The sequence below is a fragment of the Frankia sp. Hr75.2 genome (assembly GCF_949319125.1).
Lineage (GTDB): Bacteria > Actinomycetota > Actinomycetes > Frankiales > Frankiaceae > Parafrankia > Parafrankia soli.
The window spans coordinates 1-53,541 of the sequence record NZ_CASGGV010000298.1 but is presented as its reverse complement, the minus strand read 5'-3'; the positions used below and the strand labels follow the sequence as shown (position 1 = coordinate 53,541).

The window sequence follows — 53,541 nt, the reverse complement described above, 5'->3', positions numbered from 1 at the left end:
TGCCCACACCGAGGTAGCCGAGCCGCTCGCCGGCCCGGGCGCGCGCCCGGGCCGACGGTGTGCCGGCGAGCTGGGCGGGCAGCAGCACGTTGTCGAGGACCGTCAGGTCATCCAACAGGTTGAAAAACTGGAAGATCATTCCGATCCGCGCGCGACGGAACTTCGCCGCGGCGGTCTCGTTCAGCCGGTCGACCCGCACGCCGTCGACCGTGACACTGCCGGTACTCGGCCGGTCCAGCCCGGCCACCATGTTGAGCAGCGTCGACTTGCCACTGCCGGACGGCCCGACGATTGCCAGCGATTCGCCGGGTGCCACGGTGAGCGAGAGCCCGGCCAGCGCCGACGCGGCACCGTCGTATCTCTTGGTGATGTCGTGGATGGCGATGGCTGGGGGCGCGGGCATGGGTCCTCCACAGGTCTGAGTCGGTCGGCCACGACGCGGCCCGCGGCCGGTCACCCGTGCGGTGTTCACCGCCCGACGTCCCGACCGGCGGCGCCAGCCCCCGGGGTGGGCTGTGCCGGCGAGTGATCCGGGCCGCGTCGGTCGGGACGCTAGGGGCCGGCGCGGGGCGGGCGCGTCGGCCGTCGCGCCGATGTCCGCTCCTCCGCCCGGCGCACCGGGCGCGACGTCATCCCTGCGAGGTAGGCCGGCGATGTACGGCCACTGCGCACCTCAGCGGATGTGGACGGACGCCGCTCTTGCCAGACTGGGCCGGTGATCTGGGCGGCGATCCGGCGGCATCGGGAACGGGCCGGCCCGGCCAGCCTCACCGTCTGGGCGTGGGTGGCCGACGCGATCCTCGCCCTGGTGCTGGCCCTGGGCGTGGTGACCGCCATCAACGGTGACCGCCTCCTCGCGGTGCCCGCACCGGGGACCTCGCAGTCGGCACGCGTCGAACGGCAGAGTCGGCCGGTCCTCCCGCTCACACGGGTGACCCCCGTACCACCGGTGAAACCGGTACCACCAGTGGAACCGGTACCGCCGGCAGCACCGGTACCGCCGGTGGCCCCGGAACCGCGGGAGGTGCCGTCACGCGCGGGCCCGGCTCAGGTGTTCCCATCGCAGTTCGTCGCCGTCCAGACGCCGGTCGCCGACTGGCAGCTGGCGCTGGCCGTCCTCGCCGCGCTACCGCTGGCCGCGCGGCGGCGGTTCCCGCTGGCGACCTACGGGTGCGTCATCGCCGCCGCGTCGTTACTCCAGCTGGACGTGCACATCGATGACCTGACGACGTTCACCTTCACGGCCTGCCTGATAGCCGGGTACAGCGCGGCGATGTACAGCCCGCACCGGGCGTGGGCGGCGGCGGGCATCGCCGGTGGTGCCGTGCTGCTCACGCTCGGCCACCACACGACGATCCCCAGGATCAGCTCTGACTACTTTCCCTTCCTGGTCCTGATCCCGCTCGGCCTCGCGGCGAACGCCGCCCACACCCGCACTCAGCGCGCGCGGGTGCAGGAGGCGGAACGGGCCGCGGCGAGCCGGCAGGCCACCGATCAGGAGCGGGCCCGCATCGCACGCGAGCTGCACGACGTCGTCACCCACAATGTGAGCGTGATGGTGATCCAGGCCGGCGCCGCCCGCAAGGTGCTCGACGCCAACCCCGATCTGGCGCGCGAGGCCATCCGTGCGGTCGAGACCAGCGGCCGCAGCGCGATGACCGAGCTGCGTCACGTGATGGGCCTGCTGACGATGAGTGGCGGTGCCCCGGATGGGGGGGACGACGGCCCGGGCCCCAGCCCACAGCCGGGGCTCGGCCGGGTCGACGAGCTGGTGCGGCGCGTTCGCGACACCGGAGTGGACGTCGAGCTGAGTGCGACGGGAACGCCGGTGCCGTTGCCCGCCGGCGTCGACCTGGCCGCGTTCCGCGTGGTGCAGGAGGCCCTGACCAATGCCGTCAGGCACGCCGCCGGGGCGCGGGTCCGGGTCGCCGTGGTCTACGCACCGGGTCTGGTCCGGGTCGAGGTGACCGACAGCGGCGGCGTCCGGGCGGCGGCCGCCGGGGCGGGCAGCGGCGCCGGGCTGCTCGGCCTGCGGGAACGGCTCGCCGTCTACGGCGGCACGCTGGCGGCGGGCCCGCGCCCGACCGGCGGGTACCGGGTGCTGGCCGAGATCCCGCTGGACGGTCCGTGACCCCGCCACGGGTGGTCGTCGCCGACGACCAGGCGCTGGTCCGGGCCGGGTTCCGGATGATCCTCACCGCCGACGGGATCGAGGTGGCCGCCGACGCCGCCGACGGCGCCCAGGCCGTCGACGCTGTCCGGCGGACCCGCCCGGACGTCGTGCTCATGGACATCCGCATGCCGGTGATGGACGGGCTGGAGGCCACCCGCCGGATCCTGAGCGGCACGGCGGAGGCGCCCCGGGTGATCATCCTGACGACGTTCGACGTCGACCAGTACGTCTACGCGGCGCTGACCGCCGGGGCCAGCGGCTTCCTGCTCAAGGACGTCAGTCCCGAACAGCTGGTGGCCGCCGTCCGGCTGGTCCGCGCGGGGGACGCGCTGCTCGCGCCGACGATCACCCGCCGGTTGGTGGAACGGTTCGCCTCACCGGAGCGGGTGGCCGCCGCGACGCACCGCGACCTGGCGACGCTCACCCCGCGGGAGCTCGAGGTCCTCCGGTTCCTCGCGCGTGGTCTGAGCAACGCCGAGCTGGCCGCACGTTTCCAGCTCAGTGAGGCCACGGTGAAGACTCATGTGGCCCGGATCCTCGGCAAACTGCGGCTGCGGGACCGGGTGCAGGCGGTCGTCGTCGCCTACGAGACGGGACTGGTCACCCCGGGGGGCCGCCCCTGAGCGGTCCGGTCGCGCCCGGACCCGGCCCGGCCGGACCCGACGCTTCGGGCCCGGGACCGGCCGCGTCGGCCCCGGGCGAGTCCGCCCCGAGCACCTCGGCCCCAGCTACGTCGGCCCCAGCTACGTCGGCCCCGGCTACGTCGGCCCCGGCAGCACCGGTCCCGACCCGATCACGGCCCGACGCCTCGAGGAGGACGGGCTCCGCCGGCACCGACTCGAGGAGGCCCACCGCGAGCGGGACCGGCTCGAGCGGGTCCCGCTCGACATGGTGGGCACCGCGCAGCACCGACGCCGCCGCGGCGATGAGGCCGAGCAGGGCCGAGGCCACGAACACGACGACGAGGCCGTCGTGGAACGGCGTCGAGATGAGGTGGGGGAAGAACTCGCGGCCGGTGACGGTCGCCCGGTGGTCCGGCGTCAGGTCGTCCAGCGTGCCGGTCGAGCTCAGCAGGTGCTCGACCGGGTTCAGGCCGAGCACCGCGGCGAACAGCGACGCGACCGGGGGCAGGGAACCGACCTGCTGGGCGACGTCGGCGGACACGCCCTCCGCCCGCAGGCCGGCGGAGAAGGCTCCCGGCAGGCTGCCCGCCAGCCCGGCGACCATGAGTGAGAAGAAGAGCCCGATGGACAGCGCGCCGCCGGCGTTCTGGAAGGTCGAGCGCATCCCGGATCCGACCCCGCGCAGGTGCGCCGGGACGCTGCTCATGATCGAGGACGAGTTCGGCGCGGCGAACATCCCGGCGCCGATGCCGTTCACGGTGATCAGCAGGCCGAACGCCCAGTAGGAGAAGTTGACGGGCAGCAGCATGAGGCCGACGAAGCTGCCCGCGAACACCAGCATCCCGGTGGTGGCCAGGCCGCGGGCGCCGGAGCGGTCGGACAGGAACCCCGACAGCGGGCCCGCCACGAGGACACCGGCGGTCAGTGGCAACAGGTAGATTCCTGCCCAGAACGGGGTGTCGTCGAAGTCGTAGCCGTGCAGGGGCAGCCAGATCCCCTGCAGCCAGATGATCAGCATGAACTGCAGACCGCCGCGCGCGACCGACACCGCCAGGCCGGCCGCGTTCCCGGCGCTGAAGGCCCGGATTCGGAACAGCGAGAGCTCGAACATCGGCGACTCGAACCGCTTCTCGATCACGACGAAGGCTGCCAGCAGCGCCACTCCCCCGATGAGCAGCACCAGGACCTTGGGGCTGCTCCAGGCCATCGCGTGGTTCTTGTAGGGCTGCAGGCCCTCGGTGACGGCGATCAGCACCGCCCCCAGGCCCACCGAGAAGGTGATGTTGCCCCACCAGTCGAAGCGGCCCCGTTCCGGGCGGTCCCGGCGCTCGGGCTCGCGCAGCGTCCGGTAGGCCCAGATGGTGCCGAAGACACCGACGGGCACGTTCACCCAGAACACCGCCCGCCAGTCCAGGACGGCCAGCACCCCGCCGGCGACCAGGCCGATGAACTGCCCGGCGAGCGCGGCGACCTGGTTGATGCCGAGCGCCAGACCGCGCTGGTCGGGCGGGAACACGTCGGTGAGGATCGCGGCCGAGTTGGCGGCCAGCATGGAGCCGCCGACCGCCTGCAGCACGCGCCAGCCGATCAGCCACATCGCGGCGCTGCGCCCGTGGAAGGGATCGAAGGACAGCAGGATGGAGGCGACGGTGAAGACCACAAAGCCGGCGTTGTAGATCCGCACCCGGCCGAACATGTCGCCCAGCCGCCCCAGCGGCACGACGAGCACCGCCTGCACCAGGCGGTATCCCATGATCATCCAGAGCAGATAGCTCACGTTACCGGGCGCCAGCGGATCCAGGTCGATGCCGAGGAAGATCGGCGGCAGGGCGATCAGGACGATGGAGCCGTCGAGCGCCGACATGAAGACCGCGGCGGTCGTGTTCGCCAGGACGGCCCAGCGGCGATCGCCGTGCTTGGTGACGGCCGCCATCAGATGCGCTGCGCCAGGCGCTCGAGCAGCGGCGCGGCGGCCTTCAGGCAGGCCAGCTCGTCGTCGTCGAAGCCGCTGGACAGCGCCCGCGCGAGCTGCTCGCTGCGGGCGTTTCGCCTGTCCCGCAGCGCCTCGCGGCCGGCGTCGGCGAGCGAGAGGATCACCCGGCGGCCGTCGTCGGGATCGGGCCGGCGTTCGACGAGGCCACGCTCCTCCAGGCCGCCGAGGGTCGCCCCCATCGACTGCGGGCTGATCGTCTCCTGCTTCGCGAGGGCCGCGGCGGTGGTCGGGCCGCCGCGCTCAAGGCGCACCAGGGCCGCGATCTCCCCGACGGTCAGCTCACCGTCGGGCTGCACCAGACGCAGCCGCCGCCCCAGCAGGCTCATGCTCAGCCGCAGCCCGGCCGCGATCTCGAGGAGGTCGGCGAGTTCGACGGGCCCGGCGGCGTCCGCCTCGACGATCTCAGCGTCAGCGAACATTCCGTCAGCCTAGACTTACAAGTCCAGCCTGACCAGATGTGTCCGGGTCAGTGGGCCGACGTCCCGGAATCGGGAGCGCCGGCCGGTGATCTGGGCTTACTGTTCGGGCATGGCTGACATCGCGCCGGTGGTTCTCGTCCACGGCCTCGCGTCGTCGAGCGAACACGGCTGGCGTGCAACCGGCTGGATCGACCTGCTCCAGGAGACGGGCCGTGAGGTCGTCGCGGTCGACCTGCCCGGACACGGCCGCTCCCGCCGGGACACCGATCCGGCGGCCTACCCCGACGCCGCCGCCGAGATCGCCGAGGCGTTCGCCGGGCGCGGCGCCGTCGACGCCGTGGGCTTCTCCGCCGGCGCCCACCTGTTGCTCGAGTGCGCGGTGCGCGGGCTGGCGCCGTTCAACCGGCTCGCCCTGATGGGCGTCGGCCCACGGCTGCTGGAGCCCCGCCCGCAGCGGGGCCCGGTTCTCGGTGCCACACCGTCCGAGGACGACGGCACCGACATCCTGGCCCGCCTGATCCGCGGGCTCGCCCGGCGCGCCGGCAACGACATGGCGGCGGTGGACGCGTTCGCCCGCCGGCCGAGGCGGACGCTCACCACGGCCGAGCTGGCCACCGTCGGCTGCGAGGTCCTGATCGTCACCGGCGAGCGGGACGAGGGGGCGGGCTCACCCGAGGAGCTGGCCGCGCTGTTCCCCAAGGCCACCGGACGGACCATCGAGGGCGCGGACCACTATTCCGTGCAGGCCAACCCGCGGGCGATGAACGCCGTGCTGGACTTCCTCGGCGTCTGACCGCCCCGGCGGGCAGGCGCGCGGCCAGGCGCCGACGGGTCGGCGCCTGGCCGGCCCGCGGTCTCAGTCGACGTCGATGATCTGCCCGTTGCGGAACATGTCGACGAACAGCGCGTGGTCGTGGTGGACCTGGGCGCCGTAGTCGTGCGCGAACTCGACCAGGGACGCCGTGAACGCCTTCTCGTCCGCCGAGATCGCCTCGTGGATCGCGTCCTCGGTGGAGAAGCTGACCAGGTCGTGCTCGCTCTCGTCGTCGGCGACGGCGTGCATCCGCGCGGTCGACCGGCCGAGGTCGGCGACCAGGGCGAACATCTGCTCCCGCTCGTTCACCTCGGACCAGTCCAGATCCTGGGCGTACGGCGACACCTCGGCGACGAGCTGGCCGACGCCGTCGACCTCGGTGTGGCCGAGCCAGGTGTCGCTGTCGGCCTGCAGCGCCCGCTGCGAGACGGCCGTCCGATGGCCCTGGTGGTGGAAGTACTCCCGGATCCGTTCGTCGGAGACGAAGCGGCTGACCGCCGGGACCTGCCCCTGCTTCATGTACAGGACGACGTCGTTGTCGAGCGCCTCGGTCTGGCCCTCGACCAGCAGGTTGTAGGACGGCAGGCCGGCGCTGCCGATGCCCACCCCGCGCCGGGCGACGACGTCCTTGACGGTCAGCGACACCGGGCGGGTGCGCCGGCCCGGCGGCACCGTCGCCAGGTAGCGGTCGAACGCCTCGAGGACCTTCGCGCGGGTCTCCTCGTCAACCGCGGTGACGCCGTCGACCCGCGCGAAGCGCCGGTCGTAGTGCTCGACCACCGTGAGGTCGTCGAGCAGGCCGACCCGGGTGGAGCGCCGTGCCTGCTGCAGGAACGCGTGCACCACGCCCGAGGTGGACGTCCGGGTCAGCAGGTCCGCCGACGACCCGCCCTCGGCGAGGTCGCGGATCTTCTCCCGGTAGGCGTCCGCGCAGGCCTCGACGAGGCCCGTGATCACGGCGTCGCTGAGCGCCTTGGCGCGGCCCAGCAGCGCGAGGCTCGCCACCAGCCGGCGCAGGTCCCAGCGGAACGGCCCGACGTAGGCCTCGTCGAAGTCGTTGACGTTGAAGACCAGCACGCCGTTGCTGCTCATGTAGGTGCCGAAGTTCTCCGCGTGCAGGTCACCGTGGATCCACACCCGGCTCGTCCGCTCGTCGAGGAACGGGTCGTCGATGTCGTGGACGTCGGCGTAGAAAAGCGCGGCCGAACCCCGGTAGAACGCGAACGGCGAGGCCGCCATCTTCCGGAACTTGCGCCGGAACGCGCCCGGCTCGGCGGCCATCAGCTCGCCGAACGCCGCCGTGAAGACGTCCCCGATCACCTGGGCGCGCTCGGATTCGGGGGCGGACGTCGTCATGCGCTGCGCTCCTCCTCGCGCGACTACCACTGTGGTCCGCGCGTTATCCGTTCAGCATGCCAGCGCTTCCCGGCCGGGGGCCGGGCCGGGCCGGGGGCCGGTCATCTCAGCACGCGGGCGGGTTCGCGGGCGGGCCGTAGAACGCCGTCAGGCCCGCGACCGCGTCCGCCATCGCCGCCCGCAGCTCCGGGGGATCGAGCACCTCCAGCTCAGGGCCGAGGACGAGCAGGTCGCCTCGGGCGTGCCGGACCGACTCGATCGGGAGCTCGGCGCGCACCCAGCCGTCGGCGTCGGGGTCGCCCGCGGTCTGCTCGACGGCCCGCGCCACCGCCGGGGCGAGCCGGAAGGGAACCATCCGCCGGCCCTCCGGCGACAGGCGCACCGTGGCGGTCCCCCGGTAGACGCCGGCCTCGTACCTGGCGGTCCACTGCTCCCAGTAGGCCGCCAGGTCGAACCGCTCCGGCCGTTCGAACGTCTCCGGCATCGCCTCGAGACCGAGAATCCTCGCGACCCGGTACACCCGCACGGACGCCTCCGCCGTCTCCGCCGTCTCCGGTGTCTCCGGTGTCTCCGGTGTCTCCGCGGGTGGAGCGTCCGCGATGTCGGCCCGGCCGTCGCCGGGGCAGGCGGTGGCTACGACATACCAGGTGCCGCTCTTGAGGACCACGCCGAGCAGCTCCAGCTCGCGGACGACCCGGCGCGGTGCGCGCCAACGCAGGTAGGTGATCCGGATGCGCCGCCGCCCCCACACCGCACCGGCGACCTCGGCGAGCAGCGGCACCGGCTCGGCGGCGCGGAACCAGCCGGGCGCGTCGAGGTGGAACAGCTCCCGCACCCGAAGTGCCCGCTCACGGGCCTCGGCCGGGAGCGCGGCGAGCAACTTGAGCTCGGCGGCGGCGACGACCGCGCCGAAACCGAGCTCGGCGGCGGCGTCCGGGAGCCCGGCGAACAGCAGGGAGTCGGCCTCGTCCGAGGTCAGCCCGGTCAGCCGGGTGCGGTAGCCGGCGAGCAGCTCGTAACCGCCGGTGGCCCCACGCTCCGCCAGCACCGGGACGCCGGCCTCGGCGAGCGCGTCCAGGTCCCGGTAGACCGTGCGGACCGACACCTCCAGCTCGGCGGCCATCTCACGGGCCGTCAGCCGGCCGCGGGTCTGCAGCAGCAGGAGGACGGAGAGGAGCCGGCTGGCACGCACGACCGAATTCTCCCCCGTCTCCCTCTGTCATCTCCCGGCGATACCTGACAGGAGAAGTCAGTTATCGACGCCAGGATGGGTGTTGACAGCGCACCGACGCGTGGAACCAACGAGCGAAGGAGTTCGACCATGGCAACCACGGAGATCGCCCAGCCCAGCCAGGCCGCGCCCGTGACCTGGGCAGGGCTGATGCTCGACTGCCCGAACGCGAAGGATCTGGCGGCCTTCTACGGCGAGCTGACGGGCTGGGGCGTCGGCGGCGCGGACGAGGAGGGCGCCTGGGCGTTCCTGAGCCCGCCGGGCACCGAAATCATGATCGGCTTCCAGCGCGTCGAGAGCTACCAGCCGCCGAGCTGGCCCGACCAGTCCGCGCCCCAGCAGGTCCACCTCGACTTCCGCGTGGCGGATCTGGAGGCCTCGATCAGCCTCGCGGAGAAGCTTGGGGCGACGCAGGCCGAATTCCAGCCGGGGGGCGAGCGCTGGCGGGTGCTGCTCGACCCGGCCGGCCACCCGTTCTGCCTCTGCCCGCCGGCGCAGGAGGGCTGAGCGCGGCGTCCGCAGAGCGGCGGATCGCGTTCATGTCACCTGTTCTTCGCCCGATGGTCGCGCTGGGCAGCCACAATTGTACGGATGTGGTACTTCCCGGCGGATCCTGACCCTCGCCCGATCCGATGACACCGGCGGATGGCGACACGCCGGGCGGCCGCCACCGGCGGCCCCGGCAGCAGCCCCGTAACGGCCGCGTCCGGACGGCGTTGCCAGTGGTCGCCACGGCGGGGCTGCTGCTGCTCTGCTCCGGCGCGGCGGCCCGGCCGGAGTCGGAGCCGTTGCCATCCGATCAGGCCGGCCGGTGGAACCTGGCGGATTCCAAGCCGCCGGGCACGGCGCCGACCGACGTGGCGAGCCTCACCGAGATCCCCGCGGGCCTCGACCCACTCGGAGAGGACTCTGGTGCGGCCGGCGATGGCGGTACCGACGCGACGACCGCCCCGGGGGACGAGACCGGCGGGGACGGGAGCGCCGGCAGCGGGAGCGGGAGCGACGACGGCTCGGGGCCGGCGGGCACTGTCATCACGGGTGGGCGGGGCGTCCCCGACCGCGTCCTCGACGCCTACCGCCAGGCCGCCGGGCGCGTCGAACGGGAGCTGCCCGGCTGCCACCTCCCGTGGGAACTCCTCGCCGCCATCGGGAAGATCGAGTCCGGCCACGCGGCGGGCCGGCCGATGGCCGACGACGGCACGGTGACCCGGCCGATCCTCGGTCCCGTCCTCGACGGCCGGGATGGGCGTGCGCTGATCCGCGACTCGGACGACGGCGTGTTCGACGGCGACACCACGCTGGACCGCGCGGTCGGCCCGATGCAGTTCATCCCGACCACCTGGCGGACGTCGGGCCGGGACGGGTCGGGCGACGGCCGCCGCGATCCGCAGAACATCCACGACGCGACGCTCGCCGCGGGCGGCTACCTCTGCGCCCACGGGCGGGACGTGAGCCGGCCGGACCAGCTGCGCGCGGCGATCTTCTCCTACAACCCGTCGACGTCCTATGTGAACGCCGTGCTGACCTGGATGACCGCCTATCGGGAGAAGGGCGCGACCGCGCTGCCCGGCGAGCCGGCGCAGGCCGGTGACCCGGAGCCGGCTGTCCCGGAGCTGACCGCCCCGGAGCCGGCTGGCGGCCCCCTGGTTCCAGCCGGGCCCACGACGCCGGCTGAGCCCACCGCGCCAGCTGAGCCCACCGCGCCGGCCGAACCGGGCACGCCGGCCCCCAGTGAGCCCCCGGCCGGGCCGGGGCCGTCGCTGCCTGCCGGCGGGGACGGAGGGCCCCGCGTCGAGGTCGTCCCGGAGGAGCACCGGCCGGGTGACGGGGGCGGGGTCGGCGAGGAGCCGGTGTCCGCGGCGCTGCGCGACCTTGGTATCGCGGTCACCGATCTCGCCGTCACACCGGTCGAGCTCGACGGCACCGCCGCCGGCTTCGAGGCGCTGGACCTGACCTCGGCGCGCCGCCCGGCTCCGGCCGGACCACTGCGGGTGGTGGCCACCGCCGCGACGGAGGCCGGGCGCCCGATCGCGAGAAGCGAGATCACGATTCCCGCCGAGCCGGACCGGCCCGCGCAGGCAGCGCCCGGGGGCACGGGAGCGGCGTCCGGGGAGGAGAAGCCGACCCTGCTCGCGCGGCTCGCCGGCGGGGACCTCGCCGCGGCGGGCCTGCCCGCGGGAAGGTTCGTCCTCACCCTCGAGGCGCATGCCGAGTCCGGGCGCGTGTACACGGTGCGGCTGCTGGTCAGCCAGCTGAACGTGAAAGCCTTCGTCGCCCGCCCGGCGGCCACCGGCACTCCGCCCACCGGGCACGCGCCGTCCCCGAAGCCGCCGGCGTCCGCACCCGGGCCGTCTACCGGATCGCCCGCCGGCACACCGAGAACTCCCGTCCGGGCCGCCACTCCACCGGCCGCCTCGCCGCCAGCCACGTCGACACCGGCCACCTCAAAGCCGGCCATGTCTCCACCGGCCACCACGCAGCCGGCCACCACGCAGCCGGCCACCACGCAGCCGGCCACCACGCAGCCGGCCACCTCGGCGCCAGCCGCGGTGGGGTCCGGCCCCGCGACGCCCACGGCGACTCGGACGGGTGACCCGGCGTCCGCGGCGCCGTAGGGCGCGTGTGCGGCGCGGCGCCACCGGGATGAGCACCGTGGAATGAGCATCGCCGGGATGGCGGCCGCGGCGGGCCCGCTCGTCGAGGCGGCCGTGCGCGGGGCGTGGGCCGGGGACGTCCACGATGGTGGATGTCGGAACGTGGGTGTCGGAACGGGTCGGGAAAGCGGGTGTCGGTGAGGGCACGGACGAACGGGCGGGCGCCGGAGGTGCGGGCGGTGGGCGCCCGAGGTGCCGTGAACGAGGTGCTCGTCGTAGGCGACGGGGAGCCGGTGGTGCTGGTCGCGCACGCGTGGGGGGCGTCGGCGCGGGTCATGCTGCCGACGGTGGCCGGTGTCCCCGGGACGCTGGTCGCGGTGAACTTCCGCGGCTACGGGGACTCGTCGCCCCGGCCGAACGGCTGGACGTACGCCGACCTCGCCGAGGAGCTGGCCGGCGTCGCCCGCGCGGTGGGGGCCAGCGCGGCGGTCGGGCAGAGCATGGGCGCGGGCGCGCTGCTCGCCCTGGCCGACGGCGAGCCGGACCTGTTCACGGCGATGGCGCTGCTGCTGCCCCCGGCCGTCGACGAGCCGATCCCGGCCGAGATCCACGAGATGTTCCGGCGCGTCCACGTCGCCAGGCTGGCCGGTGACCCGGCGGAGCTGCGGGCCGAGATCGCGCGGTGCATGTCCCCGGAGCTTCGGGACGCCCGCGGCGGCGCCGTCTACCTGCGCGCGTACGCGCTCATGCTGATGGCCTGCTCGGCGCCCACCGAGCGGCCGGGGAACGCGCCCGTCCCGGACCGCGCCCGGCTGGCGCGGGTGCGCGCGCGGACGCTGGTCGTCGGCCAGGAGGGCGACCTCATCCACCGCACGGAGACGGCGCTGGCCCTCGCCGCGGCTCTTCCCGCCGCCCGGTCACATGTGTTCCCGGCGACAGCACCGATGTGGAGCGAACGGCTCGCGCTGCGCACGCTGCTGACCGACCACCTGGCCCCGGCTGACACCCCGGCGCTGGCGGGTCATCGGGCGGTGACCGACCCGCCGGGTACGGCCGATCCGCTGAGCTGACCGTTCACCCGGCCGGTCGAGCCCCGCCCCGCGGCGCGCGGACGGCACGGTATCGTCGATGCCGGTCGAGGGGCGCTGCAACGGACCGAGGTCCGCCACGCTCGATCGGAACCTCATCCGCAAGGGCGCCTCCCACAACCGGGAGGTGTGCGCGATGGCAGGATCCGGATCGCTCGACGAGGTGTCGGTCCCCGCCGGCACTGTCGGAGGCGAGCAAGCCGAGGCCGGCGCCGGCGCACGGCCCGAAGGCGGCGGTGCCGTCCGGCCGGCGGCCACCGGCAGCGAACAGGCACTGCGGGAGCTGCTGGAGCAGCGGGTCGTCGTCCTCGACGGGGCCTGGGGCACGATGCTGCAGAACGCCGGCCTCACCCCCGCCGACTACCGCACGGAGCGGTTCGCCGACCACCCGAAGGACGTCAGCGGCGATCCGGACCTGCTGAACCTGACCCGGCCGGATGTCATTCTCGACGTGCACCGGCAGTACCTGGCGGCCGGCGCGGACATCACGACCACGAACACGTTCACCGCGACGAGCATCGCCCAGGCCGACTACGGCCTGCAGTCGCTCGTGCGGGAGATGAACGTGCGGGGCGCGCAGCTGGCCCGCCAGGCCGCCGACGAGGCGGGCGGGCGGCGGTTCGTCGCCGGGTCGATCGGGCCGCTGAACGTCGCGCTCTCGCTGTCGCCGCGGGTCGAGGACCCGGCCTACCGGGCGGCAACCTTCGACGAGGTCCGGGACTCCTACGCCGAGCAGATCGAGGCTCTCGCCGAGGGCGGGGTCGACCTGCTCCTCATCGAGACGATCTTCGACACGCTCAACGCGAAGGCCGCGATCGCCGCCGCCCGCGAGGTCGCGCCCCAGCTGCCGCTGTGGATCTCGGTGACGATCGTCGACCTGAGCGGGCGGACGCTGTCGGGGCAGACCGTCGAGGCGTTCTGGAGCTCCATCGCGCACGCGAACCCGCTGGTCGTCGGGGTGAACTGCTCGCTGGGCGCCGACGAGATGCGCCCGCACGTCGCCGACCTCGCCCGCCTCGCGGGGACGTACACGGCCTGCCATCCCAACGCCGGCCTGCCGAACGCGTTCGGCGGCTACGACCAGTCCCCGGAGGAGGCCGGCCGGCTGATCGGCGAGTTCGCCGAGGCGGGCATGGTCAACATCGTCGGCGGCTGCTGCGGGACGACCCCGGCGCACATCGCGCGGATCGCCGCCGCGGTCGCCGGCGCGGCACCGCGCCCGGTTCCGGCGCTGCCGCCGCGCACCCGGTTCAGCGGGCTGGAGCCGTTCGAGATCGGCCCGGACACCGGGTTCGTCATGATCGGCGAGCGCACCAACGTCACCGGGTCGGCGCGGTTCCGCCGGCTGATCGAGGGCAACGACTTCCAGGGCGCCATCGACGTCGCCCTGGAGCAGGTGCGCGGCGGCGCGAACCTGCTCGACGTCAACATGGACGCCGACCTGCTCGACAGCGAGCGGGCGATGACGACCTTCCTGAACCTGCTGGCCACCGAGCCGGAGGCGGCCCGACTGCCCATCATGATCGACAGCTCGCGCTGGAGTGTGCTGGAGGCGGGGCTGCGCTGCGTGCAGGGCAAGGGCGTGGTCAACTCGATCAGCCTCAAGGAGGGTGAGGAGCCCTTCCTCGAGCAGGCCCGGCGCATCCGCGACTTCGGTGCCGGCGTCGTCGTGATGGCCTTCGACGAGCAGGGCCAGGCCGAGACCGCCGAGCGCAAGGTGGCCATCTGCGGCCGCGCCTACGACCTGCTCACCCAGCGGGTCGGGTTCCCGGCCGAGGACATCGTCTTCGACCCGAACGTGCTCGCCGTCGCCACCGGCATCGCCGAGCACAACGGCTACGCGAAGGCATTCCTCGACGCGCTGCCGCTGATCAAGCAGCGCTGTCCCGGGGTGCACATCAGCGGCGGCATCTCGAACCTGTCGTTCTCCTTCCGCGGCAACGACGTCGTCCGCGAGGCGATGCACTCGGCGTTCCTCTTCTACGCCGTGCAGGCCGGGCTCGACATGGGCATCGTGAACGCCGGCCAGCTCGCGGTCTACCAGGACATCCCCGCGGACCTGCTCGAGCTCGTCGAGGACGTGCTCTTCGACCGGCGCGACGACGCCACCGACCGGCTCGTCTCGTTCGCCGAGACGGTGACCGGCAGCGGCACGAAGCGCGTCGTGGACCTGTCCTGGCGCGAGGGGCCGGTGGAGCAGCGGCTCTCCCACGCGCTCGTGCACGGCATCGTCGACTTCATCGAGGCCGACACGGAGGAGGCCCGCGCCGGCGCGGCCCGCGCGCTCGACGTGATCGAGGGCCCGCTGATGGACGGCATGAAGATCGTCGGTGACCTGTTCGGCTCCGGGAAGATGTTCCTGCCGCAGGTCGTGAAGAGCGCCCGGGTGATGAAGCGCTCCGTCGCCTACCTGGAACCGTTCATGGAGGCCGAGAAGCAGCAGGCGCTGCTGGACGGCACCGCCAACACCGACCGCAGCGGTAACGGCAAGGTGGTGATGGCGACGGTCAAGGGCGACGTCCACGACATCGGCAAGAACATCGTCGGCGTGGTCCTGGGCTGCAACAACTACGAGGTGATCGACCTGGGGGTGATGGTCCCCGCGAAGGTCATCCTCGACACGGCGGTGGCCGAGAGCGCCGACGCGATCGGCCTGTCCGGCCTGATCACCCCGTCACTGGACGAAATGGTCTCGGTGGCCACCGAGATGCAGCGCCGCGGGCTGAAGCTGCCGCTGCTGATCGGCGGCGCGACCACCTCACGCCAGCACACCGCCGTGCGCATCGCCCCCGCCTACGACGCCACAACCGTCCACGTGCTGGACGCCTCCCGTGTCGTCGGCGTGGTCTCCGACCTGCTGGACAGCGACCGGGCCGCCGACCTCGCCGTGCGCAACCGGGAGGAGCAGCAGCACCTGCGTGAGCAGCACGAGAAGCGCCAGCAGCAGCCGCTGCTCACCCTCGCCCAGGCGCGGGCGAACCGCGAGCAGGTCTCCTTCGACGAGCTGCCCGTGCCGGCGTTCACCGGCGTCCGCGTCGTCACGCCGGAGCTCACCGCGCTGCGCGAGATGATCGACTGGCAGTTCTTCTTCCTCGCCTGGGAGCTGAAGGGCAAGTACCCGGCGATCCTCGACCAGCCGGTCGCCCGCGAGCTGTTCGACGAGGGCAACACGCTGCTCGACCAGATCATCGCGGACGGCTCCCTGCGGGCCGAGGGCGTCTACGGCTTCTGGCCGGCCAACTCGGACGGCGACGACATCCTGATCGATCTCGGTGGTGGCGCTGACGCTGGCCCCGGTGCCGACGCGGCGGGCCGGCTGCGGGTGCCGATGCTGCGCCAGCAGACCGCCAAGCCCGCGGGACGCCCGAACCGCAGCCTCGCCGACTACGTGGCCCCGGCCGGCGACCACCTCGGCGGGTTCGCGGTGGCCATCCACGGCGCTGACACACTCGCGGCCGCCTTCGAGGCCCGTCAGGACGACTACCGTTCGATCATGGTCAAGGCCCTCGCCGACCGGCTGGCCGAGGCGTTCGCCGAGTACGTCCACCTCGAGGCGCGCCGCGCCTGGTTCGAGCCGGGGTCCGAACCGGCGCTGGCGGACCTGCACGCCGAGCGGTTCCGCGGCATCCGCCCCGCCTTCGGCTACCCGGCGAGCCCCGACCACAGCGAGAAGCAGGCTCTGTTCGACCTGCTGGACGCCGGCCAGGTCGGCCTGGGCCTGACCGAGTCCTTCGCGATGACCCCGGCCGCCGCCGTCAGCGGGCTGATCTTCGCCAGCCCGTCGTCGCGGTACTTCACCGTCGGGCGCATCGGCCGCGACCAGGTCGAGGACTACGCCACGCGACGCGGCCTGACGGTCGGCGACGTCGAGCGCTGGCTGCGCCCGAACCTCGCCTACGACCCCGAGTAGGGATCTCGTCCCGCGCGGCCGGCCAGAACCCGGCCGCGCGGGGCGCACCCCGCCTTACCTCGTCCTGCCTTCCCTTGTTCCGCCTTCGACGGCGGGCCCGGCGATGCCTCGGTCAGGCATAGCCGAACAACGGAGGAAAGGCGAGGACCACGATCCAGGCCCAGACGGCGTACACCGGCAGGTAGGAGGTCTGCCAGCGTTCGAGCGCCGCGAATGGCGTGTGCCGGCGGACCAGCCTCAGCAGGAGCCACGCCGACCAGGCGAGGTTCGCCAGCAGGATGACGTTCTCCCCGAGTGCCGCGGCCTTGTTGGGCGTGGTGCCGTACTCGGTGATGCGCCCGGTGATTGCCAGTAGGACCAGCACGTCGATGGCCAGCGCGCTTACCACCAGGGCGAGCTGCATTTTGTCGAACAGGTCGGGCGGGGCCAGCGGATCGCGGGCTGACATCGAGTAGAGCAGCAGCCCCAGGACGACGACCAGCAGCAGGTCGAACAGGATCAGCGCGTCACGCTCGACGTCAATGCCGGTGCTGGTCCAGCAGACGGCGACGAGGAAGGCCAGCAGGACTACCGTGAACAGCGGTGTGAACAGCCTGGTGAGCACCGGGGCGATGTTCTCGACCACGCTCTGCTTCGCCTCGACGAGCCACCCGGCCACGATGACCCCGGCTGCCGCTCCACAGGGAAGGAGCCACTGCGAGATGAAGTCGTCCGAGACGATTCCGATGGCTTCGAAGGTGCCGGCCGTGAACACGGTGAGCACACCGCCGCCGAGGGCGATGAGGACGAAGTAGACGAACCATTCGCCGGTGAAGCGGATGAAGTCCATACGTCTACGGGACGAGCGCCAGTCGTCCGCGGCGTAGGCCAGGCCCACCACGAGCCACAGTGCGATCGGGAGGTGGATGCTGGTGAGGGCCAGTGACTGCGAGTTGTCGGCGACGGGATAGACGTTGGCCGCCACCGCGCCGAGCGCGAACAGCGCCCCCATGATCCCGATCAGCGGGCGTCGGGCCTGGCGGCGCCAGGCGAGGAAGCCGGCCAGCCAGGGCAGCACGAACAGGCCGAGGTTCGGCCCGTAGAACGAGGCCGAGCCGTCATCGGTCATCCGTATACCGAACAGCTCCGGCGCCTTGGCGGACGCCGCCGCACCCGCGGCACAGAGCACCATCACCCGCAGGTCCCGCCGCGACCGCGTGTCCGCGTCCGGGCCGCCGGTCAGGACCAGCTGCTTCCACAGCCGTTCCGAATGCTCCCGGGCGAACTCGCGGGACAGCTCGTCGAGGCTGCCCATCCGCTTGACCGCGACCAGGAACGCCTCGTCGGCGCTCAGGCCGGCCATGACGAGCTCGTCGACGGAACCGCGGAGATGGTCCTCGAGCTCGTCCGCGTCGGAGGACTGTAGCTCCCGGCGGCGCTGCGCGTAGTGCCGCCACTGCGCGAACTGCGCCTCCAGCGCCTGCGTCTCCACTGCCTCCTGGCCTTCCTGTGCTGTCATGCGTGGCCCTCCACTGGGATCACCGGCAGCGCGGCGCGGTCACCGAGGCCGGTCCAGATCTCCTTGAGCGCGTCGACGACGGTGTCCCACTGGCGGCGCTGCTCGGCCAGTTCAGCCAGGCCCCGGTCGGTGATGCGGTAGTACTTGCGCCGACGTTCGCCGGTGGCCGACCGCCAGCTGGACTCCACGTGCCCGAGGCGCTCGAGCCGGTGCAGCAACGGGTAGAGCAGGCCCTCGGTCCAGTCCAGCTCGCCACCGGACAGCTCGTTGATCCGCTTGAGGATCGCGTAGCCGTAGCTCTCCTCCTCCGCCAGGATGCCGAGCACGATCGGGGTCGCCGAGGCGGCCACCAGATCCTTGGCGACCTTCACGCTGCTTCCCCCCTCGGTAACCTAGAAGCTCGATGCATAGTACTGCCAGGTAATCATGGAGCACCACCGGGCCCGACGGCTGCGCTACGACCTGCGGTTCGAGATGGCCGGGGTCCTGGCGAGCTGGGCGGTCCCCGCGGCCCGACCCTCGACCCCGCCGTGCGCCGGATGGCCGTCCACGTCGAGGACCATCCGATCGAGTACCTCGACTTCGAGGTGTCATCCCGAAGGGGCGGTACGGCGGGGGGACGTGATCGTCTGGGATCTCGGCACCTGGGCGCCGCACGGCACCACCGACCCGGTCGCGGCGGTCGCCGCCGGCGAGCTGCATGCCGACGTCTTCGGGCACAAGCTGCGCGGCCGACTGGTGCTGGTCCGCGGCGACGGTGAGCAGTGGCTCCTGCTGCACACACGGGACGCCCACGCGGTGGCCGGCTGGGACCCGGAGGAGCATCCACGCCCGGCGCTCAGCGGCCGGACCAACGAGGAGGTCCGAGCCGATCCCGACCGGATGTGGCGCTCGGACCTGCCACCGGCGCTCGCGTCCGTGCCGGCTCGCGCGCCGTCACCCGGCGACACCGCGCGCGGCGCGATCGGGCCGCCCGGCACTCTCGAGGCGCTCGACGCGCCGGGCGCGGGCGGGGTGTGGGAGGTGTTGGCCAGCGGGTCCGGCTCACCAAACCTCGACAAGACACTGTTTCCGGGCCGGCCGGGCGAGCACGGCGAACCGGCGGTGACCAAGCGGGATCTGGCGCGCTACGCCGCGCTGGGAGAAACCGGATGCCATCCCCGGCCGGACCAGCACCCACCTGGTGGTCGACACCCCGGCCACGCTGGTGTGGGCGGCGAACTTCGGCGCCCTCGAATGGCACGCGTGGACGTCCACGGTCACCGAGCCGCGCCAGCCTTCCTACGCGCTCATCGACCTGGACCCAGGGACGGAGACAAGCTGGGCGGACGTCCTGGCGAGCACCTCGGGGTGCGGGCCAGTCCAAGGTCACCATCCGCTCGGTGCTGGCCCGGCTGGCAGACGCAGGGCCGACAGAGGCAGGGCTGACGGGGTCAGCTACTCACAATTTCGCTGATCTGCATGACGGGGGTGATCGTCGTGTAGTTCGACAGGTCGGCGCTGATGGCTGTGCTGTCGGCGCTCATCGCCGCCTGGAGCACCTCCGCCGACTCGAAGAGGAAGTGCGACGCCGCCACGTACGGCCCGCGGATGCCCTGGTCGACCTCGACCTCGGTGAGCCCCCACATCCGGCAGGCCATCGGGATGTGCTTGTTCACGTAGTAGTCGAGGTCGAACGTCGCACCCTCGGTCCTGGGGTAGAACACGCTGAGCCGGATCACGGCGTTGACCTCCTCGTTCACCGCGCCTGCCGGATGAGACGCGTTCATCCCAGCTTCTCCCAGAACACACCGCCCACGCACCCGTTGCCCGGAAACAGCGACGCTTACGTACTCGTCAGATGGCTGGGGTCGTCCAGGGCGGCGGTCGTGAGCCATCGGTCGCGGTAGGCGGACGGGCTCTCTCCCGTCCACGCCCGGAAGGCACGTGCGAGCGCGCTCGCGCTACCGAAGCCCACCTCGGTGGCGATCTCGCCGACCGAGGTCGTCGGCGTGCTCAGCAGTGCCATGGCCCGGATCAGCCGGACCTGCCGCAGGTACTCCCGCCACGACTGCCCGAGGACGGCCGCGAACCGCCGGCGCAGCACCCGCTCCGAGATGCCGACGGCCCGGCACACCCGGGCTGCTGTGGCATCGGCCAGGTGGTCCGTGGTGTAGGCCATCACGTCCCGGACGACGGGATCGTCCGCGGTGGGCAGCGACAGGGGTGCCTCGTGCGCGAGCTGGCCGCGGACCACCGCGGCCAGCGCCCTGAAGAAGGTGTCGGCCTCGGCGTCGTCCTCACCCCGGCCGATCGGCCATCGGGTCGCGTACCGCATCATCTCCCGCAGCACCGGCGGCACGGGAATGACGGCGGCCCGCGAATACGGGAAGTCGAAGACCGCGGGGTCGAAGAACACCGCGATCGTGGTCACGTTCCTGAGCAGGGGCGAGTGCTCCACCCCGGCCGGCACCCACGCGGCGTAGGACGGCGGCATCAGATAGTGGGTCGTCGGTGTGCGGATCTCCGCGAGACCGGAGACGGCGTACTCGACCTCGTGCAGGTCGTGCCGGTGCCAGTAGGAGATCAACTCGTCCGCCCGGTGCTCCACCGTGCCCGCGCCGACCGTCACGCACCGGCGCATGGGGAGAAATGGCACTGCCGTCACGCTGGAATCGTAGGCGACCAGCCGGTCCGGGCGGGGCCGCCGCGTACGCGTGAAGGCCGGTCCGAACTGGGCCGCCGCGGTACGTGGGAAGGCCGCTGCGGTCGCGCGCCGATGCCCGCGGCGTCCCTACAGTCAGGCCGGTCCGATGGCCACTGTTGCCGAGGAGGCGACGAAGAATGGACGAGCGGGACTTCGGTGCGGCCGCGCAGGCGCTCGCGAAACTGGACCACCTGGGTGTGCCCGAACTCGAGATCCTCTACAAGCTGGAAAGGACGTCGGGGCAGCTCTATTTCCATCTGGCGGACAACATCGGCAACGAGGAGGCCGCCGAGCTGCTTCGCCGCAACGGCCGCGAGGAACTGGGCCACGCCAACCGAATGGGACAGGCCATCGGCATCAAACTCGGACGCGCCTACGAGGCCTCGGCGGGCATGAAGGCGGGATATCCCGTCGCCGCGCCCACCGCCGTCGACGCGGCCCTGCTGAGCGCCATCGCGCGCGGCGAACGAGCCGGCGACGCCGACTACCAGCGGTGGGCGGCGTCCGAGGCGGACGAGAAGGTCGCCCGCCTGCTCCGGATCAGCGGCACCGAGGAGTCCGCGCACGCCGACCGGGTGGCCCGCGCGATCACTCTGCTGGATTCGGCCGGCTGACGGCCGACGATCCGCAGGTGTTTCAACCGCGGCCGACGGAGCGGGGGGCTGAGGCCGGGCCGGCCACCGGGCGGGGAATCACCGGCGCGTCCCGGCCGGTCCCCCCACCGCCGGCCCTGCCACGCTCACTCACCTTCTCCTCGTGGTATTCCTCCTCGACGTTCACCGTCCAGAGTCGTGCCCGGCGTCGTCGAGGATGTTCTCCACCGTGAGCATGGCGGTCAGCATCGAGTGATCGGCGTTGTTGTAGCGGTGCATGCCGTTCCGGCCGACCGGATGCACATTGGGAACATGTAGCGCCAGCCACTCCCGCATCACCTCCACGTTCCGCCGGTAGAACTGGTCGTAGGTCGGATACGCCTTGGGGACGCGGACGACGTAGCCCTTCTCGACCGCGCCGGGGCGGACCAGCCCGAGCGCCTCGAGCTCGGCGGTGCCCAGCGCGACCAGCTCGTCGTCCGGACGAACCCACATGTCGTCGCCCTCGAAGACGAAGAACTCGAGCCCGAGGCAGGTCCGGCCCTCCTTGACCAGGTACGGGGACCACGACCCGTAGTTCTGGATGCGCCCCACCCGCACCCCGGGGTCGTGGATGTAGATCCAGTTGTCCGGGAAGCTGAACTCCTCAGGCACGATGAGCGCGACGGTCAGGTAGTCGCGGTAGCGCAGATCGTTGGCCGCGTCGAGAACATGCGCGGGTGGCGGCGGATCCATGCTGGTGAGCAATGTCGACATCGGCATCGACGAGATGACGTGATCGGCCGGCACCCGCGAGCACTCACCGGACCGCGTCCGCACGGTGACCGCGACGGCCCGGCCGTCCTCATGGTGGATCCTGGTCGCGGACGTGTTCATCACGACCCGTCCACCGAGCTTCTCGACCTTGGCCGCGGCCGCCTCCCACATCATTCCCGGCCCGTACTTGGGGTAACGGAACTCCTCGATGAGGCTGGTTATCTTCTTCTGGTTGCGCTTCGGCAGCACCGCGTTCACGATGGCGGCGGGAAGCGACAGGCCTTTAACCCGCTGCGCCGCCCAGTCAGCCGGCATCTGGCTGACCGGTATTCCCCACACCTTCTCGGTGTAGGTCTTGAAGAAGGTCCGGTAGAGGCGCCATCCGAACCGCGCCACCAGCCATGCCTCGTAGTTCGTCGCCTGCCCCTTCGGCGGTCGGACGCGCGCCCACAGGTACGACGCGATGGCGAGCGACGCCTCGCCCAGGCCGAGGTTGCCGAGCGCGTTGAGCGCCTTCAGCGGGTAGTCATAGAGCTTTCCGTTGTAGTAGATCCTGCTCATCCGGGGGCGTAGCAGAAAATCCTCCTCAGGCAGGATCTCCCGCCAGAGTGCGTCCACCTGCGAGACCTTCGTGAAGAAGCGATGGCCTCCGATACCCGCCCCCGCCGGGCGTGGACGGCGAGCAGTTGGACACTGCGGTCCGCTCCTGCGTCGCACTGTTCGTGCGCGGCTACCGGCAGACGCCCCAGTGACCCACTTGGCGTGAAGCTCCCAGAACCAAACCCGTCAGTACAGTGAATGCTCGTCGGCCACCCGAGAGGGAGCGCCCGCCCGCCGCCGGGCCGGCCGCCCTCACCGCCGGGGGCCGGTCAGCTCCCCGGCGAAGAAGTCGAGGGTGGTGCGGGTCTTCGTCTGCTGCGGCCCGCTGAGATCGACACCGTGCCGGCGCAGGACGTCCGCCGTGCGCCCGGCGACACGCAGCGCCTCGGCGGGCCGGCAGCGGGTGGAAAGCTCGAGGATGCGCGAGCCGTCGGGATACGTCCACCGCTCCGCGAGCAGCGCGCGGTCGTGACCGGCAGGCAGGATCTTGACCCGGCGGGCGTCCACCGGGCCGAACACCGCGAGATCGTCGACGTTGAGCCGGGCCGGCAGGCGGGTGGCGAGCAGCCGCAGCTGCCGCGGGGTGAACAGCCGGTGCAGCGCCCGCCGCCGGGCCATCGCCCGGTCGACGTCGGCGGCGTCCAGCCGGGCCCGCAGCGCCCCGGAGCAGACGTACCGGCCGGGCATACCGTCGATCTCGACGATGAAGTTGCGGGAGCGGCGCAGCCGCGGCGGGACCTCGGCCGGGACGACGGGCCGCAGCTTCACCACCGCGTCGTCGGCGCGGCCGGCGATGCTGCGGACCCGGGCCACCACACCGTTGCGGTGCAGCGCGCGCTCGGGAGTGTCCAGGTAGAAGACCCGCAGCGCCCGGGCGCGGGTGAACTCGATGCCGAGCGCGGCGCAGGTCGCCTCGTGCGCGGCCACGGGCACGACCAGCTTCAGCTCGACCCGGTCGGCCTCGCCGGTCAGCGCCAGCAGGTCGTCGAGATCGGTGTCGGAAAGCTGCCAGAACCGCTGCGCGGCGTGCCGATGCCGGGCGGATCGGGCCCCGCCGGCCACACCCTCCTCGCCGACCCCAAAGCGGGTCCGGTCACGGGGACTGGAGTGAGCGCGGGACATCAACCGCCATGATAAGAGAAGGCGGCGTTCACTTGCCGGCCAAAAATCGTCTGCGTAACCGTCACCCCCCGTTCACGACACCGTGTCACGCCGCGGCGCCGCGGCCCGGGGACGGAACGCGGCCGACGCGCCGGACGGTCAGTGGCCGCCCGGCGCCGACCTGTGTGCTCAGTCGTCGACGAGCTTGATGGCCTGCTTGGGGCAGGCGGTGACGGCCGCGCGGACATCCTTGACGAGGTCCTCCTCGGGGTGCTCGTCCAGCACGTTCAGATAGTCGTTGTCGTCGAGCTCGAACACCGTGGGAGCGAGCCCCACGCACAGCGCGTTGCTCTCACAGAGCTTGAAGTCCACGACCACTCGCATGCTGACCTCCATCGGGCAGTTCGGACAGTGCGGACGTCCGTCGTCCCGCCGGCCTCGGCCTTGCCCGCGGGCCGACCGTCCGATGGACGTCAGAATTTCGCGCGGGGGTGCCGCGCGCGGAGGTCAGGCTACGACTTCTTCGCCCACGAGGGTCGTTCGGTGCATCAACCGGTGCGACGTCGCCGTGTACGGGATCGCCCGGTGCAGCATGCCGGTGTTGTCCCAGATCACGAGGTCGCCGGGGTGCCAGTGATGGCGCAGGACGAACCGCGGCTGGGTCGACCATTCGAGGAGCCGGTCGAGCAGGGCGCGGCTTTCGTCCGCCGGCCAGCCGACGACGTGGTCGGTCGTCGCGCCGACCAGCAGCGACCTGCGGCCGCTGCGGCGGGTCCAGACCAGCGGGTGCTCGCGGGCCGGCACCCGTGCCCACAGCGCGCGGGTCCGCTCCGACGCGTCGGGCTCGGCCAGCGACTGCGAGGCCGCGAAGCTGTGCACGACGCGCAGCTTCGCGAACTGCTCCTTCTCGGCGTCGGAGAGCGCCTCGTAGGCGGCGTAGGTGTTGGCGAACTCGGTGTCGCCGCCCTCGTCGGAGACCTGGCGGGCCGTCAGCAGCGTGGCCTTCTGCGGCAGCTCGTCGTTGGCCCCGTCGATGTGCCAGAAGAAGGTTCCCCGCCGGTAGGCGGCCAGGACACTCTCGGCCGGGTCCAGAGTGATCTTCGAGATCTCGGGGTGGGTGTCCGTGCCGCCCACGGGGGCGACGACCACCTGGCCGAGCAGGCGGCTGAAGGCGACCAGGTCGTCGTCGCCGACGTGGGTCTCGCGGTAGACGACGACGCCGTGGCGTTCCAGCAGGGCCTGGCAGTCGGCCGCGACCGCCGGGTCGGCGAGCTGATGGCCGGCGAGGCCGGCGATCTCGACGCCGACCTCCGGGCTGATCTCGGTGACGGTCACGGCCATGACTACTCCTGTCGGGTCTGGGTGTGCCACCACCCCGTGGGGACGGCGCCGTGCCGGGTCGCTCGTCCGGCGGTCAGGTCTGGGTGAGGTCGTCGTCGAGCTCGAGCTCGAACGAGCGCATCATCAGCGCCAGGGTCTCGTAGGCGCCGACCGTGAAGATGATGTCCAGCAGCTGCTGGGTGTCGTGCTTGGCCGCGAGGGTCTCCCAGCTGCCGGCGCCGATCGCGCCCTCGGTGAGGAGCTCGTCCACCGCGCGGATCAGCGCCGCCTCGACCGGGTCCCAGAAGGGCGCGTCCGGGCCCAGCGCGATGCGGGTGATCTCGTCGTCGGTCAGGCCGATGTCGTGGCCCATGACGACGTGCTGCGTCCACTCGTAGTAGCACTTGCGCAGTGCCGCCACCCGCAAAATGATGATCTCCCGCTGGCGCAGCGTCAGCGTCGTCGCACGCTGGATGTGGCCGTTGAACGTGAAGAAGGCGTGCGCCAGCGTGGGGTGGTGGGCGAGCGTCCCCAGCGTGTTCAGTGCCTTGGGCTTGCCCTCTGAGGGCATCGGAGGGTGCAGCGGCACGGGCGGCGTCAGGGCTGCCAGGGCCGGACGCATCTCCTTCGGCCATTCCCTGAGGGGAAGCGGGTCGATACGTGCCATATCAGAGGTTCCTCCGCCCTTGAACCGGTAAACACCCGGCAACCGATAGTGATACCGATCACACAGCAGGTCAATAGTACTGTGATAACCGGGGCGAGCCGTCCGAACCGAACGAATCCCAAAAAATGCCTATCACCTGACGTTGGTCCGGTCAAGACCCGCAGATCAATTCCGGCCGGCCGATCACCGCCTCCGACACCGCGTCACGGACGGTATTCGACCTCCCGGAATGCCGGCGCCGCCACGAGGCCATGAAAACCTTATATGACGCACCCGAGAACCACCTTACCGCTCACAACCCCCCTGGTGACGCCCCAGGACAGGACCCGACCTCCGACCTGGCCTGGTCTGGCCGCTGGTGGGCGTGAGCGCCGCCAGCCGTCGATTGCACTTTTAGTAATCATCCTCTCCTCAACAGAGAGGATGATTTTCGATCATCAGCGATAACCAACCCGGCCCGGATTAGTTTCTGAACACCCGATTTATCAAGACCCCGGCCCCAGGAGGCTCCCCGGCCGGGAGACAGTGCGGAGATACTCGGAGCAGGCGTCCGGCGGGCAGTCAGGTTCCCTTCACGAAGGGATAGATCCGGGTGAAGTCGGCACCGGGTGCCGCGGCCGCGAACCGCTCCCACACCGATGCCGTGACCGCCCCGATCCGCGAGTTCGGTGAGTTCTGTGAGTTCTGTGGGCTTCGCACGGCGCCGTCGCGCTCCTGGACGGCCGCCAGATAGAGCGCGACGTCCTTCGCCATCAACGAGTTGGTGAAACCAGCCGCGTAGCGTTCGGTGAGTACGTGGTTGGGGAACTTGTCGGCGGTCGCCGAACTCCGGCCGCTCGCGCCGTTCAGCACGTCGAGCATCGTGGCCATGTCGAGCCCGGCCGAGGTGCCGAAGGCGATCGCCTCGCTGGTCGCCGCCAGCGCCGTCGCGGAGAGGAAGTTGTTCGCCAGCTTCAGCGCCTGGGCCAGGCCCGGCTCGTCGCCCACTCTGGTCCGGCGGTCACTCAGGCCGGCCAGGACGGGCGTGACCGCCGCGCAGTCGGCGTCGGACCCGGCGAACATCACCGCGATCGTGCGCGCCCGGGCGCCCGCCACACCACCCGACACCGGCGCGTCGACGTAGCCGACACCGGCGCCGGCCAGCCGGCCGGCGATCCGGCGCGCGGCGGCCACCCCGACCGTCGAGGTGTCGACGACGTACGCCGCCCGCCGGCCGGCCAGCGCGACGATCTCACCGGCGACCTGCTCGGACACCGCCCCGTCGGGCAGGCTGAACACGACGGTGTCGGCCCGGCCGGCGACCTCGGCGACGTCGGCCGCGCCGACCGCTCCCACCGGGACCCGATCCGGGCCGGCCGCGTCGTGGGCGACGACGTCGAACCCGGCCGCGACCAGGTTCGCCGCCAGGGCGCCGCCCATGCTCCCCAGGCCCACGAATCCGACCGTCGCCCTCGTGCCCGCCATCATGCCCATCCTCGTCGCCGCGACCGCCTCGCCCGGGCGGCGGCGGCGGCCCGGTCGGGGCCGGGACCTTCCCCCGGCGCCGCCACGAACGGTAGCTTCGCAGAAAGTAGACTGATGCGTCTGCTTGATTCACCGGCGCGATCGAGCCATGGGCACAAACCCGGCGGGGGTGCTTTCCCGCGGCGTTCACCCTGAGTCCACCGCCCGGCAGCCGCAGGCTCCGAGAATTTCTCTCAGCCGCTCCTCCGACGGGTCGGCGGGAGGTTTTCTCGTGGACCACGCGGTTTACCACGTGCTCGAGCAGAGCCGGGAATACGAGGTTGATCTTGTCGTCACCGCCGGCCAGTGGCCGGACGGGCTGACCGGGTTCGCATTTGTCGTCGGGCCGGCCCAGCCGACGGTGCTGGACTTCGCGCCGAGCGGGCCGGGAATGCTGACCCGGGTCGATCTGGCGAAACGCATCTGGCGGACCCGCCGGGTGGTCACGCCGGACCTGGCGATGCTGGGCGGGCTGCGTGCCGCACTGGCTCCGGAGGAGCTCCAGCGGCTGCTGACCGGCGCCCGCCCGTCACTCAGCCACACCGCGCCGCACTTCTTCGGTGACCGGCTGCTGCTCACCGCCGACCGACAGCGGCCGGTGGAGCTCGACCCGGTCACGATGACCTACCGGACGTTCCTCGGCGCGGTACAGGAGTATCCCCAGGTCGGGGCGCATCCGCTGTTCCCCGGGGTGCAGACGACGTCCCACCCGGTGGTCGACCCCGACGAGGGCTGCCTGTGGTGGAGCAACATCCACCTGCGCCCGCGCGGCCGGTCGACCACCGACGCGGAGGGCCCACTGTCGGTGGTGCGCTGGGACGGCCACGGCGAGCTGGAGACCTGGGAGGTCCCCGGGGCGCGCATCACCCAGGGCACCCACGAGATCGCGGTGACCCGCGACTACGTCATCTTCACCGAGATCGGCTTCCAGCCGGAGCCCGGCAGTGTCGCCGGCCGCGGCCGCACCAAGCCGCACCTGCCGTTCACCGACATCTACCTGGTCGCCAAGCGGGCGCTGACCCGCGCCCGGGTCGGCTCCGCGGTGCCGGTGACGCACGCGCGGGTCCCGTACGAGTCGTTCCACGAGTTCGCCGACTACGGCCAGGACGGCGACGACGTCACGATGTACGTCGCGCACTCGAACGGCTGGGACATGAACTACGCCATCACCCGCTCGGACATCGTGTGGCGCACCGGGGACAGGCTGCGCAGCTGCCTGTCCGGGTTCATGCCGACGCCGGTCGACGCCGCACCGGTCGGGCGGCACGTCATCGACGGCCGTACCGGGCAGGTGCGGCAGAGCAGGTACTTCCTCGACCCGCAGCGGCACTGGGGAACCCTGCTCTACGCCCGCGACACCCGCCCGGCGGCGCTCGAGCGGGGCCGCCACCTGTGGCAGGCGTACTGGGGCGCCACGCCCGACACGATGGTCTCGGCGATCGTCGAGATGTACGCCGACCATCCGTTCCGGGTGGTCGACGTCGACGACCTGCCCACGACCGAGATCCCGTCGTCGCTGGTCTGCATCGACCTGGAGTCGATGACCGAGCAGTCGGCGTGGACGTTCCCGGCCGGGACGATCTGCGAGTCCCCGGTCTTCGTGCCGGACAAGGCCGGCGGCGACGGCTGGGTGGTGGTCTTCGTCAAGCATGCGGACCGCACCGAACTGCAGGTCTTCGACGCCCTGGCGCTGGATCTCGGCCCGTGCGCCGTGGCGACGGCGCCAGGCCTGCGAATGCCCGTGCTGTTCCACTCGGGCTACACGGAGACCATCCGCTCCCCCGGTACCGACTACCGGCGCTCGTTCGCCGCCGACCTCGGCACCGGATGGCGCGACCTCTCCCCGGCCGCGCGCGCCATCGTCACCGAGATCGTGGAGGCGTTCGGCTAGGACGCGCATCGCATCAGTCGTTGACTTTCACGGCGGCCAGCCTGTCGGGGTCGAGAATGAGGTCGATCTCGCTGATGCGGCCGTTGACGACGATGAATCCCACGACTGCGATCAGCCCGGCTCTGCCACGCGCGATCATGCCGGCGGCGCCGTTGACGAGGGCGGGTTCCCAGGGGCCGGCGAAGCGTGGGCCCTGGACGGCGGCGTGGCTGGCGACGTCGCGTGCTCCGGTGAGCAGCGGTGGGGCGAGCCAGGTGCGGGGCCCGGTGTCGACCCGGAGTCTGACGTCCGGGTCGAGGAGTTCGACGAGCGCGGCGAAATCACCGTTGCGAGCAGCGGCGAGGAAGGCTTCGGCCACGCGACGTTGGGTGGGGAGGTCGGGATCCGGCCGGGTGCCGCTGCCCTGGACGCGACGACGGGCGCGACTGGCCAGCTGCCGTGTCGCCGCCGGACTCTTCTCGAGGATGGGAGCGATGTCGTCGAACGGGACGCCGAACATGTCGTGCAGCACGAACGCGAGCCGTTCCGCCGGTCGAAGACTGTCCAGGACGACGAGGAGCGCCAGGCCGACCGAGTCGGCCAGCAGGACGCGTTGTTCGGGATCGGGGGTGTCTGCCTCGGTGATGACCGGGTCGGGCAGCCACGTGCCGGGCAGGTCCTCGCGCCGCGCCCGGCGGGCGCGCAGCATGTCGACGCAGACGCGCCCGACGACGGTGGTCAGCCACCCGGCCAGGTTGTCGATCGCCGTCTCGTCTGCTCGACTGAGCCGCAGCCAGGCTTCCTGCACTGCGTCGTCGGCGTCCGCGAAGGAGCCGAGCATGCGGTAGGCGACGGCGCGCAGCTGGCGACGTTGGCGTTCGAACTGTTCGGCGTACCAGGCGGCGCCGTTCGCGGGGGACGCGGGCTCGAAGGTCATGACAGGTGGTCGGCGGCGGGGTCAGTCACGGCCGAACGCCTCCCGCCGGATCACCTGTAGGAGTGTCGGGGCGTTCTCGCTGGTCGTGATCTCGACCGTCCGGCCGACGAACCGCTTCCCGGTGGCCTGCGTCAGCAGGCAGTGGGCCAGGTCGGCACGGCTGGTGAAGACTCCGTCCAGCGGGCCGTCGCTGACGGTGTAGCGCGAGACGTGGTCGGCATCGAACAGCCCCGAGGATCGGATGATCGTCCATTCCGCGTCACTCTCGCGGACGATCTGCTCCATGGCCCGCATGTCCGCGTACGTGGTCCTGCCGATCGTCCTGACGATCATCGGCTGCATGACCCGGTTGAGCAGGAACCCGCCCTCGCGGTGGGGGTGGGGTTCGACCGCCGTCGAGCTGACGACGGCCAGCCGTTTCACACCGTGCCGCGTCATCGCCTCGAGAATCTTCGCGGCGCCGCGGCTGTAGACGGTGATCGGGCCACGGGTGAACGGCACCCCCAGGCTGGACAGCACCGCGTCGGCGCCCTCGATCGCCGGCGCGAGGGCGGCCCCGTCGGACACATCGCCCCCGATGACGGTGAGCTGCTCACCGGCCAGCGGGAACTCCGCCGGGCAACGCGTCACCGCCGTCACGGCGTGGCCCGCGTCGAGTGCCTGTCGCACCACGAGGCGCCCCGTGGCCCCACTGGCTCCGAAGATCGTGATCTTCATACGCTTCCGTCCTTCGCCTGTGCTCGCGTCCGCGTGGCGGTGCGGTCTGGTTCCTGCGCGCTGCAGGCACCCTGCGGATACGTCGAATCCAGGCAGGTCGGATGTGACAGATTCGCGGTGGATCGGCACTCCACCGCGCTGAGCGTCCCCGCGGACGCCAGCGTCGCGGACCGGAACCCGCGCTACCCCGACCACCTGCAGCGGCGGCTGCTCGGCGCCGGCATCCCGGTCTCCGTCGTCAACGCCGGGATCAGCGGGAACATGCTCCTGACCAGCGGTGAGCCGTCGCGGGCGGGGCGCAGCGGGCTGCAGCGCTTCGACGATCACGCCCGCGTCCAATGCCGTCATCGACGGCACCGGCACCGCCCCCGACAGCGAGAACTACCGCCAGCGGATCAACTCCTGGATACGCGGCCAGCGCCTCGCCGACGGGTTCGTGGACTTCGACGCGGCGGTGCGCGACCCCGCCGACCCGTCCACGCTGCTGCCGGCGTAGCCGAACGAGAGCAGACGAGCGACAGCCGGACGAACGACAGCGACCGGGCGCGTGGGTACGCGCCCGGCCGCTGTCACGGATCGGTGGGGTCAGCCCCGGTTCGAGGCGCCCCGCGGGACGTCCCGGAAGGCCACCCCGCGGTCCTTCGCCGGCTCGCGGGGCATGCCGAGCACCCGCTCGCTGACAACGTTGCGGGCCATCTCGGTGGTGCCGCCGCCGATGCAGCTCACCTGCCGCAGCAGGAAGTCGTTGCCGCACTCGGCGGTGGCGCCGTCGTCGTCCGTCCAGGCCGCGCTCGCCCCGCCGGCCAGGTTGAACGACAGGGTCGTGGTCCGCGCGGCCGTCACACCGGTGAACAGCCGTCCGATGGCCGCCGACTGGTCGGGCATCCGGCCGGACCGCAGGCCACGGGACAGCCGGCCCTGCAGCGCGTGCGTGACGAGGTCGAGCATGCGGCCCTCACCGATGAGGTCACGGGCCAGCGGGTCCTCGAGCCGGCCGGCGTCGCGCGCGATCTCCACCAGGTGGGTGGCGCGGATCGTGCCGCGCGCCCCGTCGGCGGGAATGGTGACCAGCGGCGAGTTGTGCAGCATCCGCTCGTGGAACATCCACCGGGTGCCGACCGTCCAGCCGTCGTCGACCTCGCCGATGCGGTCGGTGTCCGGGACCCGGACGTCGGTGAGGAACTCCTGGCAGAACTCCTTGTTGCCGTTCAGCATCTCGATGCGGTGCACCTCGATACCCGGCTGGTGAATCGGCAGGATGAACACGGTCAGCCCACGGTGCTTCGGGACGTCCCAGTTCGTCCGGGCCAGGACGAGGCCCCAGTCCGACCACCAGGCGCCGGTCGTCCAGATCTTGGACCCGTTCAGGATCCAGTCGTCACCGTCGCGGACGGCACTGGTCAGCGCGGCGGCGACGTCCGAACCGGCGCTCGGCTCGGACAGGAACTGCATCCACAGCTCCTCGCCCTTCAGAATCGCCGGGATGTGCTGGCGCTTCTGCTCCTCGGTGCCGAAGTCGAGCAGCACCGCGGCACACGGCGAGAATGTCGGGGCCTGGATGTCGGCGGGATACTCGTAGCCCGAGATCTCCTCGCTGAAGGCCTTCTGGTGGTCCGCGGTGAGCCCCTGGCCGCCGTATTCGCGGGGAAAGGCGATCCCGGCGAAACCCGCGTCGTAGAACATCCGCTGGATTTCGCGCTGGCGCGCGACCGCGGCGAGCTCCGCCTCGTCGCTTTCACCCGCGCGCATCACGCCGATCCCGCTGCCCGCCGGGAGCGGCGCCAGGTTGCCCCGGATCCAGTCCCGCGCCCGCTGGCGGAAGGCCTCGACGTCCTCGATGTCGCCCGTGCTCATGCCCGCTCCTTGAGATGTTCGACCACGCCGGCGATCCGCTGCCGGTGCTCGGCGGGGGTGCCGTACAGCGCGCGGTCGAGGACGACCCGGCGCAGGAAGAGATGCAGGTCGTGCTCGAAGGTCACGCCGATCCCGCCGTGGATCTGGACGCAGTCCTGGAGCAGCTCGGTTCCGTACTCACCGATGAACGCCTTCGCGGCGCTGACCAGCTCGGGGGCGTCCGGCGACTCCGCGTCGACGGCGCTCGCCGCCGTGTCGCTGATGGCGTGCGCCGCCTCCAGCCACGACTTCATGTCCGCGAACCGGTGCTTGAGCTCCTGGTAGGAGGCCAGCGGCCGGCCGAACGAGTAGCGCTCGAACGCCCACTGCACCGTCATGTCGAACGCGGCCTGCATCGAGCCGACGCTCTCCGCGCAGAGGATCACCAGGGCCAGCTGGAGCTGACGCTCCACCTGCTCCGCGGCCCCGCCGAGCTCACCGACCAGGGCGCTTGCCGGCACCCGCACCCCGTCGAACCGGACGGTCGCGAACCGGCGGGTCAGGTCGACGGTGCGCAGCGGCTCCACCGTCAGGCCCGGCGTGTCGGTCGGGACGAGCACCTGGGTGAGACCCGCCTCGCTGCGCCCCGTGACCAGCAGGAACTGGGCCACGCCCGCCGACTCGACCGGGCGCTTGACCCCGTCGAGGACGATCTCGTCGCCCTCTACCCGGCAGGTCAGCTCCACCGTGCCGAGACGATCGTTCGGCGCGGGCTCGCCGTAGCACCACGAGGCGATCGCCGTGCCTTCCAGCAGCCCCGCCAGGACGGCCTCGTGCGCCGCGCCGCCGACGGCGCTCAGCGCCGCCGCGACGACGTTCGTCGGCACCAGCGGTCCGGGCGCCGCCCGGAGCCCGAACTCGTGCGCGGCCACGGTCAGGTCGACCAGGCCCGCCCCACTGATAGAGCCGCCGCCATTCTCCTCGGACACCAGCAGGGACGTCCAGCCGAGCTCGGCGCCGGCACGCCAGTAGTCCGCCTCGAACCCCGAGGCGTCGTTCCGCAGCCGCCGGATCGTCTCTGTGGGCACCCGGTCGGTCAGATACCGAGCCGTCGCCTCCCGCAGGACTTCCTGATCGGGATCCAACTCCAGCAGCACAGTCTGTTACCTCCACGACGCTTGAGGCCCTCGCGCGCCACGTGGCACCGCAAGAGGTCAGACTGAAAACGTATAGCGATTTTTGACAGAACTTCAACAGTTACCCCGTTACCGCCGCGAACCCCCGATCCAGCCCACCATGTGGTGACGGAGACCGGCTTGTCCGGCTGCGTCTGGGCCGGAATGCGACGGCCGGTGGCTGGGCGGTCGCCGGACGAGGCCGGCGACCGCGGGCGGCGCGGCGGTCAGGAACCGGCGTTGTAGACGACCTTGCTCGGCGTGATCCGGACGATGATCCGCTGCTCGCCGGGCTTGCGGAACGGGTAGCTGTCGACCCCGAGGTACTTCTTGGCCAGCCGGTCGATGTGGGCGTCGGCGCCCTCGGTGTCGAGCGTGGCCGTCCCCGTCACGCTCACCAGGTGGTAGCGGTCTTCCGGGTCCAGCACGCCCACGGACACCCGCGGGTCCTTGCGCAGGTGCTTCTCCTTGACCCGGCCGACCGCGGTGTTGAACAGGACATCGTCGCCGTCGACGTCGACCCAGACCACCGTGCTGTGCGGCGAGCCGTCCGCGGTCAACGTGGTCACCCACCCGTGGAAGGGCTTGTCCAGCAGTTCCTTCGCCCCGTCATCGAGCTTGCCCATGTCCTACCTCCGTCGTCGCGAGGCCGTCGATACGGCGGCATCGACCACCGCACGCGACGCACCTCTCCTGGACGACGCCACCCGTCGTGAACGTCGCCACCCGCACGCTCAGCGGCGCCGGACCATCGTGATATTCCCGCACCCGCGCCACCCACCCGACGCCCGCCGGTCCGGGACGGCCGCGCCCGGCCACCGCCCCCGTTGCGCTCTCGGTGCGCTCACCCGGCGGTGTCCCCGCGGACGTCACCGGTGACGTCCGTGGTTCTCGCGGTGACCTCCTCGGTCCCGTCCTCGGTGATGTCGAAGTCGTACTCGAGCGGCACGATCAGCCGGTAGGGCAGGAAGGCCAGCTCCTCGTAGGCCCCGCGGTGCGCGGGGAACCGGCCGACGGCGCGCCAGTACCGCTTGGCCTCCTCGATCCGCCCCATCACCAGCTCGGGCGGGTCCTCGCAGAGCAGCATGTGCAGCACGAGATCCGACCCCGGTGCCGCGTCGACAGCCTCGCCCCCGCCGGCCTCGTCTCCGCTGGTCTCGCTCCCACCGGCCTCGCCCCCGCCGATCTCGTCCGCCCACTTCAGCCGGACGGCGCCGAGGAGGCCGGGCACGGCCGCCAGGTCGGGCAGGTGCACCCGCTCCCACCAGTCCACCGCCTCGCCCAGCCGGGCCGCCGACGGCGCCCGCCCGAGCGCCACGATCACCCCTCGGTGCGCGAGATACGGGACGGCGACGGGGCGCACCAGGCACCCCGGGCGGCTCCAGGCCGCGGCGACCCGCCACCGCGAGCTGTGACGAGGCCGCCCGATCCGCCAGAAGCGCCCGCCTTTGAGGAGCGTCCGATCCAGGGCGAGCCAGCCCTCGCGGGCCTGCTCGCTGGTCATGTCCAGCGGACCGCCGAACCAGTAGGTGGTCAGGTACGGCGGATACCCGCCGAGCAGGTCGGACCGGACGACCCCCGGTGCTTCCCGCAGGTCGCGGGGCGCGACGTAGCGACGTCCCAGGAGCACGTCGGGCTTGGCCAGGTGCTCGGGCATGTGGTCGAGGTCGTACCACCGGTTGTACTCGACCGTGCACTCAGCCGGGATCTCCAGCAACGCCAGCATCATCCCGTCGATCTCCACAGCCAACCGACCCCCTCGCGTCCAACGGGACACCATCAAACCGGGCTCCAGCCCCCAGAGCACCTCACCCACCCGAACCCGGCCATCCAGCGACTTCCACGACCGCGGCTACCAGGGACCGGGCCGACTCCGGGAGGACCGGACCAGGGCTGGGAGCTGGGGCCAAGGACTGAGCCGGGGGCTGCGGTTCGGGGCTGCGAGTGGGTGAGAAGTGGCGCAGGGGTGGCGGGAAGCATGGGGTGGGGGCGAGGCTAAGGGTGAGCGTTGACCTTTTCCGACTCCCGTGGATGAATATTGATGTCGACGTCGATGTCGGACAGCTTCCCCCGGGCTCCCGTCGACCGCGGTCCCGCTCCCGTCCGCCCAGCACCGGCGAAGGAGACCCGATGCATCCCGACAACGCGACCGACAGCCCGACCCTGAGCCCGACCAGCAACGCGAGCGACAGCCCGACCACAAACCCGACCGGCAGCGCGGGTAACGGCGCGACCGGCAGCGCGACGCGGCCAGAGCAGGTCGGCTACGAGGCCGAGCACGTCGACTACGAGGTTGTTGACGAGCACATCGCCGTCATCACCCTTAACCGGCCGCAGGCCGCCAACGCGCAGAACCCCAAGGTCCTGCGCGAGCTCGACGAAGCCTGGCAGGCCGCCGACGCCGATGCCGAGGTCCGGGTCATCATCCTGAGATCGACCGGGAAGCACTTCTCGGCCGGCCACGACATGTCCGGCACCGAGAGCGACGTCCCGCGTCCGGCCTGGACGCCCGACAGCGGCTACGACTGGGAGACCCGGCACTACCTGCACTATGCGAAGACCTGGCGCGACATTCCGAAGCCGTCGATCGCCGCCGTCCAGGGCAAGTGCATCGCCGGTGGGCTCATGCTCTGCTGGCCCTGCGATCTCATCGTCGCCGCCGACAACGCCGAGTTCTCCGACCCCGTCCTGCACATGGGCATCGGCGGCGTGGAGTACCACGGTCACACCTGGGAGCTCGGGGCTCGCAAGGCCAAGGAACTGCTGTTCACCGGCGGTCCCGTCACGGCCGCCGAGGCGCTCGGGCTCGGCATGGTCAACAGGGTCGTCCCGCTCGACGACCTGTACCCGGCCACCCTGGAGCTTGCCCGCCGCATCGCCCGCCAGGACCCGTTCGCGCTGCGCATGGCCAAGCGCGCCGTCAACCACACCCTGGACGTCCAGGGTTTCAGCACCGCCGTCGACTCGGTGTTCGACATGCACCACCTCGCCCACGCCCGCGCCGCGCTGCGGAACAACGGGACTCCCTCCCTCGCCGGGCTGACGTCCATGAAGAACCGCGGCAGGTCCTCGTGACGGCGGCCGTGACCGAGCCTCGTGGCGCCGGGGCGTCCGTCTTCGTCAGCAACGGCGGGGTCCGGTTACACGCGCTCGACAACGGGCTGCTCGGCGCCGCCGCGCCGCCGGTCGTGGTGGTGCCGGGCATGGGCGAGTCCGCGGCCGAGTACGGCTGGCTGCTCGACCAGCTCGGTGAGCGGCGGGCTGTCGTCGTCGACCTGCGCGGGCGGGGTGGCAGCGACGCGCCGGCCAGCGGGTACGCGTGGGAGGACCACATCAGCGACCTGGGCGCGGTCATCAGCGCGCTCGAGGTGGAACGGCCGGTTCTCGTCGCGTTCTCCCGCGGGTCGTCCTACGCGCTCGGGTATGCGCTCGAGCATCCGGAGCAGGTGCGTGGGCTGGTGGTCGGCGACTACGGGGCACGGCACGTGCGCCCGCCCGACGCCGTCGTCGAGCGGCAGCTGCGGGCGGAGATCCGCGGCGTGCCGATGATCGACCGGATGGCGGAACACGCGGCACGGGCGGTCTTCACCGAGAGCCGGGACGTACCGCTGTGGGACCGGCTTTCCGGGCTGAGCTTTCCCGTCCTGGTGATCAGGGGCGGGCGCCGCAGCACGGTGGTCACCGACCAGGTCGCCGACCAGTGGCGCCAGGCGCTGCCCACGGTCGAGATCGCGACCATCCCCGGCGCCGGCCACGACCTGTGGAGCGGTGATCCGGACGTGTACCTCGCAGCCCTCCTCCCCTTCCTGAACCGGCTCACCGACGTCGGCCGGGACGGTGCATGAGCGCATAGCGGACCTCGCCGACCCCGGGCCGGCGGACACGCTGGTCGACCTGGGCGCCGGCCACGGCGACACCCTCGCCGCGATCACCCGCCGGTCCCCCTCGGCGCGGCTGATCGGGCTCGACCTGAACCCCGAGCCGCTGCGCCGCCTCACCGCCGCGCTGCCCGGGGCAGGCGCCGTCCAGCATGATCTGAGCGGGGCCCTGCCGTTCGCCAACGCCCGCGTCGACGTCGTGATCTCCAACAACACGCTCGAGTGCCTCACCGATCCGGCGGCGCTGCTGGAGGAGATCGCCCGCGTCCTGCGGCCGGGTGGGCGGGCGGTACTCGGCCACACCGACTTCGAGACGATCGCCGTCGCGATCGCGGACCGCGGCCTGGCCCGCCGGGTGCTGCTCACCTACGCGGAGCTGCCGGTCCCCTACGAGTACATGGCGGCCACCGACCCGCAGCTGGGACGTCGCCTCGCGGGCCTGGTGCGGCGCAGCCCGCTGGCGCTCGAGTCCGTCGAGGCGCACACGACCGTCTCGCCGACGCTCGCGGAGGCCATGCCGCTCCGGCTGGGTGAGATCCACGACGCCGTCCACCGCTGCGCGGACCGCGGTTTGGGCCACGTGAGCCTGGACGAGCTCGCGGAGTGGAGCCGCCAGCTCCAGGCGGCCCAGGACGACGGCGACTTCCTGTTCAGCGAGACCGCGTACATCGTCACCGCCCGCCGGGCCGGGTGACCTTGTTCCGTCGTGCCGGGGCTGGACCGCCGTTCGGGGAACCGTCCGGATCGGGGACGGCGAAGGCCCGGCGGGCGTGGGCGAGCAGTTCGCGGACGGCGGGGCTGGCCGGGACGCCAGACAAAGGTGAGCAGCGCTGGCGACTCAGGCCGTTCACGGGCAGCGCGATAAGCCGGTCACCGTACGCCGCCGCCATCGACATGCTGAGGACGGCCACGCCCAGGCCGCGGCTGGCGAGGTCGGCGATAGCGTCCGGCGCGCTGGCCTGCAACGCGATCCTGGGATGAAGGTCGCGGGCCTGGCAGGCCCGGTCGAGCACGGTGCGCAGGCCGGTGCCGGGCGGCATGCACACGACCGGGTGCAGGCACAGGTCACGCAGGTTGACGTCCTCCCCCGCGTGAGCGCGGGGGATTCCAACTCCTACACACCCACTGGAAGGGGTGCGCAGTGTTGAGGTTCGCGGTTCGCGGGCACGGCCAACGCCGCGCCTCCCCGCGCAGTCACGGCCCGTCCGGCCGCGATGTTCCCAACCGCGATATTCATCGCCGCGTTCACGTCGGCGTTGGCCGTGTGCCCGCAGACGACGCACCAGAACACCGCTTGGCTCTCGCGGTTCCCGGGCGCCACCTGCCCGCAGGCAGAACAACGCTGACTCGTGTACGCGGCAGGGACCTTCTCGACCCGGCCGGGGGCCTTCTCCTCCAACCGGCGGACGAGCAGACCCCAACCGTTGGCCAGAATGCCCCGGTTCAACCCGGCTTTCTGCCGCACGTTCCTCCCCGGGGCCTCGACGGTGCCCCGGGCCGAGCGGGTCATCTGCCCGATCCTCAGGTCCTCGACGCGGATCACGTCGAACCGGCGGGCGAGGTCGGTGCTGGTCTTCTCGACCCAGTCCTTGCGCCGGTCAACCTCCCGGGCACGCAGCCGTGCGATCTGCACCTTGAGACGCCCGCGCCGGTGCGACCCACGCCTGGCCCTCGACAATCGGCGTTGCAGCCGGACCAGCCGCGCCTGCTCCCCGGCTCGCAGACCGGGACAGGACAGGAGCTCCCCGGTCGACAGCGCCGCCGACACGACCACCCCACGGTCCACCCCGACAACCCCGCCCGTACCCGGAGCGGGAATCGGGTCCGGGGCCACGGCGAACGCCACATGCCAACGACCCGCACGATCCCGCGTCACCCGATACGACTTCGCGCCCGGCGCAGCACGGGACCAGCGGAACCTCACCCAGCCCGCCTTCGGGACACGCACCCGCGCCCAACGGCGGTTCACCCGCCGGACGTCTTCTGGTCTCACCGCCACAATCCGGAACCCCTCGTTATGGCCACGCCTACGGAAAGTGGGCCTGCGATGCGAACCACGGAAGAAGTTCGCCATCGCCGTCGCGAAGTCACGCAAAGCCTGCTGCTGCACGATGACACTGCCCGCCGCAAGCCAGTCGAACTCGCGTCTAGCTTCGGTCAACTGCCGGTTCTGCTCCGCATAGCCGGGTGCCGGGCCGCGCCACGGCCGGTACCACGACTGCTGTTCACACGCGAGGTTCCACACGAACCGGGCATGCCCACAGTGCACCAGCAGCGCCTGTTCCTGCGCCGCGTCGGGATACAACCGGAACCTGGACACGGCCACACCCTAACATCACCGCACAACGACGAAGAATCCGAACAGCACTATCTCGGGGGACCCGCTCACCCACCTCGCCGAAATCACGAAAGAAGACATCTACTTTCTCAACAGCGAGATCATTCATCTGTTGCATTGCACTTTTCGACGGCGGTTCGCCTCGCGGCGGATCGCCTGCCCCTGCCCCGCTCCGCGGGAGACCGGATTCCTCCCGGCCTGAAGGCCGGGGCATCCTCCGGGAGCTCTGGTGACGCCACCGGCGTCGCCGCGCTCTACGAGGAGAACGCGGTGCTGGCCTACCCGCCCGGCGGACGGACGGTGGGCCGGGAGGCCATCCGGGAGCTGTGGGCGACAGTGCTGGCCGGCGGCCCCCGCTTCGAGCCGGAGCAGCCGTTGCCGACCCTGGTCAGCGGCGACATCGCGCTGACGTCGACGCCCCCGAAGGACGGGGCCGGCGCCAGGGCACAGGTCGTCCGCCGCCAGCCGGACGGCAGCTGGCTGCGGCTGATCGACCAGCCCGAGTTCGCCCCGCCGGCACGCTGAGCGCGTAGGCCCACGCCCACGGGCGGTCAGGCGTCCACGGTGGTCATCCGGACACGGTGGTCATCCGGACACGGTGGTCATCCGGACACGGTGGACGTCCGGGCGCGGCGGTCGTCCACGATGACCTGGAGGGCGATGGCGGCCCAGATCGGCAGGTTCAGGAGGACGACGGCCCAGGGCAGGGCGAGGCCGGCGGCGGCCGTCCAGGCGATCACGGCCAGCGCGCCGCAGGCGGCCACGACGACGCCGAGGTAGGTGACCGGCGCGGCCTCCAGCGGCGCGTGCAGGGCCCAGAGCAGCAGCAGGAACGCGATCAGGGGCAGCGCGACGGCGAAACCGGCGACGCCGTCCGAGGCGTGGATGTCGTGGACGAGTGTCTCCGCCGTGACCTCGAGGCCCGCGCCGAGCGCGGCGAGCGCGGCGAAGATCCCGTAGTGCCCGTAGCCCCAGTAGAACGACATCCCGCGGTGGGTGGCCAGGCCCCGGCCGGCGGGCGCGGCGAAGTACAGCCACCAGCAGCCGAACAGGGCGGCGAGCCCGCCGCCGCCGAGCAGGACGGCGTCGGTGGTGACGCCGGCCTCGACCGCCGGGGTGAGCGCGCGGGACGCCGCGAGCACGCTCTCACCGAGCACGATGATGGTGAACAGGCCGTACCGCTCGGCGATGTGATGCGGGTGCCAGGTGGTCCCCGTGTGCCGCTCGGCCCACAGCGGGACGGCCAGCTCCAGCACGACGAGCACGAAGAAGCCGACGAACCCCGCGGTCTCGGGCAGCGCCAGCCGGGCCAGCCAGCCGGCCTGGATCACGACGGTGCCGGCGGCGTAGCGGTAGGCGGTCGCCCGACTCGCCGGGTCGCTGTGCCCGGCGCGCAGCCACTGCGTCACCATCGCCGCCCGCATGATGACGTAGCCGGCCGTCACCGCGGTGAAGTCGGTGTCCTCGAACGCGGCGGGCACGCCCGCGGCGAGCACGAGCACGCCGCCCATCTGCAACAACGTCAGCAGCCGGTACGGGACGTCGTCGCAGTCGTAGGCGGAGGCGAACCAGGTGAAGTTCATCCACGCCCACCAGATGGCGAAGAAGACCATCAGGAAGCTGACGAGGCCGTCCCCGACGTGGTCGTCGGCGACGGCGTGCGCCAGCTCGACCGCGGCGGCCGCGACGGCGACCACGAAGGTCAGGTCGAACAGCAGCTCCAGCGGGGTCGACGCCCGGTGGCTCTCGTCGGCGGAGCGGGCCCCCATCGGCACCCGCCATCGGCGCCCGACGGGGGCGGTCAGCTCGGACGTCTCCGGCACGGTCGGCCCCTTCGTGATCGTTCGCGGATGGCCATCGGCGAGCATGACCGTTCAGGTGGGAGCGCCGGAGATCACCCGGATCGCCGCCGCGCGCCTGGCGACATTCTGCGTGCATCAAGCACCAGCCGCCCAGGTCAGAGGGCCACCATTCCCCCGCGCGAGGTCAGCTCCCCGCGCAGGGTCAGCCGGGCGGCAGCCGGATACCGAAGACGGCGCCGCCTTCGGGGGCGTGCCCGGCGAACGGCTCACCGCCGAGGCGGCGGGCCAGCCCGGCGACGAGCGCCAGCCCGACGCCGGTCGAGACGGGCCGGCGGCCCCGGTAGCGCTCGAACAGCGCCGAGCGGTCGAAGGCCACGGCGAGGTCGTCGGCGGTGAGGCCGGGACCGCCGTCCCGCACCTCGAACACCGCCTCCGGGGGGACCATCACCCCCTGAGGGACCACCGCCCCCTGAGGGACCACCGCCCCCTGGGGACCGCCGCCCAGCGCCATCACGATCGGCGCGCCGGCCGGGACCACCCGCAGCGCGTTCTCGGCCAGTCCGTCGACGATCTGCCGGAAGCGGACCGGGTCGGTGACCACCGGCACCGGCCCGTCCGGCAGCTCGACCCGCAGCTCGACGCCGGCCGCCGTGCACCGCGGCCGCCAGACCTCCACCGCCCCGGCCACCAGAGCGCCCAGGTCCACGGGCGCGAGGTCGACCCGGAAGTCGTCCGCGCCGAGCCGGGCGAGGTCGAGCAGGTCGGTGACGAGCCGGTCGAGACGGCGGGCCTCCCCGAGGATGATCCGACCGGTGCCGGCGGTGTCGGCCGGCTCGGTCACGCCGTCCGCGAGCGCCTCGGCGAAACCCTGGACGGCCGTCAGCGGGGTGCGCAGCTCGTGCGAGACGGACAGCAGGAACCTGCGCTGCCGGTCCTCGCTGACGGCGAGAGCCGCGGCGAGGCCGTCGAGGGCGGCGCCGACGTCCGCCACCTCGGCCGGGCCGCGCGGACCGCCGGTGCCGACCCGGATGTCGCGCCGGCCCGCGGCGAGCTGGTGGGCGGCGTCGGCGAGGCGCCGCAGCGGGCGGGCGAGCCGGCGCGCCAGGACGGCGCCGGCAACGGTCGCGGCGGCCAGGCCGCACACCAGCGCGATCCCGAGCCGCCGCAGGACGGCGCCGGCGAGCTCACGACTCTCGGACGCCGGTTGCACGAGCGCGATCGCGCCGCCGTGGGCGAGCGGCCGGCCGACGACGATCACCCGCCGGCCGCCGACGGTGTGGGCCGTACCGACCTCCGCACCGGCGGCGACCCGGGCGAGGACGTCGGCCGGGAGTTCGAGGCCCCTGCCGCCACCGGGCCCCTGGCGCGCGGTCGGACGGCCGTCCGGGGCGACCCGGACGAAGGTCACCCGCTGGGCGGCGATCGTCCTGGTCACCCCGGCGCGCAGGTCGGCGGTCGCGTTGGGACGGTCGTAGAGCGCGACGACGACGTCCGCCTGCCGGCCGAGCGCGCGGCGGGCCTCGTCGTCCGCGGCTCCGCCGACGAGACCGGCGAAGATCGTGCCGGTGAGCAGGACCGCGAGCGCGGCGACGGCGGTCGTCGCCAGGGCGATCCGCACCGCCAGCCCGGCGGGCCGCCGATTCCGCGGGTTCGGGCGGCTCCCGGGGTCAGGCATCGGCGGTGTACCCGACGCCGCGGACGGTGCGGATCGGGCTGGCCGGGCCGAGTTTCGCCCGGACCTGGGCCACGTGCACGTCGACGGTCCGGGTGCCGGCGCTCGCCTGGTAGCCCCACACGTCGGCGAGCAGGCGGTCCCGGGTGTGGACCAGGCCGGGACGGCGCAGCAGGGCCGCGAGCAGGTCGAACTCGGTGGTCGTGAGGGTCACCTCGCGGTCGCCGGCGAGCACCCGCCGCCGCCCGACGTCAAGCACGACGGCCCCGGCGCGCAGCACCGGGCCGCCAGGACCGGCGTCAGGACCGGCACCGGCACCAGGACCGGCAGGCGCACCGGCGGCGTCGGTCGACCGTGCGAGCGCGGCAGGCCCGCTGGTGCGCCGCAGGACGGCGCGCAGCCGCGCGACCAGCTCGCGGGGCGAGAACGGCTTCGTGACGTAGTCGTCGGCGCCCAGTTCCAGGCCGACGACGCGGTCGACCTCGTCGTCGCGGGCCGTCACCAGCAGCACCGGCACCCAGTCACCGTCGGCGCGCAGGGCCCGCAGCAGCTCACGGCCGTCCAGGCCGGGCAGGCGGACGTCCAGGATGACCGCGACCGGGGTGAGGGCACGCGCCGCCGCCAGGCCGGCCGGACCGTCGGCGCGGACCTCGACGGCGAACCCCTCCCGGACGAGGTACATGCGGATCAACTCGGCGATGTGCGCCTCGTCCTCGACGACGAGGACAAGCTCGGGAGCGTGGGCGTCCGCGTCCATCTGCGTGTGGGTGTCCACCTCAGTGAGTGTGCTGGTCACAGGAACCGGAGCCGGCCGGCCGGGGCGGAATCGCGGAGCCGGGCCGCTCGCGGGCCAGGCCACGCCTGGGACACGGTCAGAGAAACGCGAGGCGGGGGAAGCTCTCGTCGGACCCGAGCACGGTGCCCGCCTCCGTTCCCAGGACGCGCTCCAGCAGCGTCGCGTACACCGAGCGGAAGTCCGTGGTGACCCGCAGGTCGCCGTCGTCGAGATCGGTGAGGGGGGGCTGGTCGCCGAAGAAGCCGCCGCGCACCGGCCGACCCAGGAGCAGGACGGGACCGGCGGTGCCGTGGTCGGTGCCGCCGCTGGCGTTCGCGGCGACCCGCCGGCCGAACTCCGAGTAGACCATCGTCGTCACCGCGCTCCCGCGGGGCGTGGCGGCCATGGACCGGTGGAAGCGGGTCAGCGCGGCATCCAGCTGGCCGAGCAGGCGGGTGTGGGTGCCGTCCTCGGCGGCATGGGTGTCGAAGCCGCCCAGGCTCACCGAGTACACCCGGGTGGGCACCCCGGCGGTTATGGCGCGGGCGACCACGTCGAGCTGGGCGCCGAGCTCGCCGCCATCGCCACCGCCTGCGCCGGGATCCTCGCCGTCGAGCTGGCCCTGGGTGCCGGCGTCGCGTTCCGGGGCGTCGGCGAGCACCGGGGCGAGCGCCCCGGCGACGGTGAACAGGTCCGCGCCGGATGCGGCGGCCCGGGCGGCCAGCGGGCTGTCGGCCGGGTCGGGGCGGTAGAGCGCGTGCAGGTCGGCTCCCAGCCGACCGCTGGGCGCGGCGAAGCCGCCGGTGGGTACCGCCGAGCCCACCGTGTGGTCGCCGACCAGCAGCGGCGGCAGCGTGGGGCTGATCGCCAGCGCCCGCAGCGGATCGGCGCCGCCCGCCTGGCCACCGGCCGAACCGCCCGTCGGGCCGGCCGTCGAACCGCCTGCCGGGCCGCCCGTCGCGCCGTCCTTCGCGGCCAGCGCGTCGAGCCAGCGCCCGATCCAGCCGGACGTCGACGCCGTCCGCGGTGACGCCGTCTGCCAGACGGCCATCGACCGGAAGTGGCTGTGATCCGGCTCCGGGTAGCCGACGCCCCGCACGACCGCGAGGCGGCCCTCCTTCCACAGCCCGGCGAGCCCGGGGAGCGCCGGGGCGAGCGCGAGGCCGTCGGCCAGCGGGTGGACGTCCGGCTCGGCAGGCGCGAGGTCGCCGCGTGCCTGCCGGTAGGCCGGGTCCTGGAAGGGGATGACGGTGTTCAGGCCGTCGTTGCCGCCGTAGAGGGTGACGACGACCAGCACGCCGGTGCCCGCGGCCAGCGGGCGGTCGGCGGCGGCGCCGTGCAGGGCGTCCCAGCTGAGCACCCCCGCGCCCGCGGCGAGGGCCCCGGCTCCGGTGACGCCGGAGGCGATGAGGAAGCGGCGGCGGCTGAGCGGCATGGCGTTCTCTTCCTTCGGATCGGCCTCGGATCGGCCTGGGCCCGGAGGCGTTCCGGGTAACGGACGGGGCGCACGGGCCTGGCGCGTCAGGTGACGAGGTACTCCGGGGCGAGCAGGGCGAGGGTGACGAGCCGGGGCGGGTCGGCGGCCGCGGCGGACAGCGCGGAGCGGGTGCGCGCGCTCCATGCCGGCACGGACAGCAGCCGGGCGACGGCGTCCACCCGTTCCGCGGCCGGGACGTCCGCCACGGCCGAGATGTCGGCCGCGTCCACGACCGCCGCCGCGAAGCGGGTCCGGACCAGGCTCGCCGCGGTCGTCAGCCACGCGCCGCCCGCCGGCCAGCCGCCGACGCTGGGCGGCGCGAACGGGACCTGGCCGAGCCCGCGCAGCACTGTGGCCAGGCGCGCCGGCGCGGCGGCACCGCCCGCCCCGGGCGCCGGGACGGTGATCCGCAGCGCGCGGAGCACGCCCACCACGTAGTCGATCGGCGGCGCCACCAGACGCCCGGCGGTGGCCCGGAAGCCGGGCGCGAGGAGCATCGCCCGCAGCGCCGCGCCGGTGTCGAGCCCCGGCCCGTAGGCGGTGAGCAGCGGAGTGAGCGCCTGGTCGGCGGGTGCCACCGGCGCGGCGTACCGGCTCCACAGCCGGGAGCACACCCAGCGCGGCGAGGCCGGGTCGTGGGCGAGCAGGCTGACGACGTCCTCACCGCCGAGATCACCGGTGTGGCCGAGGATCGTCTTGGTGCCCGAGTCGTGCTGCGCCGCGGCGACGGTGAAGCGGCCGGTGCGGCCGGCCCGCCAGCCGGTGAACGCCCGCGCCGCCTCCCGGACGTCGCGCTCCTCGTAGTTGCCGATGCCGAGGGTGAACAGCTCCATCAGCTCGCGGGCGAAGTTCTCGTTCGGGTGCTCCCTGACGTTGCGGCCGGCGTCCAGCCAGATCAGCATCGCCGGGTCGCGCGCGACGGCGAGGGTGAGCGCGTCGAACGGCCCGCGGCCGGACCGCCGGAAGATCTCGTTCTGGGCGAGCATCAGCGCCGGCGAGCGCACCTTCTGGATGGACGTCGCGAAGTGGCCGTGCCAGAAGAGCGTCAGCTTCTCGGTGACCGGGTCGGCGGTCGAGACCATCCGGCCGAGCCACCAGCCGATCAGCGCCTCGGTGCGCTCGCGCAGCCCGCGGGCGTACGCCGCGCGGGCGGTCCGGTCGGACGCGGGCGGTGGCCGGCGGTCGGCCTCGGCGTCCAGGTCGGGCGGGGGTGCCGCCCCGGGGTCGGGGCGGTCGTGCGCGTCGAGCAGGCCCCGGGCCGCCGCCTCGTAGCCGGCCCGCTCGGCGGCGTCGAGCTCGTCGGGACGGGCCCCGAAGCCGGCCCGCCGGTACAGGAGCGCGAGCTCGGCCCGCACCCCGGTGGGGCTGTCGGTGGTGACCGCGGCTGCCATGACGACCATGGTGGCGTGCAAAGGTCAGCCGCCGGCGAGCGTCCTGTACGAATCGTGTAAGGATCCGCGCCCGGCCGGCGGACGGTGGCGCCCCGCCGCGGAACTGTGGGAGAAGCGGTTATGGACGGACTACAAGGAAAGATCATTCTGGTGGCGGGCGCGGCCACCGGGCTCGGGGCCGACTCGGCCGGGCGGCTGGCCCGGGAGGGCGCCAAGGTCGTCGTCGGCGACCTGGACCTCGCCGGCGCGGAACGGACGGCGGCGGCCATCCGGGAGGCCGGCGGCGACGCGGTCGCGGCGGGCTTCGACATCTCCGACGACGCCTCCGTCGCGGAGCTGGTCGCCCTCACCGTGCGCACCCACGGCGGCCTGGACGCCGTGCACGTCAACGCCGGTGACATGGGCGCAGTCCAGAAGGACAGCGACGTCGTCGACATCGACCTCGCGATCTGGGACCGCACGGTCGCCGTGAACCTGCGCGGCCACATGCTCGTCAGCCGGCACGCCATCCCGCGGCTGCTGGAGCGGGGCGGCGGCGCGATCGTCTACACGTCGTCCATCGCGTCGTTCACCGGCGAGCCGCAACGGCCCGCCTACGCGGTGACCAAGGCGGGCATCAACGCGCTCGCCCGGCATGTCGCCTCCCGGTGGGGCACCGAGGGGATCCGTGCCAACGCGATCACGCCCGGCCTGATCCTCACCCGCGAGATCCGGGACGGCGCGCCGCCGGACATGCTGTCCGCGATGCTGGCCCGCACCCGCAGCACCCGGCACGGCGAGGCGCGGGACGTCTCGAGCATGGTCGCCTACCTGCTCTCGGACGAGGGATCCTGGATCAACGGGCAGGTCGTGAACGTCGACGGCGGTACGGTCCTGCGCTGAACGCGGCAGGAGACGTGGCAGGCAGCGGCGTCAGGTACTCGGGCACCGGCACCGGCACCGGGCTCGTGAAAATTCGAACAGGCCCGCGACCAGAGGCACGGCCGCGTGCCAGTGTGTTAGCGCCACCTAACAGCAGTCCGCATTGACGCAGCGCGACGTAGTCACCACGTTCGCGACGCGCGGCGTCGTCGGAGCCCGCTCGCGGTCCCGTCCCGCACGGAACCGTGCACGTCACGACGTCCCCGCGGCAGGCGACTGCCGTCCCGCCCACCTCGTCCAGTGGAAGGTCAGCCGATGCACTTCGAACTCACTCCGGATCAGGAGCAGCTCAGGGCCGGGGCGCGGGAGCTCGCCCGCAGCTTCGCGGACGACTACTGGGCGGAGAAGGACCAGAAGGGCGAGTTCCCGTGGGACTTCTACAACGCGTTCGCCGAGGGCGGCTGGCTCGGCATCGCCATCCCGACGGAGTTCGGCGGCGGCGGGCTGGGAATCGCCGAGGCGTCGCTGCTGCTCGAGGAGATCGCCGCCTCGGGTGCCGGCATGAACGGGTGCAGCATCATGCACCTGACCATTTTCGGCCTGAACACGATCGTCAAGCACGGTAGCCCGGCCCTGCAGAAGGAGATCCTGCCGTCCGCGGCGGACGGCTCGCTGCACGTGTGCTTCGGCGTGACCGAGCCGAACGCGGGGACGGACACCACCCGGATCACCACCTTCGCCGAGAAGGTGGACGGCGGCTACCGGATCAACGGCCGGAAGGTGTGGATCACCAAGGCCGGCGACTCGCAGAAGATGATCCTCATCGCGCGGACGACGAAGCGCGAGGAGAGCGCCCGGCCCACCGACGGCATGTCGCTGTTCCTCATCGACATCGACCGGAAGCACATCGACCTGCGCGCCATCCCGAAGATGGGGCGCAACGCGGTCTCGTCCTACGAGGTTTTCATCGACAACTACTTCGTGCCCGAGTCCGCGCGCATCGGCGAGGAGGGCAAGGGCTTCAAGTACCTGCTCGACGGCCTGAACCCCGAGCGCATCCTGCTCGCCCACGAGGCGCTGGGCATCGGGCGCGCCTCGCTGGAGAAGGCCACCCGCTACGCCAAGGAGCGGATCGTCTTCGACCGGCCGATCGGCCAGAACCAGGGCATCGCCTTCCCGCTGGCGGAGGCCCAGATCCGGCTGGACGCCGCCGAGCTGATGGCACGCAAGGCCGCCTGGCGCTACGACCAGGGGCTGCCCTGCGGGCCCGAGGCGAACATGGCGAAGTGGCTGTGCGCGGACGCCGGATTCAAGGCCGCCGACCAGGCCATCCAGACCCACGGTGGCATGGGCTACGCCCGCGAGTACCACGTCGAGCGTTACTTCCGCGAGTCGCGGATCATGCGCCTGGCGCCGGTCAGCCAGGAGATGGTCCTCAACTACGTCTCCCAGCACGTGCTCGGCCTGCCGAAGTCGTACTGAGACGACGGGCGCGGATCGACGACGGCGACGACGACGGATGACCGACCCCGGCGGGAGCCTGGACGGGCTCCGTGTCCTCGACCTCTCCCGGGTTCTCGCCGGGCCGCTGTGCGCCCAGCTCCTCGCCGACCACGGCGCCGAGGTGATCAAGGTGGAGCCCCCGGCCGGGGACGACACCCGGGCCTGGGGCCCGCCCTTCGTCGCCGACGGCACCAGCGCCTACTTCACCGGGATCAACCGCAACAAGACGAACATCTGCCTCGACCTGAGCACTCCGACCGGGCACGACGTGCTCGGTCGGCTGCTCGGGGAAGCCGACGTCCTGGTGGAGAACTTCAAGGTCGGGACACTGGCGCGCTGGGGTTTCGACGACCCGACGCTGCGGGCGCGCCATCCCCGGCTCGTCCGGTGCCGGATCACCGGTTTCGGCCCCGACGGGCCGATGGGCGCCATGCCCGGATACGACGCCGTGGCCCAGGCGTACAGCGGTCTGATGAGCATCAACGGCGAGGCGGACCGGCCGCCGCTGCGGGTCGGCGTGCCGATCGTCGACATGGTCACCGGCATCTACGCGTTCGCCGGGATCCTGCTCGCACTGCACGCCCGCGCCCGCACCGGCGTGGGCCAGCTCGTGGACTGCACGCTCGTCGACACGGCCGCCTCCCTGCTGCATCCCCACTCGGCGGCGCACCTGGCGGACGGACAGGTGCCGATCCGGACCGGCTCGGCCCACTCCGCGATCGCTCCGTACGACACCTTCGACGCCGCGGACGGCCCGATCTTCATCGGCGCCGGCAACGACCGGCAGTTCGCCGCGCTCGCCACCGCGCTGGGCCGGGACGAGCTGTTCGGGGACCCGCGCTTCTCCTCGAACGCCGCCCGGGTCGCGAACGTGGCTGCGCTGCGCGCGATCCTGCGTGAGGCGATCGCGCCCCGCGCACGCCACGGCCTGGCCCGGGAGCTGCTGGCCCGCGGGGTACCCGCGACGGCGGTGCACGACGTCGCGCAGGCACTGGCCGACCCGCACCTGCGGCACCGGAACATGGTCGTGGAGCTCGACGGCTATCGCGGGATCGGCATCCCGATCAAACTGTCCGCCACTCCCGGCTCGGTGCGCCGTCCCCCACGGGCGCAGGGAGCCGACACCCGGCGCATCCTGAGGAACCTGGGCTACACGGACGCGGAGGTGGACGCTCTGATCGCCGCCGACGTCGCCCGCGCCCACGACGAGCCGCCACCCACCGGAGTGTGATCGCCACCGGGCGACAGTAGGGCGACAGCGGGCCCGCGGACGAGACCCGCTGCCGCGGGGCCTCAGCCAGCTGCTGTCCTGGACGGGCGCTGGCCGGCATGCTCGACGGCCCACTGCAGCGCGTGGTCGGCGACGGCCTCCCAGCCGGGCTCGGCGCAGGTCCAGTGCGACCGGCCCTCGAACTCGAAGTACTCGGTCAGCGCGGCGGAGTTGTGGTACTTCTTCGCGTTCGCCTTGTTCACCGACGCCGGCATGATGTGGTCCGATCCGCCGCCGATGAACAACAGCGGCGCCCGGTCGTCGCGGTCGTAGTCGACCCAGGTCTCCTGGTGTCCCGGCTTGAAGTTGGCGATAAGGCCGTAGACCCACACCCAGTTTCCCGGGGCCGGGATGTGGTAGCGCTCGTGGACCTTGTCGGACTCTTCCCGGCTGAGGGTGTTCGCGAAGGCGTAGTGGAACTCCTCCGGGGTGAACCCGACCGCCTTGTGGAAGTTCCCGGGATGCTTCAGGATCGGGAAGAGCGACTTCACCTGGGACAGCGGGGTGACGTGCACCCCCTCGGTCGGCGCCGAGTCGACGACGACCCCCGCGGCGCCGAGGCCACGGGCGAGCAGCAGCTGGGTGAGGGTGCCCCCGAACGAGTGCCCCATGATGATCGGCGGGGCGTCGAGGCCCTCGATCACCGCGGCCAGATGGTCGACGGTGGCCGGGACGGTGAGGTCGGCGATGACCTGCGGGTCCGCCCGCAGCGCCTCGACCTCCACCTCGAAGCCGGGGTAGGCGGGCGCGATGACCCGGTACCCCTTCTCCTCGAACCGGGTGATCCAGCCCTCCCAGCTGCGCGGGGTCATCCACAGGCCGTGCACCAGGACGATCGTGTCGGGTTTGCCGGAGCCGGCCGGGCCGGCCGCGCTGTCGATGCTCATCGTGTCTCCTTGTTGGTCAGGCGGAGGCGGGGGCGGAGGTGGGGTGAGTGGCGAGAAAAGCCAGCAGGTCGGCGTTCAGCCGGTCCTTGTGCGTCTCGGTGATGCCGTGCGGAGCACCTTCGTACACCGTCAGCTCGGCGCCCTTGACCAGTTCCGCCGAACGCCTGCCGCCGACCTCGATCGGGACCACCTGGTCGTCGTCCCCGTGGATGACGAGCGTCGGCACGTCGAACGCGGCGAGATCAGGCCGGAAGTCGGTGGCCGAGAACGCGGCGATGCACTCGAACGCGTTGCGCGCTCCGGTCTGCATTCCCTGCAGCCAGAACGAGTCGCGGATGCCCTGGGAGCGTTCCTGCCCGGGACGGTTCGCGCCGAAGAACGGGCCGTCGGCGAGATCCCGGTAGGCCTGTGAACGGTCGGCGAGCGAGGCGGCACGGAGGCCGTCGAAAACCTCGGCCGGAACGCCGCCAGGGTTGTCGTCGGTCTTCAGCATGAACGGCGGCACGGAGGAGACCAGCACGATCTGCGCGACACGGTCCGTGCCGTGCCGACCGACGTACCGGGCCACCTCGCCGCCGCCCGTCGAGAACCCGACCAGCGTGACCTCACGCAGGTCCAGATGACTGATCAGCGCGGCGAGATCGTCGGCGTAGGTGTTCATGTCGTTGCCGTTCCACGGCTGGGACGACCGCCCGTGGCCGCGGCGGTCATGCGCGACGACGCGGTAGCCGTTCGAGGCCAGGAAGAGCATCTGGGCCTCCCAGCTGTCCGCCTGCAGCGGCCAGCCGTGGCTGAGAACCACGGGCCGGCCCTCGCCCCAGTCCTTGTAGTAGATCTCGGTGCCGTCCAGCGTCGTCACGGTCGCCACGATGTCTCCTCTCGGCGGCCCCGGGGGCGCAGGAACATCCCTGGCGCCGGCCGTCAGCAGGCGTCCCCTCACGTCCACGCTAGGCGGATCGGGTCGGCCGTGCTGGTCTCTGCGCGCACGGTTCTGGACTCTCCGTGCCACATCCGCGACCCTTGGGACGATTGGTCGGGCCGCCCTCGGACGATCAGGCGACGAGCAGGCGACGAGCAGGCGACGGACGATCAGACCACCCGGCGGGGCTTGGGACGGCCCGCGTCCGCCGCGCCGGCCGGACGGGAGGAACACCGGTGGCGACGGTTCTTGATCTCGACCACCTGCCGGCGCACCGGCGCGCCGAGGTCGCCCGGGACGCCATCGTCGCGCTCACCGTCACCAGCCGGTTCAGCGTGCACGCCCAGCACGACATCCGGGGCCGGATCGAGTCGTGGAGCTTCGGCGAGGTCGGCCTGATCCGCACGACCGTCAACGCCGGCCAGCACATGATCCGCACCGCCCGGCACGTGCGCCAGGACAGCGCTCCCCCGGTGCTGTCCTTCGCGCAGCGCCGGCACGGGCGCGCCGTCCAGGAGCAGTTCGGGGTCCGCCGCGAGCTGGCCGTCGGCGAGCTGTACTGCACCGACCTGAGCTCCGCGTTCGAGTACGCCAACGCCGAGGGCGGATGCGGCCAGGGCCTGCAGGTACCGCTGGCCTCGCTCGGCCTGCCCGGCGAGGTCGTCCGGCGCGGCGCCCCGAACCTCGCCCGCAGCCCGCTCCACCCGCTGGTCACCGACCACCTCACCGCGCTGGCCCGCGACGCCGCGGCCCTCGAACGGGACGAGTCCGCCGCGGGCGTCGGCACCGCGACCGTCGAGCTCCTCCGGGCGTTACTGGTGAGCGCGGCCCGCGGCCCCGACGACGCCCCGGGAGCATCGGCGGAGATCACGCTGGCCCGCGTGCGTCACCACGTGCTGGCCCACCTGGCCGATTCCGATCTGAACGCGGACGGCATCGCGGCCGCGGTCGGGGTGTCCGTGCGTCACCTCTACCGGCTGTGCCGGGAGGCGGAGTTCAGCCTGGAACAGTGGATCGTGCGCAACCGACTGGAACGGGCCCGCGGCGCGCTCGCGGCCCGGGACGCGCGCGGCCGCAGCATCGCCGCCATCGCGCGCGCCAACGGCTTCGCCGACCCCTCCCACTTCAGCCGCCGCTTCCGGGCCGCCTACGGCACCACCCCCCAGGAATGGCGCCGCCACCACACCCCCCACCACACCCCCCCGCCGCAAACCCCCACCCCGGAGCCCGGGTCGGGGCCCGCCCCCAACCCGGACTCAAGGTCATCTCGCGGTGCCGGAAGGTGCGTGGCGGGGGGGGGGGGTCGATTGC

At 72.4% G+C, this 53,541-nt stretch carries 48 protein-coding genes, 2 pseudogenes and 1 riboswitch; of the genes and pseudogenes, 20 read left to right on the top strand and 30 right to left on the bottom strand.

Annotated features, from left to right (window positions below; genetic code table 11):
* The coding region (locus AC559T_RS23615) for an ABC transporter ATP-binding protein (protein WP_498870151.1) at window positions 1–403 on the bottom strand (403 nt) is incomplete at its 3' end.
* Window positions 404–715: 312 nt separating this feature from the next.
* On the opposite strand from AC559T_RS23615, the gene AC559T_RS23610 reads away from it, so the two are divergent.
* Together AC559T_RS23610 and AC559T_RS23605 are read left to right on the top strand one after the other, a co-directional pair.
* Window positions 716–2,131, top strand: coding sequence for a sensor histidine kinase (locus tag AC559T_RS23610; RefSeq protein WP_498870150.1), 1,416 nt, complete (start codon window positions 716–718; stop codon window positions 2,129–2,131).
* On the top strand, window positions 2,128–2,796 hold the full coding sequence (locus tag AC559T_RS23605) for a response regulator (protein WP_083390750.1): 669 nt from the start codon (window positions 2,128–2,130) through the stop codon (window positions 2,794–2,796). Before AC559T_RS23610 ends, AC559T_RS23605 begins: the two co-directional genes overlap by 4 nt.
* Here AC559T_RS23605 and AC559T_RS23600 read toward each other — a convergent pair.
* Both AC559T_RS23600 and AC559T_RS23595 read right to left on the bottom strand, forming a co-directional pair.
* Window positions 2,774–4,729 carry an MFS transporter gene (locus AC559T_RS23600; protein WP_498870149.1) on the bottom strand — a complete coding sequence of 652 codons (1,956 nt, stop codon included), beginning with the start codon at window positions 4,727–4,729 and terminating at the stop codon, window positions 2,774–2,776. The two genes, AC559T_RS23605 and AC559T_RS23600, sit on opposite strands and share 23 nt — an antisense overlap.
* Window positions 4,729–5,208: a MarR family winged helix-turn-helix transcriptional regulator gene (locus tag AC559T_RS23595; RefSeq protein ID WP_071060176.1), complete on the bottom strand. Its 480-nt coding sequence runs from the start codon at window positions 5,206–5,208 to the stop codon at window positions 4,729–4,731. Before AC559T_RS23595 ends, AC559T_RS23600 begins: the two co-directional genes overlap by 1 nt.
* A gap of 109 nt (window positions 5,209–5,317) precedes the next feature.
* On the opposite strand from AC559T_RS23595, the gene AC559T_RS23590 reads away from it, so the two are divergent.
* Window positions 5,318–6,001, top strand: coding sequence for an alpha/beta fold hydrolase (locus tag AC559T_RS23590; protein ID WP_498870148.1), 684 nt, complete (start codon window positions 5,318–5,320; stop codon window positions 5,999–6,001).
* 63 nt (window positions 6,002–6,064) lie between these two features.
* Here the strand turns inward: AC559T_RS23590 and AC559T_RS23585 are convergent, their stop codons facing one another.
* Window positions 6,065–7,378, bottom strand: coding sequence for a DUF2252 domain-containing protein (locus AC559T_RS23585; protein WP_071060174.1), 1,314 nt, complete (start codon window positions 7,376–7,378; stop codon window positions 6,065–6,067).
* Window positions 7,379–7,484: 106 nt separating this feature from the next.
* The gene (locus tag AC559T_RS23580) at window positions 7,485–8,570 is read right to left on the bottom strand and encodes a helix-turn-helix transcriptional regulator (RefSeq protein ID WP_498870147.1); all 1,086 of its coding nucleotides are present in this window, start codon (window positions 8,568–8,570) and stop codon (window positions 7,485–7,487) included.
* Between the two features lie 129 nt (window positions 8,571–8,699).
* Between AC559T_RS23580 and AC559T_RS23575 the strand changes: the two genes are divergently transcribed.
* The 4 genes from AC559T_RS23575 to metH all read left to right on the top strand — a co-directional run bounded on the left by AC559T_RS23575 (window position 8,700) and on the right by metH (window position 16,201).
* Window positions 8,700–9,116 (top strand): VOC family protein, encoded by a 417-nt coding sequence (locus tag AC559T_RS23575; protein WP_131626027.1) that lies wholly within the window; start codon window positions 8,700–8,702, stop codon window positions 9,114–9,116.
* 215 nt (window positions 9,117–9,331) lie between these two features.
* Window positions 9,332–11,224, top strand: a complete 1,893-nt coding sequence (locus AC559T_RS23570; protein ID WP_498870146.1) for a lytic transglycosylase domain-containing protein — start codon at window positions 9,332–9,334, stop codon at window positions 11,222–11,224.
* Between the two features lie 218 nt (window positions 11,225–11,442).
* Window positions 11,443–12,273, top strand: coding sequence for an alpha/beta fold hydrolase (locus AC559T_RS23565; RefSeq protein ID WP_498870145.1), 831 nt, complete (start codon window positions 11,443–11,445; stop codon window positions 12,271–12,273).
* Window positions 12,274–12,334: 61 nt separating this feature from the next.
* A riboswitch (S-adenosyl-L-homocysteine riboswitch) is annotated at window positions 12,335–12,411 on the top strand.
* 16 nt (window positions 12,412–12,427) lie between these two features.
* A complete protein-coding gene (gene metH / locus AC559T_RS23560; protein ID WP_498870144.1) occupies window positions 12,428–16,201 on the top strand; it encodes a methionine synthase in 3,774 nt (1,257 codons plus the stop codon).
* Window positions 16,202–16,313: 112 nt separating this feature from the next.
* Here metH and AC559T_RS23555 read toward each other — a convergent pair whose 3' ends face one another.
* Window positions 16,314–17,699, bottom strand: coding sequence for a permease prefix domain 1-containing protein (locus tag AC559T_RS23555; RefSeq protein WP_498870143.1), 1,386 nt, complete (start codon window positions 17,697–17,699; stop codon window positions 16,314–16,316).
* Window positions 17,696–18,070 (bottom strand): PadR family transcriptional regulator, encoded by a 375-nt coding sequence (locus tag AC559T_RS23550; RefSeq protein ID WP_071060168.1) that lies wholly within the window; start codon window positions 18,068–18,070, stop codon window positions 17,696–17,698. The genes AC559T_RS23555 and AC559T_RS23550 overlap by 4 nt, the downstream gene beginning before the upstream one ends.
* Before the next feature lie 55 nt (window positions 18,071–18,125).
* Here AC559T_RS23550 and AC559T_RS23545 point away from each other — a divergent pair.
* Window positions 18,126–18,389 (top strand): annotated as a pseudogene (locus AC559T_RS23545) (DNA polymerase ligase N-terminal domain-containing protein); the annotation flags it as partial.
* 493 nt (window positions 18,390–18,882) lie between these two features.
* On the top strand, window positions 18,883–19,155 hold the full coding sequence (gene ligD, locus AC559T_RS23540; RefSeq protein ID WP_373693938.1) for a non-homologous end-joining DNA ligase LigD: 273 nt from the start codon (window positions 18,883–18,885) through the stop codon (window positions 19,153–19,155).
* On the opposite strand, the gene AC559T_RS23535 is transcribed toward ligD, so the two are convergent.
* Together AC559T_RS23535 and AC559T_RS23530 are read right to left on the bottom strand one after the other, a co-directional pair.
* Entirely contained in the window at window positions 19,133–19,468 is a 336-nt protein-coding gene (locus tag AC559T_RS23535; RefSeq protein WP_498870142.1) for an EthD family reductase, read from the bottom strand. The genes ligD and AC559T_RS23535 overlap by 23 nt on opposite strands.
* A gap of 56 nt (window positions 19,469–19,524) precedes the next feature.
* Window positions 19,525–20,346 carry a helix-turn-helix transcriptional regulator gene (locus AC559T_RS23530; RefSeq protein WP_235013553.1) on the bottom strand — a complete coding sequence of 274 codons (822 nt, stop codon included), beginning with the start codon at window positions 20,344–20,346 and terminating at the stop codon, window positions 19,525–19,527.
* A gap of 176 nt (window positions 20,347–20,522) precedes the next feature.
* Here AC559T_RS23530 and AC559T_RS23525 point away from each other — a divergent pair, with 176 nt between their 5' ends.
* Window positions 20,523–20,999, top strand: a complete 477-nt coding sequence (locus AC559T_RS23525) for a ferritin-like domain-containing protein (RefSeq protein ID WP_498870141.1) — start codon at window positions 20,523–20,525, stop codon at window positions 20,997–20,999.
* Between the two features lie 22 nt (window positions 21,000–21,021).
* On the opposite strand, the pseudogene AC559T_RS23520 reads toward AC559T_RS23525, so the two are convergent.
* From AC559T_RS23520 to AC559T_RS23495, 6 genes and pseudogenes are all read right to left on the bottom strand, one after another.
* Window positions 21,022–22,388 (bottom strand): annotated as a pseudogene (locus AC559T_RS23520) (NAD(P)/FAD-dependent oxidoreductase); the annotation flags it as partial.
* Between the two features lie 198 nt (window positions 22,389–22,586).
* Complete coding sequence (locus AC559T_RS23515; RefSeq protein ID WP_498870140.1) at window positions 22,587–23,456, bottom strand: adenylate cyclase; 870 nt, start codon at window positions 23,454–23,456, stop codon at window positions 22,587–22,589.
* A 168-nt stretch (window positions 23,457–23,624) separates the two neighbouring features.
* Entirely contained in the window at window positions 23,625–23,819 is a 195-nt protein-coding gene (locus AC559T_RS23510) for a ferredoxin (RefSeq protein WP_071060280.1), read from the bottom strand.
* Between the two features lie 123 nt (window positions 23,820–23,942).
* Window positions 23,943–24,776, bottom strand: coding sequence for a TauD/TfdA dioxygenase family protein (locus AC559T_RS23505; RefSeq protein WP_071060161.1), 834 nt, complete (start codon window positions 24,774–24,776; stop codon window positions 23,943–23,945).
* Between the two features lie 73 nt (window positions 24,777–24,849).
* Complete coding sequence (locus AC559T_RS23500) at window positions 24,850–25,422, bottom strand: carboxymuconolactone decarboxylase family protein (RefSeq protein ID WP_112104624.1); 573 nt, start codon at window positions 25,420–25,422, stop codon at window positions 24,850–24,852.
* A 561-nt stretch (window positions 25,423–25,983) separates the two neighbouring features.
* Window positions 25,984–26,886, bottom strand: a complete 903-nt coding sequence (locus AC559T_RS23495) for an NAD(P)-dependent oxidoreductase (protein WP_498870153.1) — start codon at window positions 26,884–26,886, stop codon at window positions 25,984–25,986.
* Between the two features lie 271 nt (window positions 26,887–27,157).
* Here AC559T_RS23495 and AC559T_RS23490 point away from each other — a divergent pair, with 271 nt between their 5' ends.
* Complete coding sequence (locus AC559T_RS23490; RefSeq protein ID WP_498870139.1) at window positions 27,158–28,816, top strand: carotenoid oxygenase family protein; 1,659 nt, start codon at window positions 27,158–27,160, stop codon at window positions 28,814–28,816.
* Window positions 28,817–28,829: 13 nt separating this feature from the next.
* Here AC559T_RS23490 and sigJ read toward each other — a convergent pair whose 3' ends face one another.
* Window positions 28,830–29,732, bottom strand: a complete 903-nt coding sequence (gene sigJ / locus AC559T_RS23485; RefSeq protein WP_112104626.1) for an RNA polymerase sigma factor SigJ — start codon at window positions 29,730–29,732, stop codon at window positions 28,830–28,832.
* A 21-nt stretch (window positions 29,733–29,753) separates the two neighbouring features.
* Window positions 29,754–30,449 carry an NAD(P)-dependent oxidoreductase gene (locus AC559T_RS23480; protein ID WP_071060157.1) on the bottom strand — a complete coding sequence of 232 codons (696 nt, stop codon included), beginning with the start codon at window positions 30,447–30,449 and terminating at the stop codon, window positions 29,754–29,756.
* 277 nt (window positions 30,450–30,726) lie between these two features.
* On the opposite strand from AC559T_RS23480, the gene AC559T_RS23475 reads away from it, so the two are divergent.
* Window positions 30,727–30,945, top strand: coding sequence for a hypothetical protein (locus AC559T_RS23475; RefSeq protein ID WP_498870138.1), 219 nt, complete (start codon window positions 30,727–30,729; stop codon window positions 30,943–30,945).
* A gap of 89 nt (window positions 30,946–31,034) precedes the next feature.
* Here the strand turns inward: AC559T_RS23475 and AC559T_RS23470 are convergent, their stop codons facing one another.
* From AC559T_RS23470 to AC559T_RS23455, 4 genes are all read right to left on the bottom strand, one after another.
* A complete protein-coding gene (locus AC559T_RS23470; RefSeq protein WP_498870137.1) occupies window positions 31,035–32,303 on the bottom strand; it encodes an acyl-CoA dehydrogenase family protein in 1,269 nt (422 codons plus the stop codon).
* Window positions 32,300–33,439: an acyl-CoA dehydrogenase family protein gene (locus tag AC559T_RS23465; RefSeq protein WP_071060154.1), complete on the bottom strand. Its 1,140-nt coding sequence runs from the start codon at window positions 33,437–33,439 to the stop codon at window positions 32,300–32,302. Before AC559T_RS23465 ends, AC559T_RS23470 begins: the two co-directional genes overlap by 4 nt.
* A gap of 245 nt (window positions 33,440–33,684) precedes the next feature.
* Complete coding sequence (locus tag AC559T_RS23460; protein ID WP_071060153.1) at window positions 33,685–34,083, bottom strand: PPOX class F420-dependent oxidoreductase; 399 nt, start codon at window positions 34,081–34,083, stop codon at window positions 33,685–33,687.
* Window positions 34,084–34,301: 218 nt separating this feature from the next.
* The gene (locus AC559T_RS23455) at window positions 34,302–35,201 is read right to left on the bottom strand and encodes a hypothetical protein (RefSeq protein ID WP_498870152.1); all 900 of its coding nucleotides are present in this window, start codon (window positions 35,199–35,201) and stop codon (window positions 34,302–34,304) included.
* Window positions 35,202–35,587: 386 nt separating this feature from the next.
* On the opposite strand from AC559T_RS23455, the gene AC559T_RS23450 reads away from it, so the two are divergent.
* The 3 genes from AC559T_RS23450 to AC559T_RS23440 are packed head-to-tail and all read left to right on the top strand — an operon-like array spanning window position 35,588 to window position 38,029.
* Window positions 35,588–36,532, top strand: coding sequence for an enoyl-CoA hydratase (locus tag AC559T_RS23450; protein ID WP_498870136.1), 945 nt, complete (start codon window positions 35,588–35,590; stop codon window positions 36,530–36,532).
* 8 nt (window positions 36,533–36,540) lie between these two features.
* Complete coding sequence (locus tag AC559T_RS23445; protein WP_498870135.1) at window positions 36,541–37,302, top strand: alpha/beta fold hydrolase; 762 nt, start codon at window positions 36,541–36,543, stop codon at window positions 37,300–37,302.
* Window positions 37,295–38,029 carry a methyltransferase domain-containing protein gene (locus AC559T_RS23440; protein WP_498870134.1) on the top strand — a complete coding sequence of 245 codons (735 nt, stop codon included), beginning with the start codon at window positions 37,295–37,297 and terminating at the stop codon, window positions 38,027–38,029. The genes AC559T_RS23445 and AC559T_RS23440 overlap by 8 nt, the downstream gene beginning before the upstream one ends.
* Here the strand turns inward: AC559T_RS23440 and AC559T_RS23435 are convergent.
* Both AC559T_RS23435 and AC559T_RS23430 read right to left on the bottom strand, forming a co-directional pair.
* Window positions 38,007–38,393, bottom strand: coding sequence for a LysR substrate-binding domain-containing protein (locus AC559T_RS23435; protein ID WP_368672066.1), 387 nt, complete (start codon window positions 38,391–38,393; stop codon window positions 38,007–38,009). The genes AC559T_RS23440 and AC559T_RS23435 overlap by 23 nt on opposite strands.
* 56 nt (window positions 38,394–38,449) lie before the next feature.
* Window positions 38,450–39,655 carry an RNA-guided endonuclease InsQ/TnpB family protein gene (locus AC559T_RS23430; protein ID WP_498870133.1) on the bottom strand — a complete coding sequence of 402 codons (1,206 nt, stop codon included), beginning with the start codon at window positions 39,653–39,655 and terminating at the stop codon, window positions 38,450–38,452.
* A gap of 204 nt (window positions 39,656–39,859) precedes the next feature.
* On the opposite strand from AC559T_RS23430, the gene AC559T_RS23425 reads away from it, so the two are divergent.
* Window positions 39,860–40,198: a YybH family protein gene (locus tag AC559T_RS23425; RefSeq protein ID WP_112106010.1), complete on the top strand. Its 339-nt coding sequence runs from the start codon at window positions 39,860–39,862 to the stop codon at window positions 40,196–40,198.
* 77 nt (window positions 40,199–40,275) lie between these two features.
* Here AC559T_RS23425 and AC559T_RS23420 read toward each other — a convergent pair whose 3' ends face one another.
* The 5 genes from AC559T_RS23420 to AC559T_RS23400 form a co-directional block, all read right to left on the bottom strand.
* Window positions 40,276–41,496, bottom strand: coding sequence for a low temperature requirement protein A (locus AC559T_RS23420; RefSeq protein ID WP_498870132.1), 1,221 nt, complete (start codon window positions 41,494–41,496; stop codon window positions 40,276–40,278).
* Window positions 41,497–41,677: 181 nt separating this feature from the next.
* Window positions 41,678–43,150 carry a sensor histidine kinase gene (locus AC559T_RS23415; protein WP_498870131.1) on the bottom strand — a complete coding sequence of 491 codons (1,473 nt, stop codon included), beginning with the start codon at window positions 43,148–43,150 and terminating at the stop codon, window positions 41,678–41,680.
* Window positions 43,143–43,922: a response regulator transcription factor gene (locus AC559T_RS23410; RefSeq protein ID WP_498870130.1), complete on the bottom strand. Its 780-nt coding sequence runs from the start codon at window positions 43,920–43,922 to the stop codon at window positions 43,143–43,145. The genes AC559T_RS23415 and AC559T_RS23410 overlap by 8 nt, the downstream gene beginning before the upstream one ends.
* A 97-nt stretch (window positions 43,923–44,019) precedes the next feature.
* Window positions 44,020–45,357 (bottom strand): DUF1501 domain-containing protein, encoded by a 1,338-nt coding sequence (locus AC559T_RS23405; RefSeq protein WP_498870129.1) that lies wholly within the window; start codon window positions 45,355–45,357, stop codon window positions 44,020–44,022.
* An 86-nt stretch (window positions 45,358–45,443) separates the two neighbouring features.
* Window positions 45,444–46,790 carry a DUF1800 domain-containing protein gene (locus AC559T_RS23400; RefSeq protein ID WP_498870128.1) on the bottom strand — a complete coding sequence of 449 codons (1,347 nt, stop codon included), beginning with the start codon at window positions 46,788–46,790 and terminating at the stop codon, window positions 45,444–45,446.
* Between the two features lie 120 nt (window positions 46,791–46,910).
* Between AC559T_RS23400 and AC559T_RS23395 the strand changes: the two genes are divergently transcribed.
* From AC559T_RS23395 to AC559T_RS23385, 3 genes are all read left to right on the top strand, one after another.
* Window positions 46,911–47,672, top strand: a complete 762-nt coding sequence (locus AC559T_RS23395) for an SDR family NAD(P)-dependent oxidoreductase (protein WP_498870127.1) — start codon at window positions 46,911–46,913, stop codon at window positions 47,670–47,672.
* 294 nt (window positions 47,673–47,966) lie between these two features.
* Window positions 47,967–49,133, top strand: coding sequence for an acyl-CoA dehydrogenase family protein (locus AC559T_RS23390; RefSeq protein WP_071060145.1), 1,167 nt, complete (start codon window positions 47,967–47,969; stop codon window positions 49,131–49,133).
* A gap of 37 nt (window positions 49,134–49,170) precedes the next feature.
* On the top strand, window positions 49,171–50,385 hold the full coding sequence (locus AC559T_RS23385; protein ID WP_498870126.1) for a CaiB/BaiF CoA transferase family protein: 1,215 nt from the start codon (window positions 49,171–49,173) through the stop codon (window positions 50,383–50,385).
* Window positions 50,386–50,447: 62 nt separating this feature from the next.
* On the opposite strand, the gene AC559T_RS23380 is transcribed toward AC559T_RS23385, so the two are convergent.
* Window positions 50,448–51,311 (bottom strand): alpha/beta hydrolase, encoded by an 864-nt coding sequence (locus tag AC559T_RS23380; protein WP_020459218.1) that lies wholly within the window; start codon window positions 51,309–51,311, stop codon window positions 50,448–50,450.
* 16 nt (window positions 51,312–51,327) lie between these two features.
* Complete coding sequence (locus tag AC559T_RS23375; RefSeq protein WP_071060143.1) at window positions 51,328–52,179, bottom strand: alpha/beta fold hydrolase; 852 nt, start codon at window positions 52,177–52,179, stop codon at window positions 51,328–51,330.
* 287 nt (window positions 52,180–52,466) lie between these two features.
* Between AC559T_RS23375 and AC559T_RS23370 the strand changes: the two genes are divergently transcribed.
* Window positions 52,467–53,541, top strand: a 1,075-nt coding sequence (locus AC559T_RS23370; protein ID WP_498870125.1) for a helix-turn-helix domain-containing protein, incomplete at its 3' end; no start/stop codon positions are given.

What these genes read in the sequence shown, in the direction of transcription:
- AC559T_RS23585 (WP_071060174.1), bottom strand. Translation starts at nt 7,378, where the DNA reads ATGACGACGTCCGCCCCCGAATCCGAGCGCGCCCAGGTGATCGGGGAC.
- AC559T_RS23595 (WP_071060176.1), bottom strand. Translation starts at nt 5,208, where the DNA reads ATGTTCGCTGACGCTGAGATCGTCGAGGCGGACGCCGCCGGGCCCGTC.
- AC559T_RS23525 (WP_498870141.1), top strand. Translation starts at nt 20,523, where the DNA reads ATGGACGAGCGGGACTTCGGTGCGGCCGCGCAGGCGCTCGCGAAACTG.
- AC559T_RS23395 (WP_498870127.1), top strand. Translation starts at nt 46,911, where the DNA reads ATGGACGGACTACAAGGAAAGATCATTCTGGTGGCGGGCGCGGCCACC.
- AC559T_RS23555 (WP_498870143.1), bottom strand. Translation starts at nt 17,699, where the DNA reads ATGACAGCACAGGAAGGCCAGGAGGCAGTGGAGACGCAGGCGCTGGAG.
- AC559T_RS23505 (WP_071060161.1), bottom strand. Translation starts at nt 24,776, where the DNA reads ATGGCCGTGACCGTCACCGAGATCAGCCCGGAGGTCGGCGTCGAGATC.
- metH (WP_498870144.1), top strand. Translation starts at nt 12,428, where the DNA reads ATGGCAGGATCCGGATCGCTCGACGAGGTGTCGGTCCCCGCCGGCACT.
- AC559T_RS23390 (WP_071060145.1), top strand. Translation starts at nt 47,967, where the DNA reads ATGCACTTCGAACTCACTCCGGATCAGGAGCAGCTCAGGGCCGGGGCG.
- AC559T_RS23385 (WP_498870126.1), top strand. Translation starts at nt 49,171, where the DNA reads ATGACCGACCCCGGCGGGAGCCTGGACGGGCTCCGTGTCCTCGACCTC.
- AC559T_RS23450 (WP_498870136.1), top strand. Translation starts at nt 35,588, where the DNA reads ATGCATCCCGACAACGCGACCGACAGCCCGACCCTGAGCCCGACCAGC.
- AC559T_RS23535 (WP_498870142.1), bottom strand. Translation starts at nt 19,468, where the DNA reads ATGAACGCGTCTCATCCGGCAGGCGCGGTGAACGAGGAGGTCAACGCC.
- AC559T_RS23575 (WP_131626027.1), top strand. Translation starts at nt 8,700, where the DNA reads ATGGCAACCACGGAGATCGCCCAGCCCAGCCAGGCCGCGCCCGTGACC.
- AC559T_RS23500 (WP_112104624.1), bottom strand. Translation starts at nt 25,422, where the DNA reads ATGGCACGTATCGACCCGCTTCCCCTCAGGGAATGGCCGAAGGAGATG.
- sigJ (WP_112104626.1), bottom strand. Translation starts at nt 29,732, where the DNA reads ATGACCTTCGAGCCCGCGTCCCCCGCGAACGGCGCCGCCTGGTACGCC.
- AC559T_RS23480 (WP_071060157.1), bottom strand. Translation starts at nt 30,449, where the DNA reads ATGAAGATCACGATCTTCGGAGCCAGTGGGGCCACGGGGCGCCTCGTG.
- AC559T_RS23415 (WP_498870131.1), bottom strand. Translation starts at nt 43,150, where the DNA reads ATGCCTGACCCCGGGAGCCGCCCGAACCCGCGGAATCGGCGGCCCGCC.
- AC559T_RS23400 (WP_498870128.1), bottom strand. Translation starts at nt 46,790, where the DNA reads ATGGCAGCCGCGGTCACCACCGACAGCCCCACCGGGGTGCGGGCCGAG.
- AC559T_RS23460 (WP_071060153.1), bottom strand. Translation starts at nt 34,083, where the DNA reads ATGGGCAAGCTCGATGACGGGGCGAAGGAACTGCTGGACAAGCCCTTC.
- AC559T_RS23495 (WP_498870153.1), bottom strand. Translation starts at nt 26,886, where the DNA reads ATGGCGGGCACGAGGGCGACGGTCGGATTCGTGGGCCTGGGGAGCATG.
- AC559T_RS23515 (WP_498870140.1), bottom strand. Translation starts at nt 23,456, where the DNA reads ATGTCCCGCGCTCACTCCAGTCCCCGTGACCGGACCCGCTTTGGGGTC.
- AC559T_RS23600 (WP_498870149.1), bottom strand. Translation starts at nt 4,729, where the DNA reads ATGGCGGCCGTCACCAAGCACGGCGATCGCCGCTGGGCCGTCCTGGCG.
- AC559T_RS23380 (WP_020459218.1), bottom strand. Translation starts at nt 51,311, where the DNA reads ATGAGCATCGACAGCGCGGCCGGCCCGGCCGGCTCCGGCAAACCCGAC.
- AC559T_RS23470 (WP_498870137.1), bottom strand. Translation starts at nt 32,303, where the DNA reads ATGAGCACGGGCGACATCGAGGACGTCGAGGCCTTCCGCCAGCGGGCG.
- AC559T_RS23590 (WP_498870148.1), top strand. Translation starts at nt 5,318, where the DNA reads ATGGCTGACATCGCGCCGGTGGTTCTCGTCCACGGCCTCGCGTCGTCG.
- AC559T_RS23510 (WP_071060280.1), bottom strand. Translation starts at nt 23,819, where the DNA reads ATGCGAGTGGTCGTGGACTTCAAGCTCTGTGAGAGCAACGCGCTGTGC.
- AC559T_RS23405 (WP_498870129.1), bottom strand. Translation starts at nt 45,357, where the DNA reads ATGCCGCTCAGCCGCCGCCGCTTCCTCATCGCCTCCGGCGTCACCGGA.